Below are 43,615 nucleotides of genomic sequence, written 5' to 3'. Positions count from 1 at the left end.
GACGAGTTGGCCGCGTTCGAAGCGGGCTCCGGCACGGACGAGGGCGACGAGGTGGGGTGCGTTCACCGCCCGCCACCGCTGCTGGGCGGACTCGATGAGCTTGAAGACGACCTCGTCGTGCACCTGGACGGCCTGCGCGAACCGCTCCTCCTCCAGCAGGGCGTCGGAGTGGGCGTACGCCGTCTTGATGTCCTCGCGCAGCCGGGCGGGGACGGGCCCGGCTGGGCCCCCGGGAGGACGGCTGTCGGCGTCGAACCGCCGGGTGCGGGGGCTTGGGCTCGGGCGCGGGGAGCGAAAGGGTGACGGAACACGCCCGTCGGGTCGCCGCCGTGGCTGAGCTCCTCCAGGAGTTCGTAACGGTCGGAGATCGCCTCCTGCGGCACCTTGCCCCCGGTGCGGTGAAGAACAGCCAAGCCACGGTCAGGGGTTCAGTTTGACCGCCGCGTCGATCTACCGTCCAGGGCTCTCACGATGCGACAGGGGCAGGGTCGAAACGGTGGACGACGGGCAGGAGGGTGTGGCGGCGGGTCGGCCTGGCTCCGGCAGGACGTACTCAGCCCAGACGGTCTTGCCGGGGCCGCCCCGGTACGGGTGCCAGTTCCAGCGGTGGGCGAGGTGCTCCACCAGGAGCAGGCCGCGGCCGGTGTCGCGGAGGTCCGTGAGCGCCGCTACGACGGGTACGCCTTCGGTGCGGGTGTCGGTGACCTCGATCCGTACGGTCGTGGCGTCGCAGGCCACCGCGAGGTGGAAGTCGCGGCCGGAGACGCGGCCGTGCCGGACGGCGTTGGCGGCGAGCTCCGCGACGATCAGCGTCAGCGTGTGGTGCGTGTCGCAGTCGTAGGGGATGCCCCACGCGTCGAGCCGCTGCCCGGCAAGACGCCGGGCGAGCCGCGCGCCGCGCGGGGTCGAACTGAACCGCATGGCGAAGTGTCGTGCGGGGGCGGCGGGTTCGCCGGCGCGGAAGAGGGGAGCGATCTCACTGTTCATACCCTCAACGCTCCCGGCGGTTGCGTACCGTGACCAGTGGTGACGCACCGCCGCGTTCCGGTTGTACGTGAGGGAGTGAGGTCCGTACGAGGCAGGCCGCGCGGGATCGCTCGGACTGGAGCATGGGCGAGCGGGAAGGCGCCGGGCCCAGGGTGGAGGACGAGTCCGGATCGGGCCCGGTCACGGTGCTCGGGCGGCTGTTGAATCCTCCGCGGACCGGAGCGGGCTTTGCGCGGGCCGAGTTCGGCGCCGGGCCTCGAAAGGTGGCGTGATTTCGGCTGTGGTGAGGGTGGTTGCGCCTCAACTGTCCGCACCCGCATCGTGTCTCTGTCGGCCGGATTCGGCGACTGACTCGGAGCGCTCGCCCACATCCACGAACCGGCGGCTGGGCATCCAGGCCTTGCACGGTCGGCCGAGCCAGAAGAACGCACCCGCTCCTAAGGGCCGGGGGCCGACCGCCGGATCAGATCCAGGTCACTTGGCGAACGTAAACGCATTCATGCCGGGGAACGATGAGGTAGACGAAGAACCCGCTGTCGACATGCGCGGTATCTCCCTTCGGGCCCAGCCCTTCGTACGGTGTTCCGTCGAGGTAGAAGGCCGCAGCCGCTCGCACCAGCTCGTCAGCCCTTTTTCTCGACCTCGGCGACGAACGCCGGCGGCGCTCCGCCGATGACGTACGCCTCGCTGGGGTCGTACTCCCACCTCCACGTCACTCGGACACCGCCTGCGTCGCCGCGTCCTCGACGGCACGCAGCTCATCCATGGCGGATCGGAATGCGGGGTCGTCCTTGCTGCACGCTGCTACGCCCCCGGTGGTGGCGTAGCGTGACCAGGGGTGACGGGCCGTCGCGTGACGGTTGTACGCGACGGGGCGGCAGGTGTACGAGGCGCGAGGCGTGACCGGCTCGGGACGGGCGCGTTGGGCCGGGGAACCGGGCCGGGGAGGCGGTGGACGTTGGTGGAGTCGGTGGAGCAGGACGAGGGCGAGGGCGGGGGCGAGCGGGAGGACGCCGGGCCGAGGCCGGAGGACGAGCCGGGGTCGGGCGTGGTGACGGCGTTCGGGCGGCAGTTGAAGCTGCTGCGGGTACGGGCGGGCCTGGACCGGGCGGAGTTCGGGAAGCTCACGGGCTACGCGGCCCAGTCGATCGCGTCCTTCGAGCAGGGGCGGCGGATTCCCCCGCCCAGGTTCATCGACCGCGCGGACGAGGTGCTGGACGCCGGGGGCGTCCTCAAGGCGCTGAAGGAGGAGGTGGGGCGGGCGCAGTATCCGGCGTTTTTCCGGGACATGGCGCGGTTGGAGGCGGAGGCGGTTGAACTGTGCGTTTACGACACCCATGTGGTCAACGGGCTGTTGCAGACGGAGGAGTACACGCGGGCGTTGCTTGCCATGCGGCGCCCGCTGCTGGACGAGGAGACGATCGAACTGAGGGTGGCAGCGCGGCTCGCCCGGCAGACGATCTTCGATCGCTGGCCTGCGCCACTGCTCAGCTTCGTGCTCGAAGAGGCCGTGCTGCGTAAGCCACTCGGTGGGAAGGCAGTACTGCGTGGGCAGCTCGAACAGCTACTGCTCACCGGCCAGAAGCGCAATGTGGAGATCCAAGTCATGCCGCTCGACCGTGAGGACAGCGCAGGCGTCGACGGCCCCTTCACGATGATCACGCGAAAGGGCGGAGAGCAGTTCACGTACATGGAGGTCCAAGGACGCAGCAGCCTCCTGACAGACCGAGAAGAGGTACGTCTTGCCGCCGCACGCTATGGGATTATCCGATCTCAGGCTCTCACTCCGCGAGAGACCCTGGGATTCATCGAGAGGTTGCTGGGAGAGCTATGAACGCCGCAGAGAGCGCGGATGTCGCTCTGGAACTCGCCTGGTTCAAAAGCAGCTACAGCGGCGCCGAGGGCGGGCAGTGCGTGGAGATCGCAGCCGCCGTCGACGGCATACACATCCGGGACTCGAAAGTCCGATCCGGACCGGTTCTGGCGGTCGCCCCCCAGGCGTGGGCCGGGTTCGTCGGGCTGGCCGCCGACCAGACCATCTGAGCCTGGCATTCGTAACCCCCGAGGGGCCCAGTCGCACATGCGGCTGGGCCCACGTCTGCGGTCGTAATCCACTCACACGTCCCTCGGACACCGCCTGCGTCGCCATGTCCTCGACGGTACGCAGCTCGTCCATGGCGGACGGGCAATGCGGGGCCGTCCTTGCTGAGGCGAGTGCGCCTACGCTTGCATGGGCAGCGCGGGGAACACGATCACCGAGCCGTCCTTGTCGCGGGCAATCTCGATCGCCACGTCTGTCGTGCGGCTGTTGACCATGACGCCGTCGCCCAGCTTGCGAATCCGGTACGCCGCGCGCATCAGGCGATCGACTTCATCGGTCGTGAAGACGGGCCGCCAACCTTGCGGGCCTGCCAGCTCCAGCGCCGAAAGGTGTACCAGTACACCGGCGATACTCGACTCCAGTTCGTCGAGGCGCTGCTGATCGCGCTTGAGTGCGCGGGCGAAGTTCTCGAACAAGTTGGTAGTGTCGCACTGGGCATGCTCGACGGCCTGCAGGACGACGGCCCGCCGCTTCAGCGCAATGGCCAAGGCGGCGAGTTCGAGGTGGGCGCGGAACGTGCCGCCATGCTCGTCGACGCCGGGGAACGACTTGGTCAGCGTGCCGATCTCGACGGGCTTGCCGTCGGGCAGCTTGTCGAGTGCGCTCTGCCACTGGGCAAGGCGGCGGTCAGCGCGGCCCAGCGCCGTGTTGATGGCGTGCACTGCCGAGTCCAGTCCTAGCGAGATACCGAGTTTGCCCTGGTCGAGCAGAATGGCGGTGGCTTTGTCGATGGCATCGCGGCAGCCGTCGAGTTCGCTGTGCTCCTCTTCGAGCTTCTGTTCGTGCAGCTGCTCCAGCAGTTCGGTGATGTGTTCGATGGCCTGCTGGCGCTTGTGGTCGGCATGCGCGCTCACCCCTACGGCTACGGCCATGAGCACGAGCGGCGCGGCCACGGTGAGCGCCGCGCTGCCGGCGGCCGCGACGCCGGCTGTCGCACCGGCTCCGCCGACTGCGCCTGCTGCGGCCACTTTGCCGACTGGCACGAACGTCGCATTGGCGGCGATGCCCGTCGAGTTCATTAGTGCACTGTGGATGCCACCGGCCGCCGCCTTCGATGCCATCGGACGAACCATGCCCTGACCGAACTGGGCGGCAACCTTCGCCGGAACCACCATGCGATACAGGTTTTCGCCGGCGGCGGTCGCCCTGGCCGCAGTAAGGGAACTTCGCGTCGATTCCGCGATGAACTGTGACAGGTGCTGTGCCAGGGGACTCGCGGCGTCGAGCGTGATACCTCGGCTGCGGTCGAGCTTGTCGGGCAGCGGATGCACCTCCAGCGTGGCAATCGGGGCGTCGGCCAGTGCAGCCAGCACACCGCGCAGTTCAGCCAGGCGCTCAGCCGTCATCGGCCCGTCTCCGGTCAATGCGGGTGCCCGGACGTCACCGGTCGCCAGCGTCCACACCGGAACGAGTGCCTTGCGGTCTTCAGTCATCGTCTCCCCCTCTTTTCCCACAACAACCTATGTCTCATGTGGCGTGGAAGCAGGCCATGGAGGACTACCGGCCCTTTCTGTCGTACATAGATCTCGACCGCATGATCAGCGGCAAGCCCTCCGAGATGTACGACGCCATCGCCACGATCCTCGGGCTGCGGCATCTCAGCGCGGCGGACAGCCGGCTTCGCGCGGAGGAGAAGGTACTCGACGACGCGGCGAAGGCGGCGAAGGCCGAAGTCCCGGAACTCATGGACGCCCTGTACGCCCTGGAGGACGACGAGCGCGCGGTGCACGCCCTCCTGGCCATCGACACCCCGGGCAGCCCGGACTTCGACACCGTCGAGGAACTGGTGGCGGGACTGCCCGGCGACACCGACGAGGGGCTTCTCGCCGAGCTGCGGGCCGCGGTCGCCGTGCAGGGCCCCGACATGGAGCAGGTCGCCGCCGCGGTGGTCAGGCTGCGCAAGGCCCTCGCCGATGCCGAGGACGTGCGCGGCACGAGTGCCGAGGACGCCCACCAGCGCGCCGACCTCCTCGCCAGGGCTGTGGCCCACAACGACCGGCACCCCGACGCCTGCCCGGTCTGCGGAACGGACCGCGTCCTGGACGGGGAGTGGGCCGCGCGTGCCGCCGCGCAGATCGCCGTACTGCGGCAGGAAGCCAAGGCCGCCGACGACGCGCGCAGCGCACTGCGGTCGGCGGTGCGTGTCCTGCAGGATCTCGTGCACAGGCCCCAGCGGATCCCGGCCGCGTTGACCGACCCGTGGGACGCCTGGGCCGCCTGCCGCACGGTCAGCGATCCGGGTGAACTGGTCAGACGCGCCCACGAGGCCGCCGGGGCGTTGGCTGACGCTTGTGTGGCGGTCAGGGAGAACGCCGTAAGGGAGTTGGAGAAGCGGGACGAACGCTGGCGCCGCCTCGTCACCCTCCTGGCCGGCTGGCGGAGCGTGCCCGCGCCGCGAAGGAGCGCGATCCCCGGCTGAGAGACATCCGGCGGGCCCGTGCCTGGATCAAGGCGCTGAGCACCGAGCTGCGAGAGCGGCGGATGGAGGGCTTCGCCGAACAGTCACAGCGCATCTGGGAGAAGCTCCGCCAGGAGAGCAACATCGACCTCAACGGTGTGAGCCTGCGCGGCAGCGAGAAGGCCAACGTACGCAAGCTCGTCATGGACGTCTCCGTCGACGGCCAGGACGCGTCGGCGCTGGGTGTCATGAGCCAGGGCGAGCTCCACTCCCTCGCGCTGTCCCTGTTCCTGCCCCGCGCCGTCACGGCCGACAGCCCGGTCGGGTTCATCGTCATCGACGACCCGGTGCAGTCCATGGACCCCGCCAAGGTCAACGGGCTCGCTCAGGTCCTGCACGAACTCGGCAAGCACCGACAGGTCGTCGTGTTCACCCACGACACCCGGCTCCAGCGGGCTCCGTCGAGAACTCCCCCTTGGAGCTGCCGGTGGCGTGCAGGATGTGCACCAGGCTGTAGAGCTGGTCGTAGTCGAGGCTTCCGACGTTGTGGGACAGGGCCTGCTGCCATGTGTTCCGGTCCACATGCGGCTCTTTGCCGGCCGACTTCTGGAGCAGTACGTAGTTGTACGTGTCCTCCAGCAGGCCGGCGCGTTCCTTGTCCGGCCGCTCGGTGAACCGGCTCGCGTCCGGAGCCGCCACCGACGTCAGGGAGCCAGGGACGGACTTGCCGAGCAGGTGCAGGCAGCGTGCCAGGGCCGCGGCCTCGTCCAGTTGCGGCCTGCCGTCCGCCAGTCGGCCCAGCCAGTCGGCGGTGGCCGCCTCGTCGGCGGCGGGAAGCTTTGCGAGAGTTCCAGTGGCAGCCTCCACCTCCAGCGCCGCCCAAGTGGCACCCAGACGCCCTTCGTCGCTCTTCTCTCCGAGCGCGGGATCTTCGTACCACCCCCTGCCGGTTCGCAGTCTCTCCACATCCTGTGCGTCGCCGGGCCCCAGCACCGCGGACGCGCCGGCCTCGCGCAGCGGGACAAGCCAGTACCTCCCCCACAGCGCGGATGACTTGAGCGCATCGGAGCGCAGCGCTGCGGCCGTGGTGGCTCCCACGGTGACCTTCGGCTTCGCGCCGGTCTCCGCCAGGATGCGCAGGGCGTACGACTGGGCTTCGGGGCTGCCGCGGTCTTCCCGCAGGAAGGGGTGGTAGTACAGGCCGTTGGCCTGGCTGACGAGGCTCTGGAAGTAGGCGGGTTCCCTGCTTTCATGGTGGTTGCCCTGCGAGGTGCAGGACACGGTCGGCATCAGGACGCAGGCCGCAGCAGCCGCCCACGCCGCTTTCCTTGCGACTCTCCTGGCGTGAGACATACTCGTTCTCCCCCGTAAGAGACCCCTGCCCCCGCCGGGTGGCGAGGGCAGGGGCGTTCAGCTGGTGCGCAGTGTCAGGCGCGGATCAGGCAGCGCCGGCGGTGACGCACTTCTCCGTGAACTTGATCCTGCTGGTGATCTGTGCCGAGCCGCAGGACTTCGTCGACACGTACACGGTCAGGCTGCTGGGCTTCATCTGACCGTAGGTGTCCGAGATCCACTTGTGGCCGCCGTAGTTCTTCCAGCGGACCTCGCCCTGCGACCTGCTGGTCATCTTCAGCGTCGCCTCAGGGTTCTTCGAGATCGTGAGGGAGACGCTGATGCCGTGAGCGGTCAGGACGGCCCGGTTCTGCACCCACTGGGCACTGTCGTGGGCCCTGCCCTTGTACACCTTGGTCGACGCCTTCCAGTCACAGGTGGTGACGTACGAGCCACAGTGCCAGGCATTCACCTGCATTTTGTGGCCCGGGATGCCCCAGGTGCCCGAAGACGACGTGGCGTGCGCGGGCGCTGCTGCGAACAGCAGCGCGCCGGCGGCCACCGCAGCGGCACCGCCAGAGGCCAGGCGCGAGAGAGTGCGCATGATTTCTCCCCGTAGAAGTGGAAATGCTCCTTTGACCATGCGCCCGGCGCCGATGACAGCACCCGTACGCACGTTCCACTGATTTCTACGTCCTGGCCGCGTCGGCGACCATCGCACCTTCGGGCACCCTGCCCGCCAGGGCTACTTCAGGAGTCCGGGCCACAGAAGTCAGCTCAGCTCAGATCGGCTCAGCTCTGCTTCGCGCACGCCTTCTGCTTGGCCAGCCCCGACACGATCCCGGACATCTCGCCGATGACGGCGTCCTTGTCCTTGACCCGCTCCGACATCGTGACCTCGGCCGCGGGACTGCGCCCGTACGACAGAACCGTCTTCACCCCGTCGTGGGTCTTCTTCGCGTTCACGACCCAGTCGACCCCCTTCACCGACGTGCACGCAGCCGACTCCGGGACGTCCGAGATGTTCCCGCAGCGGAGAATCACATCACCGTCTCCCCACACGGCCGTCCCCTTCTGATCGGCATCATTGCGCTCATGGCCCCCCAGCTTCTGCGGCGCCTTGCCCACCAGACCGGAGCATGCGGCGCCGGCACCCCCCGGAGCTCCCGACACGTTGTAGGAACGCGAGGAGGTCCCGCACGCCGCAAGGGCGGCAGCACACACAGCGATCGCACCAACCTGTGCCAGCCGCCGGCCAGAGGTCATCTCCATGATCAATCCCTTGTCTAGGTAAGGCGGTTATGGGCTGTCCTGGGCGAAGGTCACACGGTAGGAGGCGGCGCACGGCGCTCTCGTACGGAACGCTGACCACGCCGGTGAACCGGGGTCAGTCCTCGCGGATGCTGAGCAGGTCGCCGGGCTGGCAGTTCAGTTCGCGGCAGATCGCGGTGAGGGTGGAGAAGCGGATCGCCTTCGCCCGGTCGTTCTTCAGGACGGAGAGGTTGACCACCGTCACCTCGACCCTGGCCGCCAGTTCGGACAGGGTCATGCCCCGCTCGGCCAGCAGCCGGTCCAGGTGGACCTTGATCCGGTGTTCCTCCTCCGGTGGCATCAGACCAGTCCCTCGGTGTCGGCGCGGAGCTTCGTACCGCGCCGGAAGACCTCGGCCAGCGCCAGGATGAGGAAGGCGAGCAGGACGAACTCGCCGGTGAAGGTGATCGACGAGGGGAGTTGATCCGCCATGGGAGTGCCGCTCACCAGTGCCTCCGTGGTGACCGCCGGCAGCACTGGGGAGAGGACGGCCTGCACCAGCACCGTGAGCCCTATGGTCCTCAGGCGGCGGGCGTTCCCCGGTACGAAGACATCACCGTCCCGCAGGGTCCTGGCCATCTGGAAGAGAAGGGCCAGGACGAACAGCAGGAGCAGGCTGCTGATGACTTCCGGCAGTGCGAGCAACAGGCGCTGGCTCAGGTCGGGGTGGGCGAGGACGAGGTCGGCCTGGTGGGACCCGGTGAGGCTCATGCCGTGGCCCGCCACTGTGGCGGTCACCGTGCTCGGCACCCGGGTCGTGGCCTCGATCTCGACCTCGCGGGTGTCCACGGGGTCGGTGAGGCCTACCACCCCGAGGACCGGGATTAGCACCCCGAAGACGACGGCAAGCAGAGCGGCCAGGCCCAGAGCAGCCTCCAGCAGCCGGTTGTCGGTCCGGCCCCACCAGGACTTCGTACCCACGGTTCCCCCCGTCGCTCGCAGTGAACGTATCGCTTATCGATACTATCGATAAGCGATACGTTCACTGTCAACCCCAGGGTGTGGTGGCACGCCTTGCTGTCGTATGCGAGGTGCTCGTGGCTCCTGCGCAAGATGAACGCCCAGGGTGGGCGAACGAGATCCTCAGGGTCGGACGGTGAGGCGGGAGTGATGGGCGTAGGTGAAAAGGGCCGCTTCGGTACGGCTGGTTACTTTGATCTTGGTCATGAGGTTGGTCAGGTGTGCCTTGACGGTGCGTTCGGCTATGCCCAGCCGGCTGCTGATCTCGCGATTGCTGGCAGCGTGGCTGAGCAGTATGAGGACTTGGCGTTCCCGGCAGGTGAGGGAAGGGATGGTGTGCAAGTCCCCCGGGATGGGTGGAGCGGGCGGAGCGAAGCCGAAGTCCCCTTGTTGCAGCCTTCTGTGGTCTTCCGTAGTGAGGTACGTCAAAGCGGTGGTCAGCCCGTTGGTGTATGTCTGACCGCTTTAGCCGGTTATCCCCCTGCTCTCGCTACGCTGCTTGCCTGCCGGGGTTTCGGCGCTGGGCGGCGGTTCTGGCGGCACCGTGACCCGGTTGGTCGGGTCGCTGGTGTCGCACTGTGCGCTTCCCCGGATGGCGTCTCCGTTGACATGCGGTCGGTAAGGAGCGTGGGGACGGCAGGCTTTGAGGTCAGTCGCCCACGCCCGGAGGCGCGCAACGCGGGGCAGACGATCAGTAAATGATTCTCAGGAGCTCAAGCAAAGCAAATTGAGGCAACTTTGAGGTTGCCTCGCGGGTTGGCGTTCTCCAAGACGATGTCCCATCGTCCGCTGTCGCTGTCGCTGTCGCTGTCGCTGTCGCTGTCGCTGTCGCTGTCGCTGTCGCTGTCGCCGAGGCCGCAGCCCGGCTTGTCCCGCGCGCCCGCGCCACCTCCGAAAACACCACCCCCGAAGCGGAGGCCGAGCCCGACGACGCGGAGCATCCCGGCCAGGAGTCCGTGCCGGATGATGCTGATCCGTTGGGCGTTATTCGGGAGATCAACTCTCCGTCCGCTCACGCACCGCTCACGCAAACGGCCCCGGACGTGACGTCCGAGGCCGAGTAGGGGCCCTCCCTGGGGAAGAAACCGCAGGTCAGAGCGGTAATGCGTTGTGCCCCCGGCAGGATTCGAACCTGCGACACCCGCTTTAGGAGTTCGATCCGCCCTCGCGTCGGACGCTGTCGGCGACTGATGCGACGGCCGGGCAGGGTTGCTGGTGTACGCCCCCGTCCGGCGTCGTTGATGTCAGCTGTGGATGTCAGAACCTTCCGACCCGTAGCTCTATGTGGATCGGTCGGTGAGGGTCATACCGGTTGCGCTTCGGAGTTGTAAGGACGCTGTCGAACGGGGGCGGTTGCTGTACTTCACTGCTGTACCGGTCCTGGCCTCCACACCGCCACCCGCCTTCAGCCGCCCGCGATGGTGGTCTGCTTCTTCTGCATCGGGTGCTCGTCGGCGTACTTCACCAGGTCGAGGAAGCGGGAGTCACCGACAGCCGCGAGCAGTTCCTCGCTGGTGACGGGAGCGGAGGCCTTGGCGTTCACGTCCGGTTCGATGGAAACGTAGACATCGCTGTGTCCGTAACGGAAATGGACGTCGGTGGACATGGTCTCGGACGAGTCGGTGATCACGCGGAGCGATGTGGCCTTGATGCCGCCTGGCAACGTGGCCTGCTTACAGCTTCCGCCCTTGGCGGCAAGAGCAGCGGAGGGGCAGTGCTTCGAGTCCGGGCCGTCGCCGGACGGCCGTACGGAGAAGATGATGGTGAACACCTTCCCGACTGGGGTTTCGCTCTGGTAGCGCGACACATCGAGGTCGACTGGTCGGATCAGGCCGACAGAGTCCGGCAGTAGTTTGTCGAGGAGGACGGCCGCCTGTTGCTGGAAACGTGCTCGCTGTTTCCGCTCGGTGGGGGGCAGGTTGACCATGGACCGTTCGTCGTCGCTCGTGGGGTCGATGTGGATCGGCGTGCGGTACGGCTCCGGCTGGACCGACTGGTGTGGCGAGGGTGTGCCGCTCGTGGCAGGACGGACCGTCTTGTCGGCGTCGCCCCCGGCGGGTGTCAGGGAGCCGAAGAGCACGGCCCCGGCCACGCAGGCGATCCCGGCGGCGGTCGCGAGACGGGCACGAGCCTTGCGGCGCCGGCCCTGGGTAACTGCGGCGGGAACCAGGTCGTGTGGCGAAGGCAGTTCCGCCACTGCACTGTCCATCGCGTCCCTGACCAGCAGGGCGCTGCGGCGGTCTTCCTCGGTGAGGTTGTCGTTCATGGCGGCTCCTCAGCTCCCCGTGGAGTAGATGTGGGCCTTGCCCAGTTGGGCGCGCAGCTTTGTCAGGGAGCGTGAGCACTGGCTCTTGACCGTGGACTCGCTGCACTTCAGGAGCTCGGCGACGGACTCGACGCTCTGGTCCTCCCAGTAGCGCAGCACGACCATGGCTCGCGCCCTGGGCGGCAACTCGGCCAGCGCCGATATCAGCGTCACCCGCAGCTCGGTGTGGTCGGGCGCGGACCGGGGGTCGGGGCGGGAGTGTGCCAGCATGTCCCGCAGGCGCCGCCGCCGCTCGGCCAGGTAGGTGCGGGTCAGCACGGTCCTGGCGTAGGCCTCGATGTGGTCGGCGGCACTCGCTCTCCGCCAGTGCTGGAAGAGCTTGGCGAGTGTGGTCTGCGTCAGGTCCCGGGCCGTGTCCGGGTCCCCGCACAGCAGGTACGCGGTTCGGTACAACCGTCTCTGGCTCGCCTGGGCGAAGGCCTCGAAGCTCTCGGGCGCCTGGGATCTCCGCGGCGCTTCGGAGCCTCGGCCGTTCTCCGGCATCTGCTCTCCTCTCCAGACCCCGTCATGGGGCCGTGTCCTGTCACCCCTCTTCAGAGCGCTGCCGCACAGTAAAGGTTGAAACCGAATTTTCGCCCTGGTCCACGCGCGGTCCCTGCCCGCACACCGTGAGCTGTGGCTGTTGGGAGCGCCGCGGTCGACAGAGACGTCGGGCCATCGCTGGATGGCGCAGGTCAGGGAGTGAGGTCTGTGGAGTCTCAATGCCCTGGTCAAGCGCCCCGCCAGAGTGCTGGAGCCCTAGTTTGGAAGATCGCGTACGTGGGTGACTGGTGAGCTGGGGCTTTCCTAACCTGGTGTTTCACTGCTGGCAGACCGTGACTCCCCGCTGTTCCCCATCGGTGCTCGCTGCTTCGGGCACGCGGGGGGCACGGGGCACCGATCAGTGCCCGTGCGGTTCGCCATCGGAGGTCTCAACAGCGGAACTGCTGCGGCCTCGCCTCGTTGCTCGGATTCGGTCGATGAGGAGTCCCATAAGCGCAGCTAGGAGACAGAGCGCCCCTATGCCCAGGCCCAATCGCAGCAACGGCGGTCGGCCGTGGCCCAACGCGCGGGCCCCCGCCCAGGCCGCTCCGGCCCCGAGCACCAGGGCCTGTAGCCACCATCGATCTTCCTTGTTGTCTGTCATGTCCTCCCCCAACCTCAGACGCGATGATCTCACCCCACCCACAACTCACCCTCCCATCCCGTACGGCGTCGACCCACACACCGTGGAGCAGGCTTGGTTCCTGGCGTGGAGCGCGCCACTGTACGAACGACCTGGACGCCAGGGGCCGCGTCTGCTCGGCTTTGCCTGGGGCGACGGTGTGCGGGATGGGAGCCTCCAGCATCCGCCACGACGGACCCGCGGTCGGGGACGGCGCCCCCTCCATCCCGGTGCCGGCCGATCCCCCGCCGGAGGCTCTGTTCTGACCGTGCACGCGCTCTGCGGTGATCGACTCATGGCCACCGGCCCTATCCACCAGTGGGCGCGCGTCGGCGCAGCGCGGGCGGAGCGGGCCGGAGGCAGGAGCGGCGCCCGCAGCGGAGCCGGGAGCGCGCCCGGCGGAGCGGAGCGCAGCCGGGGCTTGATCCGCTCGCACCGCCTGATATCGATCAAGATCGACGGCGCGCGCCGTATCCCCGCCGACGCCGTACGGGACTTCATCCTCAGCCAGATCGAGGAGGCTGCCTGATGGCGGGCCAGCGCAAGCGCAACCCCAACGGGGCGGGCACGATCACCAAGCGCAAGGACGGGCGGTTTCAGTGCGCCGTCTATGTCCTCCAGCCGGACGGCACTCGGGCCCGCAAGTTCGCCTACGGCAAGACGTGGACAGAGTGCGATACCAAGCGTCGCGAGCGGCTCGCCAAGGTCAACCAGGGCGTGCCCGTGCCCACCCGGTCGGCCAAGCTCTCCGAGTGGCTCCCGTACTGGCTGGAGAACGTGATCAAGCCTCGGCGGAAGCTCAGCACGTACGACAAGTACGAGGCGCACGTACGGCTCTACCTCGTGCCGCTGCTCGGTTCGAAGCCGCTCGAATCCTTCGGAGTCGCGGACGTCCGTCGCTTCCTCATTCGGATGGAGAAGGAGACCACCGCGGCAACGGCCAAGGAGTCTCACCGCGTGCTGCGTTCCGCTCTGTCCTCGGCCTGCCGGGAGGAGTTGATCGCGCGCAACGTCGCCAAGCTCGTCGAGCCGCCCCGAATGGACAACAAGGAGCTGAGTCCCTGGACGTTGGACGAGACGCTGGACTTCCTTGCGGCCTCTCGACGAGATCCGCTCTACGCGGCCTTCGTGCTCGCCATCGCGATGGGGCTCCGGCGGGGCGAGATCATCGGCCTCACGTCAGTCCGCCGCGCGCGCCAAGGCGGGGGAGCAGTGGCACGAGTCGGGCTACGTCTTCACCACCCGCACCGGCCGCCAGGTCGAGCCGCGGAACGTCTACCGGTCGTTCACCCGCGTCGCCGAGTCCGTCGGCCTTCGCGTGATCCGGCTGCATGACGCTCGGCACGGCACGGCGACGCTTCTCACCGCGGCTGGGGTCGCACCCCACGTCGTGATGGAGATCCTCGGGCGCAGCCAGATCAGCATCACCATGGACGTCTACACGCACGTCGTCCACGACACGCAGCGCGAGGCCATCAGCCACATGGACCGGCTGCTCAAGCGACGGCGGGACGCGGGTGACCGCCCTCGTTGATGTCAGAGGTAGATGTCAAAGGCCCCGGACCATGATCGGTCCGAGGCCTTTTGGCTGGTGCCCCCGGCAGGATTCGAACCTGCGACACCCGCTTTAGGAGTTTTCCCTGGGCGGGGCTGTGACCTGCGGAGACTTCGACGTTGAGGTGTCTGGCCTGGGGAAACACTCCTCCGTAGTTCTCACGTGTTCACGGCGCTTCCCGGCCTCATGTGTGCTGAGTCCGTGCCGGCGGGCCCTTCCCCGACAAGAGCTTGGCGGCCAGGTCGTCGGCAGGGGAGTCGATGGCATCGTGAACCACGAACTGGTTGGGGAGTCGTTCGAGGGTGTCAGGGGCTCGGCGGGTCCCGGAGTGCTCATGTATCGAGGGTCCGGACGGGCGAACGGATGTGGAAGGATCGGGTCCGTGAATGTGCTTCCCCCGTCCGGTGCGGGTGCGGCAGGCGGTGGTGACCTGCGGCGTGTTCTGGAGCGCTTCGACGTCGGCGTCGTGGTGCGCCGGATGGAGGCCGGGTTCGGCCGGTTGCCAGCCTACACCAGGTTCGAGTGGCCGGTGGACCGGACGGCCGTGGTGCGCTGGAACGTCGACCTCATACTGCGCTGGATGATCAACGGGATCCCGCCGGACAGTTACCTCCGTTCCGAACTGCACGAGTTCCTGCGCGCCCGAGCTGTCGCCGGCCAGCCGATCGAGGACAGCATCCTGGTCTACCGCCGTGGTGCGCGGATGTTCTGGGAAGCACTGCTCGACCTGGCGGGTGACGAGGACCGGGCGGTGCTCGTCGCGGAGTGGGACACGGTCTGGGGCTGTCTGGAGGACTACCTCGACCTGGTGGTGGACGTGTTCGCGCGGGCCTACGCCGACCAGCAGGACGCGCCGTCCACGGCCGGAGACCGGCGCGCCCGGGCCTTGTTCGACCGGTTGTGCGCGCGGCTGCCGGTCACGATCGAGGACCGGGACCGGGCCGCCCGGCTCGGGTTCGATCTGACGGAACCGTACCGTCCGTTCGCCGCCCGGCTGGCCGGGGCCACGGTCGCCTCGCACGCCGGTCTCGCGTCGCGGCTGCGCACGGCAGGGGCGCTCGCGTTCACCGAGGGGGTCCGAGTGACCGGGCTGACACCGTCCGGGTTCGGCTGGGAGGCGTTTCTCGAAGACCCGCGGCTGATCCTGGCCCAGGACCCGCCACTCGCCCGCGACCGGCTCGGCGCGGCGGTCGACGGCCTGCGCGCGTTGCTCGCGATCGCGGCCCGGTCCGGACGCCGGGGCCGGGTACGCGCCGACGACTACCTGCCCGAACTGCTGCTGGCCGACTCCCCGGAAGCCTCCGACCGGATCGTCCGGCGGGTCTTCGGTCCGCTGGAGCGGGCCGAAGCCGTGGATCTGGCGGACACTCTGCGGTGCCTCGCCGTCCACGGCTTCGACAGCACTGCGGCAGCGGCCGCGCTGCCGGTGCACCGCAACACGCTGCTGTACCGGACGGGCCGGATCGAGAAGCTGACCGGTCTGTCGCTCAAGGACCAGCGGGACCGCACCCTCGTGTTGCTCGCCGTCACCTGGGAGACCGTCGCCCCGGACATACAGTCGGCCTCGGGGCGGCCGGACGCCTTCGACTAGTGCTCTGATAGTGCTCTGACCGGGGATCGTGGCGGTTGGCTGGGTGGTGAAGTCCGATCCGACGGCTGGAGGCATGGTGGCGGAGCCTGTCCGTGTGCGCGGACTTACCGATCAGGAGGGGCAGAAACTGCAGCAGATCGTGCGTCGGGCAGCACCAACTCGGTGCGCTACCGGCGCGCGATGATGCTGCTGGCCTCGGCCGGCGGGAACCGGGCTCACATCCCGGAAGGAACTGTCAGATTCTCGACAGGCCCCAACCAAGATCAGACGTTGAACGTGACACACCCCCCTTCGTGGCCGGGACCATCCACCTGAGCAAGATCGTGCCAGCCTGTCGATCAAGGTGTTGATTCAGCACTTCATGCCCCTGGGCCGGGGGTTTCGAGCGTCGTCGTGAGGCTGTCCTGCCGACGGGTTCGCAGCGCCGGGACAGTGATGGCCTTGATGGCAGCGGCGATGGGGATCGCCATCAGCGCGCCGATGAGTCCAAGTAGCGTTCCGCCGATGAGTGCCGCCAGCAGCACGGCGAGGGCCGACATCTGCACCGCGTTGCGCAACACCCTCGGTGCGATGAGGTAGTTCTCCAGCTGCTGGTAGACGACGAAGAACAGTGCGACGACGATGGTGTTCGGCCACAGGTCGGTGGTGGCCAGGGCGGCGACGATGCAGACCACGGCGCCAAGTGTCGCGCCGATCATCGGGAGCAGGTCGGTCAGTGCGACGAAGACCGCCAGCGGAACCGCGAACGGCAGTTGCAGGGCAGTCAGAGCGACGAACGTGGCGACTCCGGCGATCGCCGAGATGGCGAAATTTCCGATCATGTATGAGCCGACCTTGTCGGCGACGACGGCAACGGCGTCGTCGGCCTTGCGGCGGTGCCGTTGCGGGAAGGCGGCGACCAGCCCCTTCCGTATCCGGGGCAGGTCGAGCATGAAATAGATGGTCAGTACGCCCACGAGCAGGGCTGAGGATACGGCGCCCATCGCTCGCTGCCCGTACGTCCAGGCGTTGTGTCCGGCTCGATCGAGCATTGTCCTGGCCCATGCCGTGATGTGCTCCAGCAGGTGGAAGCGGTCGTCCAGCCGGGCGAGGGCCGGCGACTGCCTGCGCAGATGCGCCAGGTAGCCGGGGAAGTCGGAGGTGAGGCCCGTGCCCTGGCTCAGCAGCGGGGGAAGAAACGCCCACAGAAACAGAGCAGTCAGGACGAGCGTCGTGAGGAAGATGATTGCGACCGCGTGCCCGCGTCGGGCTCCGCGCCCGACCATCCAGCGCACCGGCGGATCCAGGCTGATGGCGAGGAACAGCCCGATGACTGCCTTGATCAGTACCGAACGTACGCTGTACAGCGTCATGGCGGCCACGGCAACCGCCGCGACGCCCCCTGCCGCTGCGACGGCCCAGCCGAACACGGTCGGCCGTGACACCGGCGCCCGGCCGGTCCTTTGATCGCCGTCGGCGGATGCCTCGGATATTCGTCGCCCGTCTGGCTGCATGCGAACCCCTCTCGGCCCACGTCGAAACCCCCACGGCCCGAACGGCGGGGTGTTGGACACCTTGCGCGGTTCGTGCCCGGGGGCCGGCCGCTGATCAGTGCGGGTTCCAAGTCGCAGAACCCGCCGTGGCGCGACCGGTTCAGGACCGCGACCGAAGCCGGAGGCCGCGCGGAGGACTGCCCCCGCGGAGGATGGAGTCAGGCCGGTCGGGCGATGCCCCGGATCCGGCGTGCCAGGCCGAGCTGCATGGCGCCGAGCATGATCAGCCACAGCCCGGCCAGGAAGGACAGCGTCAGCAGCGACAGCCCCGGCCAGACCAGCAGCGTCAGGCCGGCCAGGACACCGAGCAGCCCGATGAAGACGTCCCATGCTCGTCCGGGCAGGCCGGGATGGTCGACCGCCGCGAACACGGCGGTGAAACCGTCCACGATCCAGTAGACGCCGAGCAGCAGCCCCAGCGCGAGCACCGTGATCAGAACGTGCCGGATCGCGTACAGCCCGAGCAGCAGGCTCACCACGCCGAGGACCGCGGTGAGGGTGCGGGCGGTACCGGTCTCCCCCAGGCTCGCCGATCCCACCAGCCGGAAGACCCCGGTGGCGATCAGCTGAGCACCGAGGACCACCGCGAGTACGACGAGGGTCGGACCGGGCCACGCCACGGATATGACGCCGATGACGATCGAGACCAGCCCGTAGAGCAGATGCCAGGTCCAGGAACCGCCCAGGCGGGCGACGGGGCTTTTGTTCATGCCGCGAAGCTATCGGCGCTCCCGTTGGGCGAACTCCCAAAACCCAGCCGGGTCTTCGTGCCCTCGCACAGGGCGGGAGAGCGTTCAATGGAGCGGACAGAACGCGCATGCGGAGGGGATCCTGTGCCGGTGTCCGTCACGCGCCGGACACCGGCCGCGGTCCCGGCGCGGCCCCGCGGGAAGTGGCCGCCGGGGTGCTGCCCGAGCGTCGCGGAAGCTGTCCCGAAAGACCTGTTCCAGTTGCCTACGCGGGGAGTGCGAGGACATGGCCGGTCCCGTTGACTGGGAAAGCTTCGCCGTGATGACCGGAGGCGCCAGCGGCGCCCTCACCGGCCTGTTGTTCGTCGCGGTGTCCCTCAACGCCAACCGGATCGCCAGACACCCGGTGCTGCGCGCGATCGCGGCGCAGACCCTCGTGCTGTTCCTTGCGCCGCTGGTCATGGCGACGATTCTGCTGGTGCCCCGCCAGGCCGACTGGGCCCTGGGCGCCGAGCTCATGACCGCCGGGCTGGCCGGGGGCCTGAGCCTGCTGGCCATCGGGCGGCGCAGGCGCGCTCCGGTCACCGCCGACAAGCGACTGACCGGCCTCTTCGACCGCCGTGACACCAGCATCGTCGTCATGCTGCTGTTCGTGGCCGGCGGAGTCGTCCTGGCGTCCGGCAGGCCCGCCGGGCTCTACCTGCTGCTGCCCGCCTCGCTCGTGGCGTTCGTCAGCGGGGTGCTGAGCGCATGGAACTTCCTGCTCCCGCCGCCGGACATGCTGTAGCGGTCTCGCGCCGACGGCCCGTGCCCGACGCGTGCCGACAGCACCGGCGCCGACGGTGACCACGACATCGGCCAGCCCGTCCACCGGTCGTCGTCGGCCAGCCCGTCCACTGGTCGTCGTCGGCCAGCCCGTCCCCCGGTCGTCTCGGCCGCCCCCGTCCACCGGTCGCGGTCGGCCACCCCGACGCACCGGCCGCACCGGGCATCCCTGTGCGCCGGCCGCCACCGGCTGTCCATGCGCCGGCTGCCCCCGGCTGCCCATGCGTGGGCTGCCCCGGCTGCCATGCGTGGGCTGCCTCCCCCGTGTACCGGCGAGAACCGGTCCGCACCGAGCATCTGGAAGGTGACAGCCATGTACGCCACGCCCCGGGCCGGCGTCGGGCCCGCGGCGGCCGGGCGGCTGCGCGGCGTACTCCACGACCTGGACAGCGAGGCGCTGGCACGGCAGTTGGCCCGCGATCTGAGCGACACCCCGGCCGGACGAATACCTGGCCATGGCTCCCAGGCGGGAGCCATGGAGGACATCATCCGCCGCAGCCTGGAACTGGTCAGGAACTGGCTGCTGAGCGGACAGGAGCCCGGCGGGGACGTGCTGTCGGACCTGTACGAGGCGGCGCGCGAGGCGGCGCGGCACGGCCTCGCCGCCGAGGACGCGATCCGTGCCTGCTGCGGCGCGGCGCGGGCGGTGCGGAGCAGCGTGACGGAGGCCGGCCTGCCCGAGGGCGGTGCCTGGCCGCCGCCTCACCTGGAGGTGCCGTGGGCGTTCCTCGACATCGCCCTGACGACCGTCACGCGGGCGTTCGCCGACCAGCGGGACCTGCCGTCCGCCGACGGCGACTCCCGGGCGGCGACGCTGTTCGCCCGGATCTGCGCCCGGTCGGCGACGACCATCGAGGACCTCGACCGGGCGGAGCGTCTGGGCTTCGAACTCGCCGGCCCCCACTGCCCGTTCGTCGCCGCGATCGACGGCGGCTCGGCCGCCGCGCACGCCGGCCTGGCGGCGCGTCTGCGGTCCGCGGGCGCACTCGCCTGCACACAGGGGCACCGCGTCGCCGGGCTGACCGGTCCGGGCTTCGACTGGGCGGGCTTCCTCGCCGACAGCACGCTGATCCTCGCCGCCGAGTCGGCCACCGGCGCCGCCGGGCTCGCGGAAGCGGTCGGCAACCTGCACGACCTGGTCACCCTGGCGGGCCGGGCCGGACGCCGGGGACGGATCCGCGCGGACGACTTCCTGACGGAGCTCATGCTCGCGAACTCCCCCCGGCTGGCCGAGGACATCGTGCGGCGGGTCCTCGGCCGGCTGGACGCCGAGGACCCCTCCGGGACGTTGTCGCAGACGCTGCGGTGCCTGGCCGCGCACGGCTTCAACCGGACCGCGGCAGCGGCAGCGCTCCCGGCCCACCGCAACACCCTGCTCTACCGCATCAACCGGATCGAGAAGCTGACCGGCCTCGACCTCGACCGTCACGCACACCGCGAACTGGCCCGGCTGGCCGTCGTCTGGAGAGACACGACAGGCGGCGACACCCTGGCCCGGCCCGAGTGAGAGTCGGCGGGGGCCGCCGGGTGCACCGACGGGGCCTGGTCTCGGAACAGACTCCGGTCGGCCGGTGTCGGACGAGGACGCGCCCCGGCACCGCTCGCGGTCGGCATCTTCGACTCCGCTGCCGTCAGGGGTTGTTGCCGTGCACAACAGCCGGTCGAATCCTTGGCACCGTGCACAGTGCGCGCGGTGCCACGCTGACGGCGGCAGTACAGAACCGGCTGGGCGTCCGCCCTGACGGCTGCCGTAGCGAGGGAGGGATGCGGGCATGGCTTCCGCACCGAACACGATCGTCCTGATCCACGGCCTGTGGATGACGCCGCTCGCCTGGGAGCACTGGGCGGCCCGGTACGAGGAGCGGGGCTTCACCGTCCTCACGCCCGGATACCCCGGGATCGAGCCGGGGGAGGCCGGGGTGGCGGCGCTCCGCGAGGACGCGTCGGCGATCGCCGGTGTCGGGGTGCGCGAGGTGCTGGATCATCTCACCGCCGTCATCGGGAAACTCGACTCCCCGCCGATCATCATGGGGCACTCGTTCGGCGGGACGTTCGCCCAGCTCCTGGTGGGTGCCGGGCTCGGGGCGGCCGGAGTGTCGATCGACGGCGCCGCGGTCAAGGGCGTGAACGCGATGCCGTTCTCGGAGCTCCGCTCGGTCCTGCCGGTCCTGAAGAACCCGGCGAACGCACACCGGGCCGTCCCCCTGACGGCCGAGCAGTTCCACTACGCCTTCACCAACACCCTGGACGAGGACGCCTCCCGGCGGGCCTACGACCGTTACGCCGTGCCGACCCCGGCCCGCATCCTCTTCCAGGGCGGCCTCGCGGCCGTCACCCCGCACGCGGCCACGACCTTCGACTTCGCCGACGGTGACCGGGCGCCGCTGCTGTTCGTCTCCGGCGGCAGCGACCACATCCTGCCCCCGGTCGTCCAGCGGCAGAACTACGAGAAGAACGCGAAGCACTCGACGGCGGTCACCGCCCACACCGTCTTCGACGGCCGCGACCACTTCACCTGCGGCGAGCCCGGCTGGGAGGCCGTCGCCGACTTCGCCCTCGACTGGGCACTGAGCCCGCGCGCCGGAGTCCTCGACGCCACGCCCGGCGAGACCCGCTGACCGGACCCGCATCCGGGTCGGGGTCCGAACCCGAACCCGAACCCGAACCCCACGAGAACGGCTGACACCGGCTGAGACCGGCTGAGAACGGAGACACCCGCCATGTCGAAAACGGTGGCCGACGGCCTGTGGGAGATGCTGGTCAGCGCGGGCGTACGGCGCTGCTACGGCATAGTCGGCGACGCACTGAACCCGGTGGTCGACGCGATGCGCCGCAACGGCCAGGTCGACTTCGTGCACGTGCGCAACGAGGAGTTCGGCGTCTTCGCCGCGGTCGCGGAGGCGAAACTGACGGGGCATCCGGTAGCCGTGTGCGGGACGGCAGGCCCAGGAGTGGCACACCTGATCAACGGCATGCTGGACGCCTTGAAGGAGAAGGTGCCCGTCATCGTCCTGGCCGGCGACACCGAAACCGGACTGATGGACAGCGAGACCGTCGAGGAGCTGAATCCGTACCGGTTCTTCGCGTCCGCGGCGGTGTACGTGGGCCGGCTGGTCAACCCCGGCCAGCTCCGCACCGTCGTGACCTCCGCGGTGACGGCCGCGGTGACACGGGGCGGCCCCGCGGTCGTCGCACTGCCCGGTGACGTCGCGGCGGCGCACGCGCCGAAGGACCGCTACGAGATCCGGCTGCCCCGACCGGTACGCGCGCCGGCCGGAGCGGAGGACCTCGCCGCCATGGCCGAGCTGATCAACGAGGCGGGCACGGTGGCGGTCTTCGGCGGCCAGGGCTGCGCCGGGGCGCACGCGGAGGTGACGGCGCTGGCCGGAAAGCTGGGCGCACCGGTCGGCTACTCCCTCAAGGGCAAGCAGTTCCTCGAACACGACAACGCGAACGCGGTCGGGATGACCGGTCTCCTCGGCTACGGCGGCTGCCACCACGCGCTCCAGCACGCGGACGTGCTGCTGATGCTCGGCACCGACTTCCCGTTCAGCAGCTTCCTGCCGCACGGCGGGACCAGGATCATCCAGGTGGACCACGACCCGGAACGGCTCGGCCGGCGCGTACCGGTGGACCTGGCCGTCACCGGCGACGTACGGGCCACCGTGGCCGCGCTGCTGCCACTGGTCGAGCCGAAGTCCGACGGCGGGTTCCTCGCCCGCTGTGTGGAGGAGACCGAGCGGTTCCACCGCAGGATGCGGCACTACGCGGAGAAGGGCCCGCGGATCAGGCCGATCAGGCCGGAGTACCTCGCCACGGTCCTCAGCGACCTCGCCGCCGACGACGCGCTGTTCTTCGCCGACACCGGCACCCCCGTCATCTGGGCGGCCCGGCACATCAGGTACGGGCCGAAGCGGCGGCTGTTCGGATCGTTCTCGTGGGCGTCGATGGCCACCGCCTCGCCCGGCGCGTTCGGGGCACAACTGGCCTTCCCCGGACGGCAGACGATCGCCCTGTGCGGCGACGGCGGGTTCACCATGCTCGCACTCGGCGACCTGCTCACGGAGGTACAGCGCCGACTGCCCGTCGTCCACATCGTGCTGAACAACAGCGGCCTGGACTTCGTCAAGATCGAGCAACAGGAAGCCGGTTTCGTCCCGTTCGGGACCGACTTCGCCAACCCGGACTTCGCCGCCGTCGCCGAGGCCATGGGTGCCAAGGGCATCCGCATCGAAGACCCCGGTGACGTGGCGGACGGCCTCGCGTCCGCGTTGGCCCACACCGGCGGCCCGGTCGTCGTCGACATCCTCGTCGACCCCTACGCCCTCGCCGTCCCCGCCCACGTCCCCGCTGGCACAGCCGCCGGATTCACACTCAGCGCGGCACGGCAGATCCTCGCCGGCCGCCTCGACGACGTCATCGACACCGCCACGCACAACGCCCGGATCGTCTGAACGGCCGCACCGCCGACGGAGGAAGACACACCATGACAGACACCCATGACTCCCCGCCGGACGCACCGGACGCACCGGACGCACCGGACGCACCGGACGCACCGGACGCACCGGACGCACGGGATGCACGGGACGCACCGGACGCGACGCCCGGCGGCTGGCGCGAGATCTATCACGGCGGCTCGCCGGAGGCCGAAGAGGCCCACTTCCGCGACCTGGCGGACGTCGTCGTCGGCGTCCAGCGAACGAACAAACAAAAGTCCGGCTCACAGGTCTCCCGCCGCACGTTCCACGCCAAGATCGTCGTCGGAGTGGACAACGCCGAACTCGCCTTCCGGACCGATCTGCCCTCCGACCTCTGGGCCGGAGACTTCACCGCCGGAGCCCGGCTGCCGGCCATCGTCCGGCTGTCCAACGCCAGCGGCACCGTCCGGCCCGACGGCAGCCCCGACCTCCGCGGCGCGGCACTGAAGCTGACCCTCCCCGGTGGCGGCGAACACGACCTCCTCATGACCAGCTACCCGGTCTCCCACGCCCGCGACGCCACCCAGTTCGTGGAGATCGCCAGGATCGGCGCCGGTCCCAAACTCCTGGTCCTGCCGCGGATGCTGGCCAAGTTGGGCCCTTCGGAGACCACCCGCGTCCTCCGCAATCTCAGGCAGGCCAACCGTCCGTCGCCCGGCCTGGCCCTGGAGTCCTACTGGAGTCGCGGAGCGATCCTGTGGGGCGACACAGGCCCCGTCAGGTTCCGCCTCAGCCCACTCGGCCCAATTGACGGTTCCGCCCAGACGCCCGCCCCGATGCCGGACTCGGCCGACGGTCTCCAGACCGACTTCGCCGCCCGGCTGAGCGACGCGTCGGTCCGGTTCGCCCTGCACATCCAGAAGTACGTCAGCGAGAGGCTGACACCGATCGAGGACGGGGCAGTCGAATGGAAGGAAAGCGACTCGCCCTGGCTCGCCGTGGCCACCCTGACGATTCCCGCCCAGAACACCCTCGACCCGAACGGCCGGGCCACCCGCGAGCGCGTCGACACCCTCGCCTTCAACCCCTGGCACGCCCCGGCGGAGTTCCGCCCCCTCGGCAACCTCAACCGCGCCCGCCGCACGGTCTACGCGGCCAGCGCCAGGGAGTGGCACGCCCGGTAGCGGACGCGCCGAGTCCCGACCCGCCCTCCTCCACACGCTGGTCGACGGCATGGGGCGGCCCGGATCACCCATGGGGGGCCGGCCCGGATCACCCAGGGGGGGCCGGCCCGGCCCGCGTGACCGTGGGCCGGTCTATGCGGTGATCGACTCATGGCTACCGGCCCTATCCACATGTGGGCGCGCGCCGGCACGGTACCGCCCCCTCCTCACCGCGGCCGGGGTCACGCCCCGCGTTGTGATGGAGATCCTGGGCCACTCCCAGATCAGCATCACGATGGACGTGTATACCCACGTCGTACAGGACACGCAGCGCGAAGCCATGAGCCACATGGACCGGCTGCTCAGGAGGCGCCCGGTCGTCAATGACCGCCTCCGTTGATGTCAAAACTGGATGTCAAAGGCCCCTCACTTCCGGATATCCGGAAGTGAGGGGCCTTTGACATGGTGCCCCCGGCAGGATTCGAACCTGCGACACCCGCTTTAGGAGAGCGGTGCTCTATCCCCTGAGCTACGAAGGCGGGGCCTTGCGTGAAGCGTGGCTGAATACTCTGAGTGCGTACTCGCCTGCGCTCCGGCAAGGATGCGGACCGCCGCTGAGGGCGGTCCCTGACAGGTTAGCGGATCAGACCGGGGTGGTGGGGCCGAGGCTGGTGCCTCGGTCTGGTTTCATGATCGTCGGGTCTCTTCGTCGTCGTTACTGAGGTCTGTGGCTTCCGGTGCCGAAGGCGACCGCGCGGCGGTGCCACAGGGAGCGGCCGAACCGGCACTCGTTGGCCGCGATCGCGCCCGAAGCATCCGAAGCGTCTGCGACCCCCGTGCGCGTCGCGCAAAGCGACCGCACCACGCATCCCGTGACGCAGTCACCTCGCGGCCGCGGCCGCAGTCATCTCGCAGTCGCAGTCGCAGTCGCAGTCGCAGTCGCAGTCGCAGTCGCGCCGGGCGGAAGCCTCCGGGGGGTGGCCCGGCAACCGTCGTCGCGTGCAGGTGTGTGCCCGGTGCACCTCCCGTCGCCGGATGGGAGCGGCCAATGTTGAGGCACAGCCAAGAAGTTGGCGAATGGGGGAAACGTGAACGCAAAAGTCCTTTCCAGCTGCCGAATACGGGAAGACGCCCACGACGTCACCGGTCCGGATGACGAGTTCAGCGCCGCGATCTTCGCGTCGCTGCGCCGCAGCGACCAGCGGCTGCGGGCGCGGCACTATCTGCGTGGGCTGCTGGCGGCGAAGGGACGCAAGTCGATCCGGAACATCGCCACGCTCGCCGGCGGGGCCGCGGCCGAGCAGAGCCTGCACCACTTCATCAGTGGTTCCACCTGGGACTGGTCGCCCATACGCGAGGCTCTCGCCGGCCATGTCACGCGCGCGCTGACACCACCGGCCTGGGTCGTACGGCCGCTGTTCATTCCGAAGACGGGTGAGCACTCGGTGGGGGTGGAGCGGCAGTTCGCCCCGGAGTACGGGCAGGTGCTCAACGGTCAGCTGGCCTTCGGGGCCTGGGCCGCGACCGAGGGGATCAGTGTCCCCGTCCAGTGGCGGCTGCATCTTCCCGAGTCCTGGCTCGAAGACGCGCGCAGGCGTCGTAAGGCGGAGATCCCCGACAGTGCCCGCCCGGAGACTCCGGACGAGTGCGCCACCGCCACGGCGCTGACTCTGCCGCACGGATGGGGAGCGCCGCGGCGTCCCGTCGTGCTGGACGCCCCCCTCACGAGCCTCGGCGGGGTCGTCCGGTCCTTCGCCGAGGCTCAGGTCCCCCTGCTCGCCCGGGTGGAAGGGGGCACCCGGCTGATCGTGGCGGACCGCGCGATGCCCGGGTACCGGGCGGGAGCGATCCCGGCCCGCCACATCATGCAATCCGTGCAGGGGCTGCGTCGCCGGCTGGACACCCCCGGGGGCGCGGTGCGGCGCACCACGCTCGCGGCGGCGGTCCGGGTACGGCTCACCCGCCCGGGCTTCGGGGGCGAGCTGTTGCTGATCGGAGAGTGGCACGAACGGGGGAAGACGCCGACGGCCCTGTGGCTCGCGGCCCCGGCGACGGCACCGGTCGGTGATCTCGTGCGGTTGACGTGGCTCGCGCAGCGGGTCGCCCGGGACGAGAAGCAGATCGGCGAGCGGGTGGGCGTGCGGGACTTCGAGGGGCGCTCGTTCCGGGGCTGGCACCGCCACATGACCCTGGCCTCCGTCGCCCACGCCGTGGTGGCGGGGGCGGCGGGGGCGGCGGGGGTGGCCGAGTCGGACGAGCCGCGTCTCAGCGTGCTGCGGCCCTCCGCTTGACCCCTGTGCGCCGGCGCCCCTCCGCTTCACCTGCATGCACGTGCGCCCCTCCGTCCGACCCCGTGCGCGTGCGCCCCTCCGCCCGCCCCCCGTGCGCCTGCCCCCCGCTTGCCCCCTACGCCCCCGCGCCCTGCGGAGGCTGATCCCCGGTGGCCCCTGCCGCGTCGGAGGCCGAGTGCCGGTGCTGCAGGGTGCGCCGGGTGTGGTGCAGCCGGAGGGCGAGCTGGATCTCCAGGGCGCGGTCGGGGTCCTGCCAGTCGGTTCCGAGGAGTTCGGTGATGCGCTCCAGCCGCCTGGACACGGTGTTGGGGTGGACGTGCAGGCTCGCTGCCGCGCGCGTCGGGCTCGAAGAGGCGGCGAAGTAGGCGTCGAGCGTCCGGGTCAGCTCGGTGAAGCGCTGGGTGTCGTAGTCCAGCACGGTGCCGATCACGGACTCGACGTACTCGCCGATGTCGTGGGTCTCTGAGAGCAGGACACCGAGGAAGCCCATCTGCTGCGGGGTGGCGAGACCACCCAGGTTGCCCAGCTCGGTGAGCGCCTCCAGGCAGCTGAGCGCCTCGCGGTGGGCCTGTGCCACCCGGGCCGGGCCCGAGACCGGACCGGCCGCCCCGACCGTGACGGGGTGCCCGACGAGCGGCGTGAGCTCCTCGGAGACCGCGGTGGCCGCGGCGAGCGGGTCATCGCCGGGGACCAGCAGAGTCACACAGCCGTCACGGAGCCTCATGAGCCCGGACACGCGATGGGCGTACGACGACGCCCACGCGCCGGCCCGGCCCTGTGGACCTCCCTCGGGCCGGGCCACCACCATCACATGCGGTTCGTCGATGGCGATGCCGAGCCGGCGGGCCCTCGGGACCAGTTGGCGCGGCTGCGGCCGGATGTCGCTGAGGAGTTCCTCCAGCAGCTCGTCACGGATCTGGTCGTGGGCCACCGTCGAGGTGCGCTGCAGCAACAGGATGAGAGCGACCGCCCGCGCGGTGAGCTGGAGCAACCGCACTCCGAAGCCGTCCGTGAGTGGTTCGTCGGGGACCAGCACGATGGCGCCGAGGTTCTCGCCGCCGGCGGTGACCGGCGCGACCCAGCCGCCCTCGGACATGGGCACCGGGCAGCCGGCGGCGTGGGCGTCGTAGGTCCACCTGAGCAGGTCTTCCTCGGCGAGTTCGGGCGGCGTGCCGGTCATGACGACCACGCGCCCGACGCAGTCCCTGACGACCAGTGACCCCGACAGTTCCCTGACCGCCGCCTCGGCGAGGGTCTGCGGATCGCAGCCGCTGAGCACCAGGTCGATCAACCGGATGTAGGCGGCCTCGACGCGGCGCTGCACGTCGAGACTGCTCCGCGCACGGGAGGTGTCCAGTTCCAGCTCGGTCACCTCGGCACGGGTCTCCTCCAGCAGCCGCGCGCGTTCGATGACGACGCCGGCGAGCTGACCGAGCGAGCGCATGAGGCTGATCTCGTCCGGTGTGAAGTGCCGTATCTTCCGGTCGGCGCCGTAGAGGGTGCCGAAGACCGTGGTGCCGTAGCCGAGCGGGACCGCCAGGATGGCGTGCAGGCCCTCGGCCCGTACGACGCCATCGATGTCGGGGGCGTGTGGAATGTCCCTGTCGGCCAGGTAGTCGGGGGACCAGGCGGGTGCCCCGGTCTGCTGGACGAGGCCGCCGAGGCCGGAGTTCTCCGAGGTCTTCAGGCCCACGCTGCGTGAGGTGGTCTCGCCCTCCGCCGCGCGGATGAAGGAGGGCCGGCCCTCGTCGCCCGCGTCGCGCAGTCCGACGTAAGCCATGTCGAGGTTCAGCAGCCGGCGTGCCCGCCGCGTGATCTCACGCAGGAGCGCGTCCATACCCTGCACCAGGGTGAGGTCGTGGGCGGTGTCGACGAGCGCGGCGAGCCCGGCCTCCCGCTGCTGTGCGTGGCCGACCAGGGCCCGCACGCGTGAGGCCAGGCGGACGGCCCGGTCGAGCTGTGCGAGGGTGTCCTCGGACGCCTCCTCGCGCCGGGCGGCGCCCAGCAGTTCCTCGAACCGCGCGGCCGGCGCCCCCTCGGCGAGCAGTTCCAGCACGGACATCACATCCGGCGAGGCGGCCGACATCAGTCCCCCCGTCATCAGTCCCCCCGTCATCATTCCCCCTGTGATCAGGCACGTTGACCCTTTGCGAGCCTATGGTTGGGGACCTGTGGCTGCAACCGCCGACTTCGTACAGTCGTATGAACGTTCCCTCGGGTGGTGGCCGGGCCACCCCTCTCCCCGGTGGGTTGTGTGACCGGATCACCTGTCGCCCGTCCGGGACGGCACGGCAGGATCGACTCTGACCCGTGACCGCGGGGACACGAGCGGTGACGGGGTACGCCGAAGACGGCGTCGACACAGAGAGGGAATGCCGGGGGGATGTCCGAGATCAAGAGTTATCTACGATCGCTCGAGCGCAGCCGCGACTCCATGCGGCCGGAACACCGGCCCGGGGTCTTCTCGCTGCGCGGAAGGGAGTGGGACCTGCTCGACACGGTCTTCGCCCCTCTGCACGCGGGTACCACCGAGATCGTGCTGGACCTGCTCGGCCTCTCGGATCCCGAGGGGGACCCCTGGCGCGGAGCGTTCCTGGAGATCGGCTGCGGCACCGGAGTCGTCGCCGTGACCGCCGCCCTCGCGGGCTGCGAGCGGGTCGTCGCCTCCGACATCAACGCCGACGCGGTGGCGAACGCGGCGCTCAACGCGCGGCGGCACGGAGTCGCCGACCGGGTCCAGGCCGTGTGCAGTGATCTCTTCGAAGCCCTGCCCGCCGGGCAGCGGTACGACACCATCGTCTGGAGTTCGCCGTACGTCCGCGCACCCGAGGACTACCGCTTCGCGGCTCCCCTCGAACGCGCCTATGTGGATCCCGGATACGAGACACACCGCAGGTATGTGGACGAGGTGCCGAGCCGGCTGACCAGGGACGGCCGGGCCCTGCTGCACTTCAGCAGCAGAGGGGACATGGACGGGCTGCGCCGGATCGCCGTGGAGACGGGGCGGCGGCTGCGGGTGCTCAGGAAGCTCACCCTCATCGACCGGGGAGACGTGGTCGAGCACTTCCTGGTGGAGATCCGTTCCGGCGAGGAGCCGGCGGAGGCGTGCGACGGCGCCGGGCACCGGGGCGGACTGCGCGCCCGGCCTGCCGAAACGGTGGCTCAGCCCGCCTGAACCACCGTCAGGAGCCGGTCCCACGCGGTGCGTTCCGAGGCGGTCGCCGCGGCTTCCAGGTCGCGTGCGACCGAGTCGAGGGCGACACCGGCCCCGCCGAGCGCCTCCATCACCCGGCAGGCCGCGCCGTGTTCACCGGAGAGGGTGTCGCCGTGGAACCCCTTGTGGCGGTCCAGTGCCTCGAGCGCCGGGCGGGGCAGGGCGTGCAAGGTCATCCAGGCGATGAGCCGTTCGACCCGGTCCAGCGCGGCCCGCGGCGATTCCGGCGTGTTCTCCGAGGTCCAGAGCAGGCGTTGGGGGCGGGCGCCGTCGGCCACCAGTGAGCGCCAGTGCGGACAGCCGAGGCTCTCCTCGTAGCGGCGGTAGACGAGCCGCGCGGTGGCCATCCCGGCCTGCCCGCGCAGCGCGGCGGCGCCGGGGTCCGCCGAGCCGTCGAGCAGGGCGTCGACGCCGGCGTCGAGACGGTCGATGTCCAGGGAGACGAGCGAGGCGACGGCGGACGCGGCGTGACCGCCGGCCGTGGCGCGCTCCAGGCCGCGGAAGTAGGCGTCAACCGCCTGGGCGTACCGCTGCACGGTGTACACCGCGGTGACGTGCACACCGACCCCGTGGGCGAGCACGTCACCGGCGGCGGCAAGTCCCCGGCCCGCGACGGGAATCCGGATCAGTACGTTGGGGCGGTCGACCATCTCCGCGAGCCGCCTGGAGTGGTCGGCCATGGCGTCGGCGTCCGCGGCCAGCCGGGGCACGATGCCGAGGGAGACCCAGCCGTGCACGCCCTTCGTCGCCCGGAACACCGGCTCCAGCGCGGTGCAGGCCGCACGCGCGTCCTCGGCGAGGATCGCGTAGACGCGTTTCTCGGCCGAGGCGGCCGTGCCCGAGAGCCGGTTCAGCTGGTCTTCGTAGGCGGTGGTGTCCGACATGGCGCGCGCGACGGCCGCGGGCCGGGAGATGACACCGCCCACCAGCCCGTCGGCCACCAGTCTCTCCAGGCTGCCGTCGGTCAGCCGGCCACGGTGGTAGTCGTCCAGCCAGAGACCGACCCCCTCCGCCGTGAGCTGGTCCAGGACGCCACTGCGTCTCGAGCGCGGCCGTGTGATCAATGACTGCCTCCGCTCCAGCAGCCGAACGAGTCGTAAAGGGTGGCCGTCATTCTAGGGCCTGGAATTGAGATTTCGTACATGCGGATATAACGGCTGAGTCACCGCATGATCACGTCGTGGAAACCTGACAAAGTATGCGGCGCGAAGTTGCATATCCGCTCGTCATGTGTACCCGAAGGCCGGGCGGCGACACCTGACAAACTAAGCCCGTGTGCGTTGCAGGCGGCGATGGCTTCGTGTGAGGCTCCCGGAGAAATGGTGAGCGAGTAAATGCAGCGTTCTCTGGAGGGACCTTGACCGCAGGGCTCGACGGACGGTCGCCGGTGGTTCGCCGGGACGGCGAGGGGATTTCCCGGCTCTGGGGGAAGGGATCGGTGGTCACCACGAAACTCTCCGCCGAGGAGACCGGTGGCGCCTTGGGGGTCACGCACTTCAGCGCGGTACGGGGAGAGCGCGCGCCGCGCCACACCCACACGCTCGAGGACGAGATCTTCATCATCGAGGGAGGGGAGGTCCGCCTCACGGTCGCGGACCGCACCGAAACGGTCAACGGCGCCGGCGTGCTGTTCCTTCCGCGTGGCATACCGCATTCCTACCTGGTGGAGAGCGAAACCGCCCGTTTCTATGTCGTGACCACGCCCGGTGGATTCGAGAGGTTCTTCTCGGAGGCCGGCTATCCGGACCGGCCTGGTAATTCGGCACCGGTCGGCGATGCGTGGTCGGTCGACCGCACCGTGGAATTCGCGGAGAACCTCCGGCTCGGCATCACCTGGGGAAAATGACCGCTCGTGCGTACCGGAATCAGGCGGATGCCGAAAAGCCTGCATCCCGGAATCCTCAAAAACTTGCACCGATACAGAGAGAGAACGCGAGTTCCATGAAGAGACGAAGTGTCCTGGCCGGCACGGCCGCCGCGATAGCCGCCACGACCCTGGAGGCCGGCCCCGTCGCGACGGCCGCCACCGCCGCCGCCACGGCCACCTCCACCGGCTCCGGCTCCGACGCCGTCACCGTCCTTCCGGGCGATCCCCGCTATGCCGATCTCGTCGTCGGCAACAACTCCCGCTGGGTCGCCCGGCCCGATTCCGTCCGGCTGGTGCGGACCACCGGGCAGGTGGTGCGGGCCGTTCAGGAAGCCGTGGACGCGGGCAAGCGGATCTCGGTGCGCAGCGGCGGCCACTGCTACGCGGACTTCGTCTACCACCCCGAGGTCCGGGTGGTCATCGACACCTCCCTCCTCGACACCGTCGCCTACGACGAGAAACTCAAGGCCTTCGAGGTGGGCGCGGGAGCGACGCTGCTCCATGTGTACGACTCCCTCTTCAAGGGCTGGGGCGTCACCATCCCCGGCGGCATGTGCTACTCGGTGGGGGCGGGCGGTCACATCAGCGGCGGCGGCTACGGCATGCTGTCCCGGCGGCACGGCCTGACCGTCGACCACCTGTACGCGGTCGAGGTCGTCGTCGTGGACGCGAACGGCAGGGCTCGCAGCGTGGTGGCCACGCGCGAGGCCGCCGACCCCAACCGCGACCTGTGGTGGGCGCACACCGGCGGTGGCGGCGGCAACTTCGGGGTCATCACCCGGTACTGGTTCCGCAGCCCCGGTGCCACCGGCGCCGACCCCTCGGCGCTGCTGCCCGCGCCCCCGAAGGAAGTTCTCGTCAGCGCGCTCGCGCTGCCCTGGAGCGAGCTGGACAAGGACGCCTTCACGTCGCTGGTGCAGAAGTTCGGCGCCTGGCACGAGAAGAACGGCTCCGCCGACTCCGCCGCGGCCTCGCTGTGCAGCTTCCTGATGATGAACCACCAGGCGAACGGCAGCATCGGACTGCTCACCCAGATCGACGCCACCGTCCCCGACGCGGAGAAGGTGCTCGACGACTTCCTCACCGAGGTGACCTCCTCGCTGTCCGACGCGGCGGTACGCCCGATGTCCGAGCCGGTCGGTGAACTGGGCGCCCTGCCCGACCTGTTCACGCCGCAGCGACTTCCGTGGCTGCACTCGGTCAAACTGCTGGGCACCAGCAACCCGACCCTGACCAATCCGACGCTGCGCGGCCACCACAAGTCCGCCTACCTGCGCAAGAACGTCACCACGGCGCAGGCCACGGCGATGTACCGGCACCTGACGCGCACCGACCAGGAGAACCCCTCCTCCATGGTCGTCCTCCTCTCGTACGGCGGGAAGATCAACACCGTGGGCTCCGGCGAGACCGTGTCGGCGCAGCGGGACTCGATCTTCAAGGGGCTGTTCCAGAGCTTCTGGTCGAGTGCCGACGACGACGCCGCGAACATCGGCTGGGTGCGTGACGTGTACGGCGAGGTCTTCTCGGCCACCGGAGGCTATCCGGTGCCCGGCGCGGCGGCGGACGGCTGCTACATCAACTATCCGGACGCCGACATCACCGACACGAAGGTCAACACCACCGGCGTGCCCTGGTACACGCTCTATTACAAGGCCAACTATCCGCGGCTGCAGCAGATCAAGGCCGCGTACGACCCCCGGAACACCTTCCGGCACTCGCAGTCCATCACCCTTCCCGACCACACGTGAGGCGAGCCGTGCAGCAGCATGACGTCACCGCGGCGGAGCGGACGAAGCCGGCCTCAGCGGCTCCCGGAGCGGCCCGCGACAGGAGAAGCGGCATGGCCTTCGCCCTGCTGGCGTCGGTCCAGTTCGTGCTCATCCTCGCCATGAGCGTGCTCAACGTCGTACTACCCGACATCCAGCGCGAATTCGGGCTCGACCGGGCCGAACTCGCCCTGCTGTCGGCCTCCTACGGCATGTCGTTCAGCGGTCTGCTGCTGCTGGGCGGCCGGCTGTCCGACCTGTACGGAAACCGGCGGGTGTTCCTCCTCGGCACCGGCGTGTTCGGTGTGAGCTCGGTGCTGGCGGGGGTGTCCCCGGGGCTGTGGACGCTGCTGGTGGCGCGCTTCGCCCAGGGGGTGGGCGCCGCACTGGCCGTACCCGCCGCGATGGCGCTGGTGAGCGTCCTGCACCCCGAACCCGCGAGGCATGCCCGGGCCATGGCGGTCTGGGGCGGGCTCGCGGCCTCCGGCGGGACCGCCGGGATGCTGCTGTCCGGGGTGGTGGCCTCCTCGGACTCCTGGCGCTGGGCGTTCGTCGTGCCCGCCGCGGTGGCGGCGGTGACCCTCGTCGCCGCCCCGCGCCTGATCCCCGAGGGCGCCGCCGGCCGGTCCGGCCGGCTGGACGTCCTCGGGGCGGTCCTGGTCACCACCGGGATCGCCCTGCTCAGCTACGGCCTGGTGGAGGCGCCGGAGCGCGGCTGGACCTCCCCGGTGGCGCTCTCCACCCTGATCGCCGGCGGGGCGCTGCTGCTGGGGTTCGTCATCACCGAGGCACGGGTGCCGCAGCCGCTGCTGCCGCTGTCCTTCCCCGCCTCCCCGCGCAGGGCGACGGCGCTGCTGGCGGTGTTCCTGGGCGCCGCCGGGATCACCACGATCTTCTTCATGCTCGCGCTGTACTTCCAGGAGGTCCGGGGCTATTCCGCGCTGGAGACGTCCGCGGCCTTCCTGCCCTTCGGTCTGACCCTGGTCGTCAGCGGCCTGTGCGTGGGCAGGCTGGTGCAGCGGTTCGGCGCGCGTGTGGTCCTGGTCGCGGGACTGCTGCTCGCCGGACTGGGGCTGGCGGCGCTGGGCCTGATCGGCACGGACACCCCGTACGTGGGCGCCGTCCTGGCCGGGCTGGTGCTCTTTCCCGCCGGCGTGGCTCTGGTCTTCGCCGGATCCACCGTCACCGCGACCACCGACGTCCCGCGGGATCAGGCCGGTCTCGCCGGCGCCGTGGTCAACACCGCGCTGGAGGCCGGGCCGGCCATCGGTCTCGCCGTCCTGGTGACCCTGGCCACCGGACGCACCACCGACCTGGTGCACACCGGGACGAGTACGGCGTCCGCCCTGACCTCCGGCTACGGCTTCGCCTTCACCGTCGCGGCCGTGGCCTTCGCCGCCGCCGCGGTGTGCGCGCTCGTCCTGCTGCGCCCCGGCCCGGCCCGGGACGGCGGCTGACGGACCGCCCGGCCCCTACGCCGCTCGGGCACCCTGAATTCCCATCCATCACGACATGTACCGAGGAGCACCCCCCATGACCGCCCGTTTCAAGGACAAGGTCGTCATCGTCACCGGGGCCGGATCCGGCATCGGCCGGGCCAGTGCCAGGGCCTTCGCCCGCGAGGGCGCCACCGTGGTGGCCGCCGGATCGCGGCCGGAACCCATCGAGGAGACCGTGCGACTCGTCGAGGAGGACGGCGGCGCGGCCGACGCCCTCGTCGCCGACGTCACCCGGCCCGAGGACATGGAGCGCCTGGTGCGTACCACCGTGGAGCGGCACGGCGGCCTGCACATCGCCCACAACAACGCCGGCGTCTTCGGCAAGCCCACCCCGGTCGGCGACCTGGACCTGGCCGTGTGGCGGTCCGTGCTGGACGTCAACCTGAACGGCGTCCTGATCGGCATGCAGCAGGAGATCGCGCACATGCGGGCGAACGGCGGCGGTGTCATCGTCAACACCGCGTCCAACATCGGCTACCACGGGCGCCGCCCCGGCATGGCCGCCTACGCCGCGTCCAAGGCCGCGGTGAGCACCCTCACCCGGGTCGCCGCCCTGGACCACATCAAGGACAACGTGCGCATCAACGCGGTGAGCCCCGGCGCCACGGACACCGGCATGTCGCTGCGTCCCGGGGAGAGCGACGCCGATCGCGCCGCCCGGCTGGCCACGACGGTTCCGATCGCCCGCGTCGCGACGACGGACGAGATCGTGGCCGCGGTGCTGTGGCTGGCGTCCGACGAGTCGAGCTTCGTCGTCGGCCACGACCTCGTCGTCGACGGCGGCGTGACCAGCTGACCCCCCTCACCTGATCGACGGAGTCCCGGCCGCGTGGCCACGCGGCCGGGACTCCGTGCTTTCCGGAACTCCCCGTGCCGGTGCCCGGCCGTATGAATTCGCCCCGACCTGCGGATGAATTGACGCTGCCTCGCCGGAACCTGACGAAGTAACGATTCCCCCCTTCACGGTGATTCCGTAATTCTGCAGAATCGGTGAAAGCAACTCACGAGTTCAGCCGAAGAAATCCTTCTTCATCTCCATGAGAGGAACCGAGGTGGACAGCGAGCTCGCTTACATCGAATCGCTCCCCGCTCTCCAGCAGCCCGATTGGCGGGGTCATCCCGAGACGGAGCGGGCGAGGCGGGAACTGAGCGCGCTGCCGCCGCTCGTCGAGGCCGCGGAGGTGACCCGGCTGCACGACCACCTCGGGACGGTCGCCCAAGGGCACGCCCAGGTCATCCAGGCCGGTGACTGCGCCGAGGACTGGGCGGAGAACGGCCGCGTGGACATCGCCCGCAAGGCGGCGGTGCTCGACGTCCTGGCGGGTGTCATGCGCGTCAACGCGGGCCGGCCGGTGGTGCGCGTGGGCCGGCTCGCCGGCCAGTACGCCAAGCCGCGCTCCCGGCCCACCGAAACGGTCCAGGGTGTCGAACTGCCCGTGTACCGCGGGCACATGGTGAACGATCCGAACCCCGACCCGGTGCTGCGCCGGCCCGACCCCCGGCGTCTGCTGACCGGCCACCGGGCCGCGCGCGAGGTCATGGAGCACCTCGGCCGGTCCGGCGGCGCCGGGCGCGCGCAGGCCCCCGTGTGGACCAGCCACGAGGCCCTCCTCCTCGACTACGAACTGCCCATGCTGCGTCGTCAGGACGACGGCGGCCTGCTGCTCACCTCGACGCACTGGCCGTGGATCGGCGAGCGCACCCGGCAGGTGGACGGCGCCCACGTGGCGCTCCTGGCGGCCGTGCGCAACCCGGTGGCCTGCAAGGTGGGACCGAGCATGACGCCGGAGGAACTGCTGCGCCTGTGCGAGCGACTGGACCCCGACCGGGTCCCCGGGAGGCTGACGCTCATCGCGCGGATGGGCGCCGGCACGGCACCCCGCAAGCTCCCCGCCCTGGTCGCCGCCGTACGCGGCGCCGGGCACCCGGTGATCTGGCTGTCCGACCCGATGCACGGCAACACCGAGTCCGGACCCGACGGTCTGAAGACGCGTTTCGTGAAGACCGTCATACGCGAGGTCGAGGAATTCCAGGAGTCCGTGACGGCGGCCGGTGGAATTGCAGGCGGCCTGCACCTGGAAACCACCCCCGACCATGTCACGGAATGCGTTGCCGATCGCACGTTTCTGGATTCGGTCGGAGACAAGTACACGAGCTTCTGCGACCCGCGCCTCAACCCCCGCCAGGCCGTTGAGGTCGCCTCGGCCTGGCGCCGCTGAGAAGCTTCTGAGAAGTCGCCGAAAAGTCGCTGAGTGAGGAGACCTGTTCGCTATGCCAGAAAAGATAGCCCTGGTCACGGGAGCCGCGGGCGGAATAGGTGAGGCCGTCGTCCGCACCCTGGGGGAACGCGGGGCCTCGGTGGCCGCCGTGGACAAGGACGCCGACCGGCTGAGCGAGGTGACCGGGAAACTGGCCGCCGACGGACTGCGGGTACGGGCGTTCCCCGCCGACGTCACCACGAGCGCCGCGGCCGATCGTCTGGTCGCGGACGTCGAGGACGCCCTGGGACCGCTGGACCACCTGGTCAACGGGGCGGGCGTACTGCGCCTGGCGAAGGCCCGGGACCTCACCGACGCGGACTGGGCCGCGACGTTCGCCGTCAACACCACCGGCGTGTTCTACATGTCGCGCGCGGCGGTCGACCGCATGGTCCGGCGGCGCTCCGGGGCCGTCGTCACCATCGCCTCCAACGCGGCGGGAACGGCACGCGTGGACATGGCCGCGTACGCGGCGTCCAAGGCCGCGGCGACCATGTTCACCAAGTGCCTCGGCCTGGAGGTCGCCCAGTACGGCATCCGGTGCAACGTGGTCGCCCCCGGCTCGACCGAGACCCCGATGCTCACGTCCATGTGGCAGGACGACCACGGGCGCACCGCCACCCTCGAAGGGTCACTCGACGCCTACCGGGTCGGCATACCGCTCGGCAAGCTGGCCCGCCCCTCGGACGTGGCCGAAGCGGTGGCGTTCCTCCTCTCGGACCAGGCCTCGCACATCACGATGCACGACCTCACCGTCGACGGCGGCGCGAGCCTCGGCGTCTGACGACCCAAGCGATACGAGGAAGACCATGCCAGGGACACCGTCCATGAAAACCGTGCCGGGGATACCCCCCATCCAGCCCTACCCGATGCCCCGGGCCGGCGACCTGCCCGTCAACACCGCTGCGTGGCAGGCCGATCCGGACCGCGCGGTCCTGCTCGTCCACGACATGCAGCGGTACTTCCTGCGGCAGTTCAGCGGGGACGAGGCGCCCGCTGCCGACCTCGTGCGGAACGCGACCCGGCTCCGCGCACAGGCGGTCGCCTCCGGCATGCCCGTCGCGTACACCGCGCAGCCGGGCGGCATGACCGACGAACAGCGCGGACTGCTCAAGGACTTCTGGGGGCCGGGCATGCGCGTCGACCCCGCCGACCGGGAGGTCGTCGAGCCGCTCGCCCCCGGCCCCGACGACTGGCTGCTCGCCAAGTGGCGCTACAGCGCGTTCTTCCGGTCCGACCTGCTGGACCGGATGCGCGCCCACGGCCGCGACCAGCTGATCCTCTGCGGTGTGTACGCGCACATCGGGGTGCTGTCCACCGCGGTGGAGGCCTTCACCAACGACATCGAGACGTTTCTGGTGGCCGACGCCGTCGCCGACTTCACCGAGGCGTACCACCGGCTGGCCCTCGACTACGCCGCCGAGCGCTGCGCCCTGGTCACCACCACCACGTCCGTGATCGAGGAGCTCGGCCGATGAACGAGGAGAACCCCGGTATGGCACCCGATCCGCTCGACCGGATCCTCGGGCCGCGGCCGCCCGCCTTCGCGCTGCTGCACCGCCCCGAAGCCGGCGGCCCGGACACCCTGGAGATCCTCACGGGTACGGCGTCGACGGTGGACGCCGTGGCCCGGATCCCCCTCGAGGCACCCGATCCCGACGCCGGGGCGCGCCAGGAGGTCCTGGCGCTGATCCCCTACCGCCAGGTCGCCGAGCGCGGCTACGTCTGCGCCGACGACGGTGAACCGCTGATCACGATCACCGTGGAGGAGCAGACCTCCGTCACGGTGGGCGACGCCCTGCGGCGGCTGCCGGGTGAGCCGGTCGTGCTCGAGGGCGGCGCCTTCGACCTGGACGACGACGAATACGCCGGCATCGTCCGCAAGGTGATCGCGGACGAGATCGGCACGGGTGAGGGAGCGAACTTCGTCATCAAGCGGTCGTTCGTGGCCGACATCACCGGTTACACGGTGCGCAGTGCCCTGGCGTTCTTCCGGCGGCTGCTGGAGCGGGAGCAGGGGGCGTACTGGACGTTCGTGGTGCACACCGGCGACCGCACCTTCGTCGGCGCCTCCCCCGAGCGGCACGTGAGCCTGCGGGCCGGCCGGGCCGTGATGAACCCGATCAGCGGCACCTACCGCTATCCGCCCTCCGGCCCCACCCTGCCCGGGGTGATGGACTTCCTCGCCGACCGCAAGGAGGCCGACGAGCTGTACATGGTCGTCGACGAGGAACTCAAGATGATGGCGCGGATCTGCGACCCCGCTCCCCGGGTCGTGGGGCCGTACCTGAAGGAGATGGCGCGGCTCGCGCACACCGAGTACTTCATCGAGGGCGCCAGCGACCACGATCCCCGCACGATCCTGCGGGAGACCCTGTTCGCACCGACGGTGACGGGCAGTCCGCTGGAGAGCGCCTGCCGGGTGATCAACCGGTACGAGCCCCGCGGGCGCGGCTACTACAGCGGCGTGGCCGCCCTGATCGGGCAGGACGAGCGGGGACGGCGCACGCTCGACTCCTCGATCCTCATCCGCACCGCCGACATCGACGGCGCGGGCCGGCTGAGCATCGGCGTCGGCGCCACCCTGGTACGGCACTCCGACCCGGACTCGGAGGTCGACGAGACCCGGGCCAAGGCGGCCGGTCTCCTCGCCGCGCTGGGCGCCGAAGGCACCGGGCGCCTTGCCGAACACCCGCGCGTACGCCAGGCCCTCGCGCAGCGCAACGACTCGATCGCCGGGTTCTGGACCGGCGAACACGCCCAGCTGACCGGCCGGAGGTCCGAACTGGCCGACCGCCGGGTCCTCGTGGTGGACGCGGAGGACACCTTCACGTCCATGATCGGCCACCAGCTGCGGGCCATGGGGCTGCGGCCGACGGTCCGGCGCTTCGACGAGCCGTACTCCTTCGACGACCACGAACTCGTCGTCATGGGTCCGGGCCCCGGTGATCCGCGTGCCACCCGGCACCCCAAGATCGCGCAACTGCGATCCGCGATCCGCACGCTGCTGGACCAGCGCCGGCCCTTCGTAGCCGTATGCCTGAGCCATCAGGTGCTCAGCACCCTGCTCGGCCTGGAGCTGGTGCGCCGGCCGGTACCCAACCAGGGGGTCCAGCGGGAGATCGACCTGTTCGGAGCACGGGAACGGGTCGGTTTCTACAACACGTTCGCCGCCCGTGGCACGCAGAACGAGTTCGACGTCCCCGGCGTGGGGACCGTCGAGGCGAGCCGGGACGAGGACACCGGAGAGGTGCACGCGCTGCGCGGGCCGGGTTTCGCCTCCATGCAGTTCCACGCCGAGTCCGTGCTCACGCAGGACGGCCTCCGCATCGTCGGTGACGCGCTGGAAGGGGCACTGCGCCTATGCGCGTCGTGATCGCCTGGTGGGACCTCGACGGGTCCGGGCCGACCTCGCTCCGGGACTTCCTGCGCGACGAGGCCGTGGACCGGTTCTCCCGGGTACCGGGACTGCGTCTGAAGGTGTGGATCTCGGACGAGCGCACCAACCGGTGGGGCGCCGTCTTCCTGTGGGAGTCGGCACAGGCCGCGGCCGCGCCCGTTCCGGCCCGGGCCGCCGAACTCATCGGCCGCCCGCCCACCGAGAGGCACGTCTTCGACGTCGAGGCCACCACGGAGGGCGCCTACGACACCGCCGAACTGGCCCGTCTGGGCCTCGCCTTCACCGGCTGAGCCCGGACCCGCCCATGTGCCATGTGCTGGAGGACAGTCCATGACGGACACGACCGCGCACCCCACCGCGCGAACGGCCCGTATCCCCGGATCCAAGAGCATCACCAACCGCGCCCTGCTGCTGGCCGCCGCCGCGACGGGCACCTCCCGGCTGCGCCACCCGCTCGTCAGCGCCGACACCGTCGCCTTCCGTACGGCGCTGACGGCCCTCGGGTTCCGGGTCGGGGCGGCGGAGCACGACGAGATCTGGGAAGTGACCGGCACGGGGCGCGGCCCCACCGGCAAGGCCGACATCTGGTGCGAGGACGCCGGAACCGCGGCCCGTTTCCTGCCGCCCTTCGCGGCCGCCGGCCAGGGCCGGTTCGTCTTCGACGGCAGCGCTCAGCTCAGGGCCCGCCCGCTGCGCCCGCTGGCCGGCGCGCTGGCCGCGCTGGGCGCCACGGTGACGACCGGTCCGGGCGGCGGACTGCCCATGACGCTGGAGACCGACGGGCTCGACGGCGGCGCGGTCGCCGTGGACTCCACACTGAGCAGCCAGTTCCTGTCCGGGCTGCTGATGGCGGCTCCCCTGATGCGCACACCGGTGACCTTCACGGTCGGCGGCCTGGTCAGCCGCCCGTACCTCGCCCTGACCCTGGCCCTGATGCGCCGGTTCGGGGCGCAGGTCACCGAACGGCCCGGCGATGTCATCGAAGTCCGGCCCGGCGGCTACGGCGCCGTCGACCTCGCCGTCGAACCGGATGCCTCCACCGCTTCCTACGTCTTCGCGGCCGCCGCGGTCACCGGCGTCACCGTCACCGTGCCCGGCCTTGGCCGCGGCAGCCTCCAGGGCGACCTGCGCTTCGTCGACGTGCTGCGCCGGCTCGGGGCGCGGGTCGAGGTCACGGAGGCGGCCACCAGTGTCACGGGCCGGGGCAGGCTGCGCGGCGGCTTCTCGGTCGACATGGGGGAGATCTCCGACACCTTCATGACCCTGGCGGCCGTCGCGCCGCTCGCCGACGCGCCCATCACGATCCGCGGCATCGCCCACGCCCGGCTCAAGGAGTCGGACCGCCTGGCCGCCGTCGCGCAGAACCTGCGCGCCCTCGGCGTGGACACCGACGAGGGCCACGACTGGATCACCGTCCACCCCGGCACCCCCGCCGGCGCCCGCATCGCCTGCCGTCGCGACCACCGCATCGGCATGGCCTTCTCCGTCCTCGGACTCCGTGTCCCCGGCATCACGCTCGACGACCCGGCCTGCGTCGGAAAGACCTTTCCCGGGTTCCACGAGGAACTGCGGCGGCTCTTTCCACCGGCTTCCCCACAGCGACAAGGATCACGATGAAGGTACTCATTGCCGGGGGCGGTATCGGCGGCCTCGCGGCGGCACTGAGCATCGCGCGCCACGGCCACCTGGCCGTCGTGCTGGAACGAAGGGACACCTTCGGCGAACTGGGTGCGGGCATCCAGCTGGGCCCGAACGCCTTCCACGCCCTGGACTGCCTGGGCGTCGGCGCCGAGATCCGCCAACGCGCGGTGCACATCGACGAGTTGAGGTTCATGGACGGAACCACCGGAGAGCGGGTCGCGAGCATGCCGCTCACCGGCGCGTACCGCACCCGCTTCGGCAATCCGTACGCCGTCGTGCACCGCGGCGACCTCTACCAGACGCTCCTCGACGGCTGCGTCGCGCAGCGGAACATCACCCTGCACACCAACTCCTCCGTGACCTCGTACGAACAGGACCCGGACAGCGTCACGGCGATCACGGACACCGGGCGCCGCTTCACCGGCGAGGCGCTCATCGGCGCCGACGGCATCCGGTCCGCCGTGCGCGGCCGGCTTGTCGGCGACGGCGCGCCGCGCGTGTCCGGCCACACGATCTACCGGTCCGTCATCCCCATGGAGCGGGTTCCGCGGGAACTGCGCTGGAACACCGTCACCTTGTGGGCCGGGCCCAAGTGGCACTTCGTCCACTACCCCATCGGCAGCGGGAAGTTCCTCAACCTGGCGGCCACCCGCGACGACGGCGCACAGGACGTCGTGGCCGGCAGGCCCGCCGAGCGGACGCACGTCCTGTCCGAGTTCCCCGACCTGAGCGACACCGCCCGGCAACTGCTGGAACTGGGGACCGACTGGAAGGAGTGGGTGCTGTGCGACCGCGACCCGGTCGAGCGCTGGACGGACGGCCGCGTCGCCCTCCTGGGCGATGCCGCGCACCCCATGCTCCAGTACGCGGCCCAGGGCGCCTGCATGGCACTTGAGGACGCCGTCGTCATCGGCGAACTGCTCGCGGGGGCCGCCGGAGACGTCCCACAGCGCCTGGAGAAGTACAACGCCGAGCGGTACGAGCGCGCCGCCAGGGTGCAGCAGGTGGCCCGTGCCATGGGCGAGCAGCTCTACCACCCGGCCAAAGACGCCGCGGCCGCCCGCAACACGATGCTCTCCTCCTTCACGGCCGGCGAACTGCACGACCAGGTCGAGTGGCTGCACGGGGCTCGCGTCGGCGGGACGGGAGGACACCGTTGAGCAGGCTGCGCTGGCTGACCGCGGGGGAGTCCCACGGCCCGGCACTCGTGGCGACGATCGAGGGCCTTCCGGCGGGCGTGCCGATCACCACGGAGATGGTCGCGGATCACTTGGCGCGGCGGCGGCTCGGTTATGGACGCGGTGCGCGCATGAAGTTCGAGCAGGACCAGGTCACGTTCCTGGGTGG

At 70.2% G+C, this 43,615-nt stretch carries 39 protein-coding genes, 2 tRNA genes and 4 pseudogenes; 28 read left to right on the top strand and 17 right to left on the bottom strand.

What is annotated here, in order from left to right; all coding sequences use genetic code 11:
- Nucleotides 1-450: 450 nt before the first annotated feature.
- A complete protein-coding gene (locus ACZ4N4_RS45275; protein ID WP_467600412.1) occupies nucleotides 451-987 on the bottom strand; it encodes an ATP-binding protein in 537 nt (178 codons plus the stop codon).
- Between the two features lie 961 nt (nucleotides 988-1,948).
- Between ACZ4N4_RS45275 and ACZ4N4_RS45270 the strand changes: the two genes are divergently transcribed.
- Both ACZ4N4_RS45270 and ACZ4N4_RS45265 read left to right on the top strand, forming a co-directional pair.
- A complete protein-coding gene (locus ACZ4N4_RS45270; RefSeq protein WP_467600409.1) occupies nucleotides 1,949-2,821 on the top strand; it encodes a helix-turn-helix domain-containing protein in 873 nt (290 codons plus the stop codon).
- Nucleotides 2,818-3,030: a DUF397 domain-containing protein gene (locus tag ACZ4N4_RS45265; protein ID WP_467600406.1), complete on the top strand. Its 213-nt coding sequence runs from the start codon at nucleotides 2,818-2,820 to the stop codon at nucleotides 3,028-3,030. Before ACZ4N4_RS45270 ends, ACZ4N4_RS45265 begins: the two co-directional genes overlap by 4 nt.
- A 177-nt stretch (nucleotides 3,031-3,207) precedes the next feature.
- Here the strand turns inward: ACZ4N4_RS45265 and ACZ4N4_RS45260 are convergent, their stop codons facing one another.
- Complete coding sequence (locus ACZ4N4_RS45260) at nucleotides 3,208-4,521, bottom strand: hypothetical protein (protein WP_467600403.1); 1,314 nt, start codon at nucleotides 4,519-4,521, stop codon at nucleotides 3,208-3,210.
- Nucleotides 4,522-4,559: 38 nt separating this feature from the next.
- Here ACZ4N4_RS45260 and ACZ4N4_RS45255 point away from each other — a divergent pair, with 38 nt between their 5' ends.
- Together ACZ4N4_RS45255 and ACZ4N4_RS45250 are read left to right on the top strand one after the other, a co-directional pair.
- Nucleotides 4,560-5,507: a hypothetical protein gene (locus ACZ4N4_RS45255; protein WP_467600400.1), complete on the top strand. Its 948-nt coding sequence runs from the start codon at nucleotides 4,560-4,562 to the stop codon at nucleotides 5,505-5,507.
- Nucleotides 5,432-5,872 (top strand): annotated as a pseudogene (locus ACZ4N4_RS45250) (hypothetical protein); the annotation flags it as partial. The gene ACZ4N4_RS45255 and the pseudogene ACZ4N4_RS45250, both read left to right, overlap by 76 nt.
- A 43-nt stretch (nucleotides 5,873-5,915) precedes the next feature.
- Here ACZ4N4_RS45250 and ACZ4N4_RS45245 read toward each other — a convergent pair.
- The 9 genes from ACZ4N4_RS45245 to ACZ4N4_RS45205 all read right to left on the bottom strand — a co-directional run bounded on the left by ACZ4N4_RS45245 (nucleotide 5,916) and on the right by ACZ4N4_RS45205 (nucleotide 11,898).
- Complete coding sequence (locus tag ACZ4N4_RS45245; protein WP_467600418.1) at nucleotides 5,916-6,776, bottom strand: hypothetical protein; 861 nt, start codon at nucleotides 6,774-6,776, stop codon at nucleotides 5,916-5,918.
- A 148-nt stretch (nucleotides 6,777-6,924) separates the two neighbouring features.
- On the bottom strand, nucleotides 6,925-7,422 hold the full coding sequence (locus ACZ4N4_RS45240; protein WP_467600397.1) for a hypothetical protein: 498 nt from the start codon (nucleotides 7,420-7,422) through the stop codon (nucleotides 6,925-6,927).
- Nucleotides 7,423-7,610: 188 nt separating this feature from the next.
- Nucleotides 7,611-8,084: a DUF3515 family protein gene (locus ACZ4N4_RS45235; protein WP_467600415.1), complete on the bottom strand. Its 474-nt coding sequence runs from the start codon at nucleotides 8,082-8,084 to the stop codon at nucleotides 7,611-7,613.
- Nucleotides 8,085-8,205: 121 nt separating this feature from the next.
- Nucleotides 8,206-8,430, bottom strand: a complete 225-nt coding sequence (locus tag ACZ4N4_RS45230) for a helix-turn-helix domain-containing protein (protein WP_467600394.1) — start codon at nucleotides 8,428-8,430, stop codon at nucleotides 8,206-8,208.
- Nucleotides 8,430-9,050 (bottom strand): DUF2975 domain-containing protein, encoded by a 621-nt coding sequence (locus ACZ4N4_RS45225; protein WP_467600392.1) that lies wholly within the window; start codon nucleotides 9,048-9,050, stop codon nucleotides 8,430-8,432. The genes ACZ4N4_RS45230 and ACZ4N4_RS45225 overlap by 1 nt, the downstream gene beginning before the upstream one ends.
- Before the next feature lie 162 nt (nucleotides 9,051-9,212).
- A complete protein-coding gene (locus ACZ4N4_RS45220) occupies nucleotides 9,213-9,431 on the bottom strand; it encodes a response regulator transcription factor (protein WP_467600390.1) in 219 nt (72 codons plus the stop codon).
- Nucleotides 9,432-9,802: 371 nt separating this feature from the next.
- Complete coding sequence (locus tag ACZ4N4_RS45215) at nucleotides 9,803-10,105, bottom strand: hypothetical protein (RefSeq protein WP_467600388.1); 303 nt, start codon at nucleotides 10,103-10,105, stop codon at nucleotides 9,803-9,805.
- Between the two features lie 389 nt (nucleotides 10,106-10,494).
- A complete protein-coding gene (locus ACZ4N4_RS45210; RefSeq protein ID WP_467600386.1) occupies nucleotides 10,495-11,355 on the bottom strand; it encodes a hypothetical protein in 861 nt (286 codons plus the stop codon).
- Between the two features lie 9 nt (nucleotides 11,356-11,364).
- On the bottom strand, nucleotides 11,365-11,898 hold the full coding sequence (locus ACZ4N4_RS45205) for a SigE family RNA polymerase sigma factor (RefSeq protein WP_467600383.1): 534 nt from the start codon (nucleotides 11,896-11,898) through the stop codon (nucleotides 11,365-11,367).
- Between the two features lie 956 nt (nucleotides 11,899-12,854).
- Between ACZ4N4_RS45205 and ACZ4N4_RS45200 the strand changes: the two genes are divergently transcribed.
- Complete coding sequence (locus tag ACZ4N4_RS45200; protein WP_467600380.1) at nucleotides 12,855-13,088, top strand: hypothetical protein; 234 nt, start codon at nucleotides 12,855-12,857, stop codon at nucleotides 13,086-13,088.
- Nucleotides 13,088-14,093: pseudogene (locus tag ACZ4N4_RS45195) on the top strand (tyrosine-type recombinase/integrase). Before ACZ4N4_RS45200 ends, ACZ4N4_RS45195 begins: the two are co-directional and overlap by 1 nt.
- A gap of 55 nt (nucleotides 14,094-14,148) precedes the next feature.
- On the opposite strand, the gene ACZ4N4_RS45190 reads toward ACZ4N4_RS45195, so the two are convergent.
- Nucleotides 14,149-14,226, bottom strand: a tRNA-OTHER gene (locus tag ACZ4N4_RS45190).
- Nucleotides 14,227-14,496: 270 nt separating this feature from the next.
- On the opposite strand from ACZ4N4_RS45190, the gene ACZ4N4_RS45185 reads away from it, so the two are divergent.
- Both ACZ4N4_RS45185 and ACZ4N4_RS45180 read left to right on the top strand, forming a co-directional pair.
- Nucleotides 14,497-15,705: a PucR family transcriptional regulator gene (locus tag ACZ4N4_RS45185; protein ID WP_467600377.1), complete on the top strand. Its 1,209-nt coding sequence runs from the start codon at nucleotides 14,497-14,499 to the stop codon at nucleotides 15,703-15,705.
- A gap of 76 nt (nucleotides 15,706-15,781) precedes the next feature.
- Nucleotides 15,782-15,922 (top strand): annotated as a pseudogene (locus ACZ4N4_RS45180) (IS630 family transposase); the annotation flags it as partial.
- Between the two features lie 142 nt (nucleotides 15,923-16,064).
- Here the strand turns inward: ACZ4N4_RS45180 and ACZ4N4_RS45175 are convergent.
- The gene (locus ACZ4N4_RS45175) at nucleotides 16,065-17,198 is read right to left on the bottom strand and encodes an AI-2E family transporter (protein ID WP_467600374.1); all 1,134 of its coding nucleotides are present in this window, start codon (nucleotides 17,196-17,198) and stop codon (nucleotides 16,065-16,067) included.
- A 197-nt stretch (nucleotides 17,199-17,395) separates the two neighbouring features.
- Nucleotides 17,396-17,947, bottom strand: coding sequence for an HdeD family acid-resistance protein (locus ACZ4N4_RS45170; RefSeq protein WP_366893314.1), 552 nt, complete (start codon nucleotides 17,945-17,947; stop codon nucleotides 17,396-17,398).
- 265 nt (nucleotides 17,948-18,212) lie between these two features.
- Here ACZ4N4_RS45170 and ACZ4N4_RS45165 point away from each other — a divergent pair, with 265 nt between their 5' ends.
- The 6 genes and pseudogenes from ACZ4N4_RS45165 to ACZ4N4_RS45140 all read left to right on the top strand — a co-directional run.
- Nucleotides 18,213-18,713, top strand: a complete 501-nt coding sequence (locus ACZ4N4_RS45165; RefSeq protein ID WP_467600371.1) for a hypothetical protein — start codon at nucleotides 18,213-18,215, stop codon at nucleotides 18,711-18,713.
- A 351-nt stretch (nucleotides 18,714-19,064) separates the two neighbouring features.
- Complete coding sequence (locus ACZ4N4_RS45160) at nucleotides 19,065-20,258, top strand: PucR family transcriptional regulator (RefSeq protein ID WP_467600368.1); 1,194 nt, start codon at nucleotides 19,065-19,067, stop codon at nucleotides 20,256-20,258.
- Nucleotides 20,259-20,523: 265 nt separating this feature from the next.
- A complete protein-coding gene (locus tag ACZ4N4_RS45155) occupies nucleotides 20,524-21,369 on the top strand; it encodes an alpha/beta hydrolase (RefSeq protein ID WP_467600365.1) in 846 nt (281 codons plus the stop codon).
- Nucleotides 21,370-21,471: 102 nt separating this feature from the next.
- Nucleotides 21,472-23,205 (top strand): thiamine pyrophosphate-dependent enzyme, encoded by a 1,734-nt coding sequence (locus ACZ4N4_RS45150; protein WP_467600362.1) that lies wholly within the window; start codon nucleotides 21,472-21,474, stop codon nucleotides 23,203-23,205.
- 32 nt (nucleotides 23,206-23,237) lie between these two features.
- Complete coding sequence (locus tag ACZ4N4_RS45145) at nucleotides 23,238-24,353, top strand: catalase family protein (protein ID WP_467600360.1); 1,116 nt, start codon at nucleotides 23,238-23,240, stop codon at nucleotides 24,351-24,353.
- Nucleotides 24,354-24,538: 185 nt separating this feature from the next.
- Nucleotides 24,539-24,732 (top strand): annotated as a pseudogene (locus ACZ4N4_RS45140) (tyrosine-type recombinase/integrase); the annotation flags it as partial.
- A gap of 63 nt (nucleotides 24,733-24,795) precedes the next feature.
- Here the strand turns inward: ACZ4N4_RS45140 and ACZ4N4_RS45135 are convergent.
- A tRNA-Arg gene (locus ACZ4N4_RS45135) sits at nucleotides 24,796-24,871 on the bottom strand.
- 549 nt (nucleotides 24,872-25,420) lie between these two features.
- On the opposite strand from ACZ4N4_RS45135, the gene ACZ4N4_RS45130 reads away from it, so the two are divergent.
- Nucleotides 25,421-26,623 (top strand): IS701 family transposase, encoded by a 1,203-nt coding sequence (locus ACZ4N4_RS45130; protein ID WP_467600357.1) that lies wholly within the window; start codon nucleotides 25,421-25,423, stop codon nucleotides 26,621-26,623.
- A gap of 115 nt (nucleotides 26,624-26,738) precedes the next feature.
- Here the strand turns inward: ACZ4N4_RS45130 and ACZ4N4_RS45125 are convergent, their stop codons facing one another.
- The gene (locus tag ACZ4N4_RS45125) at nucleotides 26,739-28,724 is read right to left on the bottom strand and encodes a helix-turn-helix domain-containing protein (RefSeq protein ID WP_467600354.1); all 1,986 of its coding nucleotides are present in this window, start codon (nucleotides 28,722-28,724) and stop codon (nucleotides 26,739-26,741) included.
- A gap of 282 nt (nucleotides 28,725-29,006) precedes the next feature.
- Here ACZ4N4_RS45125 and ACZ4N4_RS45120 point away from each other — a divergent pair, with 282 nt between their 5' ends.
- Nucleotides 29,007-29,798, top strand: coding sequence for a methyltransferase domain-containing protein (locus ACZ4N4_RS45120; RefSeq protein WP_467600351.1), 792 nt, complete (start codon nucleotides 29,007-29,009; stop codon nucleotides 29,796-29,798).
- On the opposite strand, the gene ACZ4N4_RS45115 is transcribed toward ACZ4N4_RS45120, so the two are convergent.
- Entirely contained in the window at nucleotides 29,786-30,901 is a 1,116-nt protein-coding gene (locus ACZ4N4_RS45115; protein ID WP_467600348.1) for a transaldolase family protein, read from the bottom strand. The genes ACZ4N4_RS45120 and ACZ4N4_RS45115 overlap by 13 nt on opposite strands.
- 293 nt (nucleotides 30,902-31,194) lie before the next feature.
- On the opposite strand from ACZ4N4_RS45115, the gene ACZ4N4_RS45110 reads away from it, so the two are divergent.
- The 12 genes from ACZ4N4_RS45110 to ACZ4N4_RS45055 all read left to right on the top strand — a co-directional run.
- The gene (locus ACZ4N4_RS45110) at nucleotides 31,195-31,683 is read left to right on the top strand and encodes a cupin domain-containing protein (RefSeq protein ID WP_453565031.1); all 489 of its coding nucleotides are present in this window, start codon (nucleotides 31,195-31,197) and stop codon (nucleotides 31,681-31,683) included.
- A 95-nt stretch (nucleotides 31,684-31,778) separates the two neighbouring features.
- Nucleotides 31,779-33,452, top strand: coding sequence for an FAD-binding oxidoreductase (locus ACZ4N4_RS45105; protein ID WP_467600344.1), 1,674 nt, complete (start codon nucleotides 31,779-31,781; stop codon nucleotides 33,450-33,452).
- Between the two features lie 92 nt (nucleotides 33,453-33,544).
- A complete protein-coding gene (locus ACZ4N4_RS45100; RefSeq protein WP_453565026.1) occupies nucleotides 33,545-34,927 on the top strand; it encodes an MFS transporter in 1,383 nt (460 codons plus the stop codon).
- Between the two features lie 76 nt (nucleotides 34,928-35,003).
- The gene (locus ACZ4N4_RS45095; RefSeq protein ID WP_453565024.1) at nucleotides 35,004-35,765 is read left to right on the top strand and encodes an SDR family NAD(P)-dependent oxidoreductase; all 762 of its coding nucleotides are present in this window, start codon (nucleotides 35,004-35,006) and stop codon (nucleotides 35,763-35,765) included.
- Between the two features lie 256 nt (nucleotides 35,766-36,021).
- Nucleotides 36,022-37,188, top strand: coding sequence for a 3-deoxy-7-phosphoheptulonate synthase (locus tag ACZ4N4_RS45090; RefSeq protein WP_467600341.1), 1,167 nt, complete (start codon nucleotides 36,022-36,024; stop codon nucleotides 37,186-37,188).
- Between the two features lie 52 nt (nucleotides 37,189-37,240).
- Nucleotides 37,241-38,011, top strand: a complete 771-nt coding sequence (locus tag ACZ4N4_RS45085; protein WP_453565020.1) for a 2,3-dihydro-2,3-dihydroxybenzoate dehydrogenase — start codon at nucleotides 37,241-37,243, stop codon at nucleotides 38,009-38,011.
- Between the two features lie 52 nt (nucleotides 38,012-38,063).
- Nucleotides 38,064-38,705 (top strand): isochorismatase family protein, encoded by a 642-nt coding sequence (locus ACZ4N4_RS45080; protein WP_453565585.1) that lies wholly within the window; start codon nucleotides 38,064-38,066, stop codon nucleotides 38,703-38,705.
- A complete protein-coding gene (locus tag ACZ4N4_RS45075; protein WP_467600338.1) occupies nucleotides 38,702-40,603 on the top strand; it encodes an anthranilate synthase family protein in 1,902 nt (633 codons plus the stop codon). Before ACZ4N4_RS45080 ends, ACZ4N4_RS45075 begins: the two co-directional genes overlap by 4 nt.
- A complete protein-coding gene (locus ACZ4N4_RS45070) occupies nucleotides 40,591-40,917 on the top strand; it encodes a hypothetical protein (RefSeq protein WP_467600335.1) in 327 nt (108 codons plus the stop codon). The genes ACZ4N4_RS45075 and ACZ4N4_RS45070 overlap by 13 nt, the downstream gene beginning before the upstream one ends.
- A gap of 40 nt (nucleotides 40,918-40,957) precedes the next feature.
- A complete protein-coding gene (gene aroA / locus ACZ4N4_RS45065) occupies nucleotides 40,958-42,244 on the top strand; it encodes a 3-phosphoshikimate 1-carboxyvinyltransferase (RefSeq protein ID WP_467600332.1) in 1,287 nt (428 codons plus the stop codon).
- On the top strand, nucleotides 42,241-43,428 hold the full coding sequence (locus ACZ4N4_RS45060) for a 3-hydroxybenzoate 6-monooxygenase (RefSeq protein WP_467600329.1): 1,188 nt from the start codon (nucleotides 42,241-42,243) through the stop codon (nucleotides 43,426-43,428). The genes aroA and ACZ4N4_RS45060 overlap by 4 nt, the downstream gene beginning before the upstream one ends.
- Nucleotides 43,425-43,615: chorismate synthase (locus tag ACZ4N4_RS45055; protein WP_467600326.1), on the top strand; the 191-nt coding region annotated here is incomplete at its 3' end. The genes ACZ4N4_RS45060 and ACZ4N4_RS45055, both read left to right, overlap by 4 nt.

Source organism: Streptomyces sp. NPDC026538, from assembly GCF_055567535.1.
Note: the sequence above shows the minus strand (reverse complement) of the source record. Positions and strands in the feature narration are given on the sequence as shown.

Coding starts and splice junctions, on each gene's coding strand:
- ACZ4N4_RS45275 (WP_467600412.1), bottom strand. CDS start 987: ATGAACAGTGAGATCGCTCCCCTCTTCCGCGCCGGCGAACCCGCCGCC.
- ACZ4N4_RS45265 (WP_467600406.1), top strand. CDS start 2,818: ATGAACGCCGCAGAGAGCGCGGATGTCGCTCTGGAACTCGCCTGGTTC.
- ACZ4N4_RS45260 (WP_467600403.1), bottom strand. CDS start 4,521: ATGACTGAAGACCGCAAGGCACTCGTTCCGGTGTGGACGCTGGCGACC.
- ACZ4N4_RS45245 (WP_467600418.1), bottom strand. CDS start 6,776: ATGCCGACCGTGTCCTGCACCTCGCAGGGCAACCACCATGAAAGCAGG.
- ACZ4N4_RS45240 (WP_467600397.1), bottom strand. CDS start 7,422: ATGCGCACTCTCTCGCGCCTGGCCTCTGGCGGTGCCGCTGCGGTGGCC.
- ACZ4N4_RS45235 (WP_467600415.1), bottom strand. CDS start 8,084: ATGACCTCTGGCCGGCGGCTGGCACAGGTTGGTGCGATCGCTGTGTGT.
- ACZ4N4_RS45230 (WP_467600394.1), bottom strand. CDS start 8,430: ATGCCACCGGAGGAGGAACACCGGATCAAGGTCCACCTGGACCGGCTG.
- ACZ4N4_RS45210 (WP_467600386.1), bottom strand. CDS start 11,355: ATGAACGACAACCTCACCGAGGAAGACCGCCGCAGCGCCCTGCTGGTC.
- ACZ4N4_RS45205 (WP_467600383.1), bottom strand. CDS start 11,898: ATGCCGGAGAACGGCCGAGGCTCCGAAGCGCCGCGGAGATCCCAGGCG.
- ACZ4N4_RS45200 (WP_467600380.1), top strand. CDS start 12,855: ATGGCCACCGGCCCTATCCACCAGTGGGCGCGCGTCGGCGCAGCGCGG.
- ACZ4N4_RS45175 (WP_467600374.1), bottom strand. CDS start 17,198: ATGCAGCCAGACGGGCGACGAATATCCGAGGCATCCGCCGACGGCGAT.
- ACZ4N4_RS45170 (WP_366893314.1), bottom strand. CDS start 17,947: ATGAACAAAAGCCCCGTCGCCCGCCTGGGCGGTTCCTGGACCTGGCAT.
- ACZ4N4_RS45165 (WP_467600371.1), top strand. CDS start 18,213: ATGGCCGGTCCCGTTGACTGGGAAAGCTTCGCCGTGATGACCGGAGGC.
- ACZ4N4_RS45160 (WP_467600368.1), top strand. CDS start 19,065: ATGTACGCCACGCCCCGGGCCGGCGTCGGGCCCGCGGCGGCCGGGCGG.
- ACZ4N4_RS45155 (WP_467600365.1), top strand. CDS start 20,524: ATGGCTTCCGCACCGAACACGATCGTCCTGATCCACGGCCTGTGGATG.
- ACZ4N4_RS45150 (WP_467600362.1), top strand. CDS start 21,472: ATGTCGAAAACGGTGGCCGACGGCCTGTGGGAGATGCTGGTCAGCGCG.
- ACZ4N4_RS45145 (WP_467600360.1), top strand. CDS start 23,238: ATGACAGACACCCATGACTCCCCGCCGGACGCACCGGACGCACCGGAC.
- ACZ4N4_RS45125 (WP_467600354.1), bottom strand. CDS start 28,724: ATGACGGGGGGACTGATGTCGGCCGCCTCGCCGGATGTGATGTCCGTG.
- ACZ4N4_RS45120 (WP_467600351.1), top strand. CDS start 29,007: ATGTCCGAGATCAAGAGTTATCTACGATCGCTCGAGCGCAGCCGCGAC.
- ACZ4N4_RS45105 (WP_467600344.1), top strand. CDS start 31,779: ATGAAGAGACGAAGTGTCCTGGCCGGCACGGCCGCCGCGATAGCCGCC.
- ACZ4N4_RS45100 (WP_453565026.1), top strand. CDS start 33,545: ATGGCCTTCGCCCTGCTGGCGTCGGTCCAGTTCGTGCTCATCCTCGCC.
- ACZ4N4_RS45095 (WP_453565024.1), top strand. CDS start 35,004: ATGACCGCCCGTTTCAAGGACAAGGTCGTCATCGTCACCGGGGCCGGA.
- ACZ4N4_RS45085 (WP_453565020.1), top strand. CDS start 37,241: ATGCCAGAAAAGATAGCCCTGGTCACGGGAGCCGCGGGCGGAATAGGT.
- ACZ4N4_RS45075 (WP_467600338.1), top strand. CDS start 38,702: ATGAACGAGGAGAACCCCGGTATGGCACCCGATCCGCTCGACCGGATC.
- ACZ4N4_RS45070 (WP_467600335.1), top strand. CDS start 40,591: ATGCGCGTCGTGATCGCCTGGTGGGACCTCGACGGGTCCGGGCCGACC.
- aroA (WP_467600332.1), top strand. CDS start 40,958: ATGACGGACACGACCGCGCACCCCACCGCGCGAACGGCCCGTATCCCC.
- ACZ4N4_RS45060 (WP_467600329.1), top strand. CDS start 42,241: ATGAAGGTACTCATTGCCGGGGGCGGTATCGGCGGCCTCGCGGCGGCA.